This is a genomic window from Ruminococcus flavefaciens (assembly GCF_900119075.1).
GTDB lineage: Bacteria > Bacillota > Clostridia > Oscillospirales > Ruminococcaceae > Ruminococcus > Ruminococcus flavefaciens_Q.
In genome coordinates this window covers 230,685-288,355 of record NZ_FPIP01000001.1, presented here as the reverse complement: position 1 = coordinate 288,355, position 57,671 = coordinate 230,685, and the positions used below count along the sequence as shown (strand labels likewise).

Genomic DNA, 57,671 nt, shown 5'->3' with positions numbered 1-57,671 from the left:
GCAGCACCCGCGGTCTGTATATCCACGATATCAATTACCTCTCCGCAGTCTGCGGTCTTGCTAACTGGCACGACGCCGAGGCATGGTATCTTTACAAATATGCCATGAGCACCAACGTTATCCCCGACCTTGCCTACAGCCTTGCGTGCATAATAAAGTCTATCTACGGCAAGAACCACAAGGTCATTGACCTTGACCTCGATAACACTCTCTGGGGCGGCGTCATCGGCGACGACGGTCAGGAGGGCATTGAGATTGGGCAGGAAACCGCCATTGGACAGGCTTTCAGCGAGTTTCAGAGCTTTATCAAGGGCTACAAGGACTACGGTGTGCTTCTTGCACTATGCTCCAAAAACGACGAGGAAAACGCACTTCTCGGACTGAATCACCCCTGCGGAGTCCTAAAATCCACAGATTTTGTCTCCATTAAGGCTAACTGGGAGCCAAAAGACAGAAATATCGCCGAAACTGCCGCTGACCTCAGTCTCGGACTGGACAGCTTCGTATTCATCGACGACAATCCTGCTGAATGCGCTATTATCGAGGGACAGCTCCCCATGGTTCAGACCATAAACCTCAGCACCGTTCACGAAGCAATGTACAAGCTTACACGAAGCGGTTTCTTCGAGGTGACAGCCGTTTCCGATGACGATATGCACCGCTCGGAGATGTACGCCGCAAACGCTCAGAGAGCGGCACAGCTGAGAAGCTTTGAGAGCTATGAGGACTATCTGCTCAGCCTTGATATGCACGCTGTCATCTGCGGTTTTGAGCCTGTCTATATACAGCGTATAACTCAGCTCACCAACAAGAGCAACCAGTTCAATCTCACCACTTGCCGCTACAACGAAGACGAGATACAGAAGGTCAGCACAAGTCCCGACCATATTTGCATATGCGGCAGACTGCTGGACAAATTCGGCGATAACGGCATAGTTTCCGTAGTTATAGGCAAGTGCAGAGACAAAGAGCTTGATATAGAGCTGTGGCTCATGAGCTGCCGTGTACTGAAAAGAGACATGGAGCTCGCCATGCTGGACGAGCTGGTCCGCCGCGCAAAGGCCAAGGGCATAACCCGTATAAACGGCTTTTATTACAAGACGCACAAGAACAGCATGGTAGCTGAACTTTACAGCTCATTCGGCTTCACGCTTGATAAAAAGCTGGATAACGGAGATTCCGAGTGGCATCTCGACATAGAAGGCTATGAAAACAAGAATAAGGTAATAAAAATACGTGATAAGGAGAATCCTGAATGAATAATAATGAAATACTCCCCCGTCTGAATGAGGTATTCAGAGATGTTTTCGGCGACTCGTCACTTTCAGTGAACGAGAATACCACATCTGCCGATATTGAGGACTGGGACAGTCTTGAGCACATCAATCTCATTGCCGCAGTTGAAAACGAATTCGGTCTGCGCTTCAAGATGCGCGAGGTATCGGGCATGAAGAATGTGGGAGAAATGCTTGCAATTATCGCTGAAAGAGGAAAATAATGTCAAAAAAAGCGAAAAAACGACTTGTAATCGCCGCTGTCTTTGCGGTTTTATGCGCTCTCAGCGCATGGGGCTTCGCTATGAAGCCCGTAAACTACAGCGTCAGCACAAAAAAGCTTGACAAGGGCATGAGAATAGTCTTTATTTCCGACCTGCACAACTGCTTTTACGGTAATACCGACAATTCAAAGCTCATAAACGAGGTTAACAAGGCTGAACCCGATATGGTGGTATTCGGCGGCGATGTCATAGATATGTGGGGCGGCACAGAATACGCCCTGAACCTTATGTCTGCTCTAAGCGCGGAATATCCCTGCGTATACACTCCAGGAAATCACGAGGGTATGCGGGACGACACCGAGGAATTCTACGAAAAAGCACGCAGTATTTGTCCCGTACTCATGGGCGATATGAAAGAATTCAGCATAAACGGTCAGGATATCCGCTTTTACGGTGTTGTTGACTCTCTCCAGTGGGGAAAGCAGAAAACTCAGCTTGAGGAATGCATAGACGAACTCGACGATAAGTATTACAATATACTTCTTCTTCATCAGCCCGAGCAGATAGACGACTGCTTCGGCAGTGACGGCAAGGGCTTTGACCTTGTCCTTTCGGGACACGCTCACGGCGGTCAGTGGAGACTGCCAAAGATACTGGAACAGGGACTTTACGCCCCGGATCAGGGCATATTTCCAAAGTATACCACAGGTATCTACCACATTGATGATACCACTCACATAATCAGCCGCGGACTTGCAAGACCTATGCGTATGATATTCATACCCCGTATTTTCAACCGTCCCGAGCTCTCGATAATAGATATAAACAACTAATAATGCTGATATATAGCAATTTTATGCGAAAAGGTACTTGTAATTTCAATTCATTGATGATATAATAAATTTGTATGCAATAACAGCCCTCAGGCGGTTATTGCCCTGAACTATGTTCAGAGAGCGCAAATTCTTTATAAAAAACAGGATTTTCGCAGGCATTAATTGGTTTCAGAAACAAAAACAGAACAAAAGGAGCATGAGCGTTTCGCGCTCGCTGTCAAATATGGAAAAAGAGAAAAATATCAAGGAAATGCCGCAGAATATGATCTGCGGACGTAATCCCGTCATAGAAGCGCTGAAATCGGGAGCTAATCTCGACACGGTCTATATCGACGGAAACGGCGGCAGTCTAAGTGTTATCCGCCGACTTGCAAAGGAAAACGGCGTCGTAGTCAAAGACGCTGACGATAAAAAGCTCTCACGCCTGTCAGGCGGCGCTTCTCATCAGGGAGTAGTTGCCGAGGGCGCCTGCGGAGAGTATGTTACGGTAGAGGATATTCTTGCCGTTTCGCAGAAAAAGGGCACCAAGCCTTTCATTATCATCTGCGATGAGATCGAGGATCCTCATAATTTGGGAGCTATAATCCGTACTGCCGAAACATCGGGCGCTGACGGAGTCATTATCCCAAAGCGCAGGAGCGCTTCGCTGAACGCTACTGTCTTTAAGACATCAGCAGGCGCGGCAAGCTATGTGCCTGTGGCAAGAGTTTCAAATCTTGCCTCCTGTATCGACACCCTCAAGGAAAACGGAGTGTGGATATACGGCACCGACGCTTCGGGCACGGACTACTCCGAGACCGACTTCACAGGGGGAGTTGCCCTTGTTATCGGCTCAGAGGGCTTCGGCATGAGCAAGCTGATACAGAAAAAATGCGATTTCATGATAAAGCTCCCGATGCTTGGAAAGATAAATTCACTCAATGCCTCCGTGGCGGCAGGTATCTTCATGTACGAGGTACTGCGCCAGCGCAGAGGCTCTGAATAAGGAGATAAATATGTCAGAACAGAAACCGTCGCTGGAGGCTATTCTTGACGAATACTCTCCCGACTCTCTTGAACCTAATAAAGTGGGCAGAGTTGACGCCCAGAAAATAATAAATTCTACGGTAGACGCTCCTGAATTTGTCAAAAGACCTGCTTCAAGACCGCCTATCTCACATGAAAAATCCGCTCTTTTCGATAACGCGCACCGAAACGAATCTCCTGCCGACGAGGTAAAGCCTGCCGACCTTTCAAGACATAAGGTGGCTGTGGTAAGCTCCGACGCAATGAGCGAGATACGCACCAATCCTCAGCGGAAGGTCATACCCTCGGGAACTATAACCCCCGTGCAGATGACTCCCGATGAAGCGCCTAAAATAAGGCGTATGAGCGATTCCACCCGTGCCAAGGAGATAGAGAACAAAAAGAACAAGAAAACTCGCCGCGGCAAAAAGGATAATTATACCTACGCAAGAGAAACTCCCGAGGGAGAGTATATGTATACTCCTCCTGAGTTCAAGAAGAAAAAGCGAAGCCGCATTCAGATAATCAACGAAGCTGAGAGCCCAGAGGGCAGAAAGCAGATAACGGACATCGTCCCCTCGCCTGCAGCTGTAGAAGCCGCAAAGCCTGTTGAGCCTGCTCCGAGAGCTGAGCTCACAAGCATAAATCTCAGCGAAAAGGCTGATATCGACGCAACTCAGCTGGACGTACATATCACTCAGGGCGCTGACGAGTATATGTCGGTGCACTCCAAGAACAAGCGTACAAAGCGTATCGTTGACTTCAACTACTACGGCGATGTCGAGGACGTCGGACGCGATATCTACGAGCTGAAAAGCACTATCTCAGTACGTGTTGTGATACTGGCAATGACTGCTTTTCTCAGTCTCTTCATTACACTGGCAAATCAGTTCAACGTGCCCACGCTGGATATCTTCAGTATGTCAAATATCAAGTCATACCTGACTGTCCACCTTATACTGGGTACTGTTTCTATCATTTCGTCCATAGCGGTCATAACAAAAGGACTGCGTAAGCTTCTGAGCTTCAAGGCTGACGGAGACTCTATGACGGCTATCACCGCACTTTCCTGCCTGATAGCTATTATACCTGCATTCCTAAGTCCCGACCTTGTAAGTTCTGAAAACATACACATTTATATGCCTGTGGGCATACTTGCGCTTCTCATTAATGCGCTGGGCAAGCACCTTATCATTAGGAGAGCCGCCAGAAACTTCAAGTTCGTGTCGAAAAACTTTGACCGTCACGGCGTTACCTACGTCAGGGACGAGGACAGAGCAGAGCGCATAACCCGAGGAACTCTCGGAGACTTCCCTATCCTCGCTTCAATGCGCAAGACGGACTTCCTCACGGATTTCCTGCGGTACACCTACTCGTCGGATATGACCGACGATTTCTGCAAAAAAGCTTCACCGCTCTGTCTGTTCGCTTCAATAGTTGTTGCACTGTTCCTTACCATTTTCTGCAAGGGAACCATAACCACTCTTGACGCGGCGGCATTCGGCTTCTCCATATTCAGTATGCTGATATGCGCTACTTCCTGTATCGCAATGCCTTTCGTAGTAAATATCCCTCTTGAGAACGTTTCCAAGAGCGCTATCCAGAATAAGGGCATAATGCTTGGCTATCAGAGTGTTGACGATTTCTACGATACAAACTCCATACTCATTGACGCATCTACCCTATTCCCTGAGGGCACTGTCAGACTGGACGGTATCAAGGTATTCTCAAATACAAAGCTGGACGAAGCATTCCTTGAAGCCGCAAGTCTTACGGCTACATCGGGAAGTATCATGTCACAGCTCTTCACAGACGTAATCGCTGGCAGAAATGGTGCACTTTATCCCATTGAGAATTACTCCTATGAGGAGGGCATGGGAATGTGCGGCTGGATAAACAACAAGCGTGTGCTCTTCGGCAACCGCGAACTAATGACCAGCCATAACATCGAGGGCGTTCCCACAAAAACTCAGGAAGCTGAGTTCGTTGAGGAAGGCAAGGACGCTCTTTACCTTTCAATATCAGGTAACCTTGCGGCAATGTTCGTTGTTGACATCGTTGCCGACAGATATGTGAAAAAATGGGCGAAAAAGCTCTGCAAGAACAAGATATGTATGTTCATCAAGAGCATTGATCCCTGTATAACACTGAAAAAGCTCAACAAGCTCTTTGGTATCCCCGAGGAAATGGCAAGGATACTGCCGAAGAAGCTCCACGAGGACTTCTATGAGGAGACTAAAAAGGCAGTACGTCTCAGCTCTTCAATGGCTACCACAGGCAAATTTTCTTCACTTGCCGAGCTTCTCATCGGCACAAAGGTAGTTCATTCCTCGGCTATAATAGGACTTATCTTACAGACAGCTTCAATACTTCTCGGCTTTGTGCTGTGTATGATGCTGATACTTTCAAAAGCATTCCGCTCAAATTACGTGTATATGTCAGCTACAGCCCTTATCGTTTATAACGTGGCATGGACAGTGCTTACATATATAGCCGTAAGTCTCAAAAAAACATGACGTAACAAGAACCTGTGTCAGCTATGATACGGGTTCTTCAAACATTGAAAGGAGCTTCACAATGCCAAACAGATATAATGGCAGAGACGAGGACAACATTCCAAACACTGATAATCAGGATACTATGCTGCTCCCCAACGGAGTAAGCGGCTACAGCGCTCCGCCAAAACAGGAGCTGCCGCCCCTAAGGAGAGTAAACCGCAGAGCTGCATCGCAGTCAGGCAGCAGTGCTCCGCAGCAGCAGGCTCCCCGCTTTCCCCAGTCAGGACAGCCGCCGCAGTTCCCACATTCAGAGCAGCCGCCACAGTTTCCCCACTCTGCTCCCCCACCGCAGCCAAATTACAGTGAACCCCAGTATTACGACTATAATCAGCAGTCTCCTCAGGAATACAGCGGCTACAGCGACGGCGGATATTATCCGCCTCCTGCTGCTCCACAAGCAGCACCGCCTCCGCCGCCAAGACCGACACAGAAACGCAAAGGACCTGCCGCTCCTCAGCCTGAGCATGAGGAACGTCCTAAAAAGAAAAAGCGCCGTCACAAGTCCCTGCTCCGCAGGATAGTCGGCAGATTATTCAAGACAGTCCTTGTACTCTTCCTGCTTCTTTTCGGACTTTACTCCTGCACCTCGGTATCTCTCATAAAGAAAATGGAGTACAAGCCCTCAGAGAGCCGAAATCATTATGCTGACAGTCTCGGCAGAGGTCATGTCCGCAGTATCCTCGTTATCGGTACCGACGGCAGAACAGCTGACGAGGTAGGGCGCTCCGACTCAATGATACTGGTATCCCTCAACAGCAAGACCAATGAGATAATCATGACATCATTCATGCGCGACTGCTATGTTGAGATACCGAATAACGGCTGGAACAAGCTCAATGCGGCTTACGCATTCGGCGGAGCTGACCTGCTTATGGACACTATCGAGCTCAACTTCGATGTGCGTATCGACGATTATGTTTCCGTTGATTTCGCTTCGTTCGTATCCCTTGTGGATTCAGTAGGCGGCATAGATATCGAGGTAAGCGACGCAGAAGCTCAGGAGATAAACGTTATCCTCATGTCAGAGGTAAATGGTCTTATGGGCGATCCTCCCGACGCAGACCTGCTCAGCGGCGGCGGAAAGCTCCATCTCAACGGCAAACAGGCTCTCTCCTACTCACGTATACGTAAGGTAGGCAACAGCGACTTCGAGCGAACAGAGCGCCAGCGCAGAGTAATGTCACTTATCATCGCTAAGATGAAGACATTCAAGCCCTCTATCTTCAAGAACCTTGCTTCGGACGTTATCCCCGATGTTGCTACAAATATGTCCACACCAAAGGCATATCTCCTTTCTCTGAGAGCACCGTTTGCTCTTAAATACAAGACAAAGCAGATACAGATACCTGCCGAGGGAACCTTCACAGGTGCAGATGTAGACGTAGGAAACGTACTACAGGTAGACTTCGGTGCAAACAGAGAAGTCATCGACAAGGAAGTTTTTTCTAAAGATTAAAGGCAAAAGCCCACAGCATTAAGCTGTGGGCTTTTTACGGGATATACACCTCTTTAGGTTTTAAAGAGAGGACTTGATACCAAGAAGGAAAAGCTGTATCTCAAGAGCGTCGCCGCTGGTGAGACCGTCATTGCCGCCTGCTACGTCACCGTTATCTGCTCCCTCACGGGTGATATGGTGCTCGTCTGTGCCGCTCTCTCCGAATCTGTTTGGATTTGCAAGAGACTGCATTATCAGTACAACATCGGACATATCAACATTGCCGTCGCAGTTTGCGTCGCCTTTTTTGCCAGCCTTTGGAGCTGTAGTCGTTGTAGAAACAACAGGCTCGGCAGTTGTTGTTACGCTGGTGGTAGATGCGGTTGTCTCGGCTGTAGTTGTTACAGTTGTTGTAGTTGTGGAAGATGTAGTAGTTGTTGTTGCTGTAGTCGTGGTGGTAGTAGTTGTTGCTGTAGTAGTTGTCGTTGTTGTCTCAGCAGGAGCCTTTGGCTTGAAGCCTGATATCTCATTGAGAAGCTTTCTCAGCTCCTGATCTTCCATTTTACAGGTCTCGCGGTTATAGTGTCCGCCTGGAGTTGACCAGAGCACAGGACAAAGTCCACGCTCATATGCCGACTTGCAAACAGAGCTGATGAAAAGTCTTACTGAATCAGGCTCCTTGCCCTTTGTAGGACAGCCGTACTCGCCTACGATAACGGGTATGCCCTTGTCAATAAAGCCATTTTTCATCATATCCATATTCGCGTTGAGTTCCTTGTAATCCTCGTCTGTACCCCATGTTGCGCGAGCCTTTGCCCATGTCTCATCCTTATCCTCAAGGATAGCAAAGCCTGCGGGAGTATAGTAATGAACCGATACTGCCATGCGGTTTGCAGGATCACTCGGCATTTTGAAAAGAGGATCGCAGGTGCGGTCGAATCCCGTATTGTATCCCGATATCAGCAGATGACGCTTCGGATTGTTTCCGCCTGACTTGCGGATAACGTCAACGAACTTCTGATTTATCTCATTTACAAGAGCGTAGGACTCAGCCTTGCCCTCTGTTCCGCCCCATGGGTTCCAGACCTTTTCCCAGCCCAGCTCCTCGTTCTGTGACTCGAACATCAGCTTGTCGCCATAGTCCTTGAAGCTGTCGGATATCTGCTCCCACATTGTCTGATAGCGCTTCATGCACTCGTCCTTATTGTCGGGGAAAGTGTTTACCCAGCCGTTATCCCAGTGGATATTGATGATACAGTACATATCCGCGTCGATAACCCAGTCAACTATCTCATGAACACGAGCGTCAAGGTCCTTGTTTATCTTGTAGTTGTCCTCCATGAGGTTTGACCACGCTACAGGCACACGTACCACGCCGAAGCCCTCGTCAGCCATGCCCTGAATCATTTTCTGAGTAACAACAGGGCTTCCCCATGCTGTTTCGTACTCCTCAACAGTGAGAACTCCGTCGCCCCACTCTGCATCGACCTCGGCTATCCAGTCGCCGCAAGCCTCCATAGTGTTGCCGAGATTGATACCTACGCCCATTTCCTTTACAAGATCCATAGTCGAGATATCACGCATAGTGCTGTCTGCGGCAAATGCTTTCTTCTCGCTCTGCCCAAAGGGCTGAACTGTCGCCCCGAGCACCATAAGTGCCAGAGCAGTACTGATGATCTGTTTCTTCATAATTATTCCTCCTAAATATTAATGTCCCGTGAACAACTTTTATATTCTGTATTAATTATAGCACAACAAGTCATGCTTGACAACAGAATTTTGATATTTTTAAATATTTTCGGTATCAAAATTACTATTTCAGCATTTCCAAAGGCGTTTTATGCACTCAAAGTGCAAAAATCAACGCAGAAGAATATGCACCGCAGGTTAAAAATTCGTATTTTGTTTGTATAAAAAGGCGCTTCCGATAAACGTAACACTAATATAGAGCTTATGGCTATTTATGGGGTAAACCTTTCTGAAGAAAGCGTTTCCCCCATACCCCTTTCCAAAGACTTTTATCTGGTTTTTTCGCAGATAGGGCGCTTTATATAATAAAAAAGCCCTGCAAAATGCAGGAGCGCCCTATCTGTGAAAAAACAAAACGAAAGTTTTAGGGAGAGAGTTTGAGAGTGACTCCCCGCAGTGCGGGGAGATGTCACGCAGTGACAGAGGGGACGTCCTCCGTCAGAGGGTCCCTTTTTCAAAAGGGGTTCTCTCAATAATAAACATAAAATTTCTATATAAGTATTACTGTTAAACGAAAGCGCCTTAATATTATTTTGCATATTGCTTTGAGATAGAAAGCTTGCCTGCGGCGATCTTCTGTCTTAGCTCCTCAAGCGGCAGAGGCTTGCTGAACAGGTAGCCCTGTGCGCGGTTACAGCCGATATTCGCAAGGAAATCGAACTGTTCCTTAGTCTCAACGCCCTCGGTAAGCGATACCATACTGAGCTGTTTGGTCAGGTCTACGATATTTTCAAGGATAGGTCTTGTCTTTTCGTTGCTGTCAAAGCCTCTGAGGAACTTCATATCTATCTTGAGAACATCAAAATGATAATCTTTAAGTACATTCAGTGATGAATAGCCGCTTCCGAAGTCGTCCAGCCAGACCTTGTAGCCCATTTCCCTGAGGCTCTTTATTGCATTCGGCAGGAAATCCTGCTGATCGGTAAGAGCGCTCTCGGTAACTTCCACATCTATAAATTCCTTTGGAACGTTGTACTTCTCAACGATCTCGCAGAGATTTCCGACGATGTCGCAAAGCTCGAAATCAAGACGTGAGAAGTTAAGCGAAACAGGAACAAAGGCTTTTCCGCTTTCAACTGACTCTCTGTAATCCCTGCAAACCGATTCTACCATACAGAGGTCAAGCTTGTATATCTGGCGGTATTCTTCAAGAATCTCGATGAATGCACCCGGAGGAAGAAGTCCGTAATTCGGATCCTGCCACCTTGCGAGGGCTTCAAGACCACAAATAGAGCCGTCAGAAGTATCCACAACAGGCTGATAGAATACCTTTATCCAGCCGTTTTCAATAGCTGTGTCGATATTATTGACGATGTACTGCTTCTGCTGGAACTTGTCCTCAAGGGACTTATCGTAAAAACGCAAAGTACGGTCATAATGCTTTTTGATACTGTTGCAGGCAAAACGTGCTCTGTCACACGCCTGACTGATATCAGCCTTATCGTCCGTGGGCTTATAAGCGCCGCATTTCAGTTCAAGGTGGACTTCCTTCTGTAGCTTCTTTATCTCCCCTGAAAGCTGTCCTATCTTATTCTGAGCTCCGTCAACACTGGTAAGGACTACGAAATGGTCGTCGGAAAAGCGCGAAACAAGCGAGCCTTCAAATTCATCTTCTATCATATGAGCTATCTTTCTAAGGAGCTCATTTCCTGCCTGAAAACTGTACTTTTCGTTGTAGGACTTAAAGTTTTCGACATCAAAGAACAGGAAAAGGATATTGTCCTTATCGGTCGTTACATAATTCAGAAGCTTTGCGCCCTCCGAGCGGAAGTAAACCATATTATGTATGCCCGTAAGCTCGTCCTCTACGGATATCTTTGAGAGATAAGCGTTTATCTTCTCAAGATTCTCGTCCTTGATAGCCTGCAAACGTGTGTTGTTATAATTTGCAACACATACCATCATAGTGGATATCCACATGGTAAAGAAGTTTATCTGTGTTGCTATAGTAGTACCCTGGTCTCCCGTATTAACTGCCACCATATCATTTATGCGCAGGAAGAAATAAAGATAAGAGCCGCCTGAGATAAGGAACGCCGCCAAAGGCTTCCATGTAAGCAGACACATGGAGAAAAGCTCCATAGTAAGGAAAGTAAGTATCTGCTCGCCCTTTGCATAATCGTTAATGGATATCTTTACTCCGAAATAGATGCATATAAAGGTAAATACCCATTTTATGCACTGTCCGAGAGCGTGATTCTTGGTCTTTCCCCTGATATATCTCTGTGAAAACAGGAGCATAAGTACGCCCGAAACCAGAAGAATTATATAATTGATGTAATACTTCTCGAAATAATGCTTGAAATTACTCTGAAGATTATTCTCAAATATGGTATTGGTCATACGGATTATCATCCATATTTCAAGAACTATTACAACAACGGACATATAAATGCTCGCACGCATATTCGCTCTGAAGAAATACTCGTTTACATATTTGCTTTGCTTCTCAAAACCGAGACCGTCCGACAACCATTTCAAGACCTTTTTCATATGTAGTCCCCCCGTTGTAAAAAAATAGAAACAGTATTACCGCCAAGCTGCGATGTAAATAATCGAATTATTAACTGATAATAAGCTAAAAACATATCGCTTATACGCAATTTATTTAAACTAAAGTCATTGAATACAAAATTATTATAACACGCCCACGGTAAATTGTCAATGGTTTACAAAAAAATTCGCATATTACCCAAAACGAACTATATCGGCAATATTCCCTTTTCACTTGAAAGAAAAGCCGCTGTGTGTTATAATAATAATGTTATTTGATTTAAGGGGGGGATACCGTGAAAAGGTCATCGCTGAAAAATATCACCGAAGCCGTAAAAAATGAGTTCCGCAGCGCACTTGATTCCGATGAGCTTCGATTTGAAGCCTTTTTCCGCGGAGCTGCCATGCGATACATTGCCGCCAATAAGCTGCAAATAGATAAAACGGCACTCAGCGACGCTTTCCCCGAAGTGTTCCCAAGGCTTACCGTTGAAAGCGCAGTTATATCAGCTTCTGATAAGGTATGCAAAATGCTTGGCGATATCCCCGATGAATCGTGGAAAAGCAACGTTCAGCTCATAGGACGGCTCTATCAGTACTTCAACAGCGACGCAAAGGAGGCTGCACTCAGCGGCTTGAAGCGCAATGTCAAGGTTGGCGCTGAGAACATCTCAGCTGCTACGCAGATATTCACTCCCCAATGGATCGTACGCTATATGACGGAAAATACTCTCGGTCAGGCTTTTTCGTCAGTCTGCGGATTTGATACATCAAATCTCCCCTATCATATCCAAAGAGATACCGAAGCTATCCCCTGTGCTCCCGAGGATATAACCTTTCTCGATCCATGCATGGGCAGCGGAAATATCCTCACTGCTGCACTCGACCTGTTCATGGAGCTGTATATCTCCCGCGGCTATGACCGCCTTGAAGCCGCAAAGCTCGCTCTTACGCGGAATATCTTCGGTCTGGATATTGACAGCCGTATGCGGAGAATGTCCCATTTTGCGCTGATAATGAAAGCAGCGGACTATGCTCCCGAGATACTCAGCTGTAATATTGAGCTGAATCTCTGGGATACCGAGGATTTGGCAGGCGCAGACGATTTTTCGCAGCAGTTTGAGGGTTCGGAGCTCTTCGGCAGTCTTCTCAGACCGACCATACCGCCCAAAACACATGGCACAAAAGCGGCAAAGGTCTATGAACTCCTCACACGCAAATACGACGCCGTGGTGACAAATCCGCCATATCTAAGCTGCGGAAATATGAGTTCTCAGCTTCTCTGCTTCATCAAGGCCAATTACCCCGACAGCCGTGCTGACCTGTTTTCCGCTTTTATACAGCGCTGCACCGAGCTTGCAAAGCCAGTGGGCTATCTTGGCTTCCTTACGCCCTTTGTCTGGCTGTTCATTCAGAGCTACGAAAAGCTCCGCCGAATGATGTTCACCGAACGTACTCTCGAAAGTCTTGTGCAGTTCGAGTATTCCGCCTTTGAGGAGGCTACCGTGCCTGTCTGCGCCTTTACAATGCGCAACTGCAAAACCGAGTGCAAGGGTGTTTACTTCCGTCTTACGGACTTCCGCGGCGGTCTTGAAGTTCAGCGTGAAAAGCTTCTTGAAGCTATAGCTTCTCCTGACTGCAATTATGTGTTCAAGGCTGACGCCGAGGATTTCTGCAAGCTGCCCAATGCTCCTGCGGCATACTGGCTAAGCGAGAACGTCCGAGGACTTTTCTCGAAATATCCGCCTCTGGGAAGTATCGCAGCTCCGCGTAAGGGCAACTCCACATCGGATAATGACAGATTCCTGCGGCTATGGTTCGAGGTGGACAAAAACAAGCTTAACCTTGACAGCAGCTACATTGACAGGGCTGAAACCCTGAAAAAACGCTGGTTTCCCTATAATAAGGGCGGCGGCTATCGGAAGTGGTACGGCTTCAACGACTATGTCATCGACTGGTTCGACGACGGCGCAGAGATAAGGGCTATCCCAACTGCTGTTGTAGCGAATTACCGCTATTTCACAAAGGCAGGGCTTACATGGTCTACTCTAACCAGCGGCAAATTCAGTATCCGCGAGTTCAGAAAGGGCTATATCTTTGATAACGGCGGCTGCTGTATCTTTGACCTTGGCGGCAAAAAGCACTTCATCTGCGCACTTCTCAATTCCAAGGTTTTTGCCTATATTTTTGGTCAGCTGAACCCTACTCTGAATTTTCAGTCGGGAGAGGTGGCAAAATTCCCCGTAATATATAAAAAATCCGCCGAAGTCGATGAACTTGCGGCGGAATGTGTAGAAATATCAAGGGCTGAGTACGATTCATTCGAGACCAGCCGTGATTTCAAAAAGCACCCGCTGATATGAGGTATCACCTCATTATCTGCGAGTGCTTTTTCTTGTTTTTGAAGAAATAGGATTGTTTCTTTCAAGGTCTATAGTGCGCCTGCGCCAGTCGTTTGTAGCCATGGAATAGGCTTCGTTGAAGTAGCTCTCAGCCTGCTCCGTTCTGCCCATTCGCATATAACAGCGTCCCTTGTCAAGCAGATATCCGAATCTCAGTTCCTCGTTGTCCTTGTATTTCTCAAGGAGCTTATCAGCGTTTTCGTACTGCTCATGCACTAAAAGGGACTCGAAATACGCCGTATCTATAAGATAGTTCATCATTTCGCTCTTGTCGCGGTATAATACGAAGACCTTTTCGCCGCTGGCTACACGCTCCTCGGTCAGCTTTATATCGCCGCTTACGGCGGCAAGCTGAACTCTCAGAACATGGATAAGCAGGATATTCCGCTGTAATGATATGGTATTTGTGCCGCGGAGCTCGCTTTTCATGAACTCATAATCCACACAGCCAAGCTTTTCCTCGGCAAGCTCATACTCATGGAGAGACATATAAGCCTCGGTCAGGAACATTGCGTACTGATTCCTGTATGTGGCGTAGCTTGTAGGCATAGTCATGCAGAACTGGAGCTGAGCCTCCATATCCTTTATTACCGTGTCGGAATAGCCCTCGTCGGATATCCTTGAAACTATCTTTCTGAATATACGGAACTGCTTATTGACTCGCGGTATCACCAAGAAATACACGATGAACGTCAGAGGAACTGCCGAAAGAGCTGAAAATACAACGCGGAACATCATCGCCCTGCCGATACTAATGTCCTTCCATGCCGATGAAAGCAGGTCTATGACCGTTGTGGCTGAAAATATAATGGAAAACCCCAGTATCCACCAAGCCGCAAGGGCTCGCAGTATCATCAGATTATCCTTGGGTTTCTGGAAATCATTTTTCATAATATCCTTTCTCCGTTTCTGTAAAGCCCTTTACTGTTGGTGTACACAGTGAAAAAGGCTCTGATAGACGATGTAAGAGCCTTTTTCACCTTTGAACTGAAAGAAAATAAACGATGTATCGTGTTACTTCACTTTGCCTGCAATGAGCAGTTTTCTCATGAATACGATGTCGAACGAATCCGTATTGCCGTCGCCGTTAGCGTCGCAGGAATGCTGAGGCTTTATCTTGCCGATTACTGTTCCCTGACAATATACGAGATCTGCAACATTTACCTCGCCGTCCTGATTAAGGTCACCTATAAGCGGTTTTGGCGGCGCAGTTGTTGTCGTAGTCGTTGTAGTAGTTGTGGTCGTTGTCGGCTTAGCCGTTGTGGTGGTTGTTGTGGTTGTAGGCTTAGCCGTTGTTGTTGTAGTGGTGGTTGTTGGCTTAGCGGTCGTAGTAGTCGTTGTAGTTGTTGTAGTCGGCTTTGTTGTGGTAGTTGTCGATGTAGTCGTTGTTGTGGTCAGCTTTTTTGTGGTTGTAGTAGTCGTAGTGGTGGTAGTTGTTGTAGTCGGCTTCTTTGTCGTTGTAGTCGTAGTGGTAGTAGTTGTGGTAGTGGTCTGCTTTGGTCCTGTAGTCAGGACATAATCTGTTTCCGAAAGCTCGGGGTACTCAAAATGAGTTATTTTATAATCAGACTCGGGAGTATGCTTCTCAGAGAAGCTCTTTGAACCTCTCAGGAAATAATCATACTTGACTTCCCTGCCGTACTTGCCGTCAAGGTCGTCCCATGTTACGTCCATGGCGTACCATATGCCGTCCTCCATTTTGACGTAATTCCACATATGTCCCGTATTGTCCTCCTCTATGAGGTTGCCGAATACGCATACGCATGGGATATCCAGCCTGTCACACATGAGCTTGAATGCCTCGGCATAGCCCTCGCAGACAACTCCGGGCTCAACAACAGCGCCGAGAGCAGAGCTGCTGAACCTTGCCTTAAGGTCGTAATTTGTAAATTTAGCTATGTAGTCGTGTATGCTTTTGAGCTGCTCGTATCTGTTTGAGCCCTCAATTGATACCTTGTCCAGACCTTCTTCAAGAAGCGGACCGTAGCTCTTTGCCTCCTCAAGAGAGGTGAAGCCGTCAAGATAGGCAGGAGTGATTTCCAGAGACCTTATCTTCAGGGTATAGCCGCCCGTCCAGAAGCTGGAGGTAACGCCTGTATCTTCGCCAAGAGCGATATTTATGCCAGAAGGCTCTATCCAGTATATCTCGGGACAGTCAAAAAGCGCCGCATCTATACCCGGCTTACAGGCTCCGAATACAGCCAGCTGGAAGTTCTCCTGATCCTCGTCTGTAAAACGCGCTGAATTAGGCAGCGCAGAAACCTTAAGAGTAACAGTTTCAGGCAGATCTACAACGATAGGTGTTAGGTCAGGAACAGTGAGCTTCACGAATTCATTGTAGACCGCAGTATTATTGGCGTCAAGCTGATCTCCGTAGTTAAAGGAGCCGCTTTTATAATTAGACTGAGCCTTTGGTGAAGCAGGCAAAGTCAAAGAACCAAAGTCAGCGTCTCCTAAAGTCACTTCAAATCCTGAGACCTCTCCAGTATCATCAACGGCGCATACCACGCCTGCCGTACCTGCACCTGCCGTCATAGCTAATGCTGTCAAGAATGAAATTGTCGATGAGATTAATCTTTTCATACAGAACCCTCCTATTGAAACTATTAATGCCCATCCCCTTAGTTTATCTGTATAATTATATTATATATAAACTGCCCATAAATGTCAATAGTTATCACTTGATTTTCATTAAAAATTAACATTGGTATTTTAGTGCAATTTGCTATTCCAAAAGAGAATATCGCTATATATAGGCGAATAATGCCGAAAGTGCCAAAAAATAGAGCTTTCTCTCAGTATAATTTGTTATATTGACACTTGCAAATGTCGGTTTGCTGTGATATACTGTTATGTGGAGATTTTGTGCATATTACTGCACTTATTAATTATTTGAAAGGTGAGATCCCGATAATGAATTTATCCCAGATGACTAAAGAAGAGCTTGCTTCGTTCAAAAGTGAAAACGAAAAGCTGTACAATGACTTCAAGAGTCAGGGACTCTGCCTCAATATGTCAAGAGGCAACCCATGCAGTGAACAGCTCGCCCTCAGTCTTGATATGCTCAAGGCTTTCGACGACGGCAACTTTATGAGCGAATGCGGCAATGATGTCCGCAATTACGGTGTACCTGACGGTATCCCAGAAGCAAAAAAACTCTTTTCTGAAATGATCGGCGTAAACACCGATGAGATCATCATCTTCGGTAATTCAAGCCTCAACGCTATGTTCTTCGCTGTTCAGTGTGCTTTCAACAAGGGTATCCTCGGCAGCAAGCCATGGTCGGAGTACGACAAGGTAAAGTTCCTCTGTCCTGTTCCAGGCTATGACAGACACTTCAAGGTAACTCAGTTCTTCGGCGTTGAGATGATAAATATCCCAATGACTCCCACAGGTCCCGATATGGACATGATAGAGGAGCTCGTTAAGAACGACGAGACTGTCAAGGGTATCTGGTGCGTTCCTCAGTACTCCAACCCTGACGGCATATGCTACAGCGACGAGACAGTAAAGCGTTTCGCTGCTCTCAAGCCTGCTGCTAAGGACTTCCGTATCTTCTGGGATAACGCTTACTGTATTCATCACCTCACCGACTCACCAAAATATATCCTCAATATCCTCGACGAAGCAAAGAAGGTCGGCAACGAGAACATCGTTTACGTTTTCGGCTCGACTTCAAAGGTTACTTTCCCGGGTGCAGGCGTTGCAGTTATGGGCGGCAGCAAGGAAAATATCGACGAGCTCAAGAAGTATCTCGGCATAAGCATTATCAGCCACGATAAGATGAATCAGCTCCGTCATGTTAAGTTCTTCGGCACATTCAAAAATATGCAGGAGCACATGAAGAAGCACATGAGCATTATTGCTCCTAAGTTCAACCTCGTATGCGATAAGCTCGAAAAGGAGCTCGCTCCTCTCGGTATCGGTCAGTGGACAACTCCGAAGGGCGGCTACTTCATCTCGTTCAACGCTCCTAACGGCTGCGCAAAGAGAATAGTTTCACTTTGCAGTGAAGCAGGCGTAACTCTTACAGGCGCAGGCGCTACTTTCCCATACGGTATTGATCCCGACGACAAGAACATCAGACTTGCTCCTACATATCCTCCGATAGAGGACCTCAGCAAGGCAATGGATCTCTTTGTTATCTGCGTAAAGATAGCAGCTGCTGAAAAGCTTTTGGCTGAATAAAAATATTGCCCTTTCGGTTTGAACCGAAAGGGCTTTTTCATTGATTTGAATCTTAGTATAAATCTAAATTAAATTTTTAGTTTTTAGCAATGTATGGCTAAGTTGCGTAAACGATGATATATTGCGAAACATCCAAGTTATTCTATAATCATTTTAGGCAATATTTTGCAGACTAAGGTAGCTTTGTTGACCCATTGTTGCCCACAATAATAATGAAATGACAGTCGAATACTTCAAAACAGCTTGTACAATCCGTACAAGCTGACTTTTTTCTTCAGAAATCTTACACTTTCAAAGTTTCAGTATTATATTGAGTCGTTCCTTGTTATATTCAGCAGTAATAGTGCCGCCCATGCGCTCCACCAGAGTACGCGCTATGGAGAGTCCAAGACCTGTGGAATGATGTGCAGCTTCGACTGTGTAGAAACGGTCAAAGAGCTGCTCCACATCAACAGCGGAGAGCTTCTTTGCCGTGTTTGAAAATGTTATATCACCCGTATGGGAAAGGGAAATTTCAAGGTCGCCGCCGCTGTATTTAACAGCGTTGTTAAGCAGATTCGAGAAAACCCTTGACAGTGCCGCCTTGTTGACAAATCGTTCCACGCGCTGCTCCGTCAGCTCTATTTTCGGCTCTATGCCGCTGCTTTTCAATGCAGGATAAAAGCTGCTGATACTCTCCGCAAGAAGCTGATTTACAAAGACGTTTTCACACTCCATTTCGGTGCCGTCGGTAACTATGACCGAGTAGCGGAAGAGTTCCTCGGTAAGCTGCTTCATCATGTCGGCACGCTCGTGCATTATGTCAAGATAGCGCTGCTGCTTCTCAGTAACGTCGGTCTTGCCGAACATATCCAGATAGCCGCATATCGCCGTAAGCGGAGTCCTCAGGTCGTGGGATATATTAGTAATGGCATTTTTCAGCTCAGTATTGCCAAGCTCATAGCGAAGCTGCTGTTCACGGACTTCTTTCAGCTGCTTGTTGAGGCTGTCGGCGAGCTTGCACATATCCATGTCGCGGCTTGATATACCAATAAGACTGTTGGTGTCTTTTTTTAATATATCAGGCATTGCAGCTGTGATCTCTTTTGCCGATTTTTTCAAAAGGCAGACCTTGACTGTAAGAAATACGATCACAGCTGCCATGACAAAAAAGATCACATAAATCAACTCAATTACCTCATTTCATATCGTGTTTTCTGAAATAAACTATGGAAAGTATGAGCATTGCCGCTCCTGCTGACATTGTGCATATCGCAGTCAGCCACGGTTTGTCGGGAGCAGTGAGTATGCTCATCACATTCATCTGTCCCTGAGGGAAGAATCGGAATATCAGCTTCGCTGCCTCACTGTCGCTGAGAGCCTCACCGCCGATGGTAGCTATCATCATCATGGAGAACTGCAAAATGAACATTACGGCTACGCTGCGGACGTCCTCTATGATAACGCATATCAGCAGACTCAGGAACATATTTGTAAATACCAGAACCAGTACCAGCAGCAGGTTTTCCAGAACTATATCAGCTTTCAGCGCAGACAGGTCATATGACATGATAGCTGCCGAAGCGAATGCCGCGCCCTCGTATGCTGCAAAGAACAGAACTGTCACGATAGTAAAGCATACAGACCACGAAAGCAGTATATTCACACGGCTGTGTCCGATGATAAGCTTGTTCCGTATAGCTCCGCTTGTAAATTCGGTAGATACATTGAGAGCAATGACAGAACCGATGAAAAACGGCAGTATCACAAGAGCTCCGCTTTCGGGAATAGAGGCGAATACATTGTCCTCCTTGTTGAGAAATACAAACAATACCGCCAGCAAAGCCGTGATGAACATTCCGTAATAGAGTGACTTTGCCTTTAATATCCTTGACATATCAGCATTAAGAAGCTTACTCATCACTGCCACCCCCCACAAGAGAAATAAAGAAGCCTTCAAGATTTTCGTCGCGTTCCGTACAGCTGAGTATCTCGCAGCCCTCTTTCTCGAGCGAAGCCGCAAGCTTTGTGATACTTGGCTTGGCGTAGATATCTATGCTGTCGTCGCCTGTGACATTGTATTCAAGCTTCATATCGTCCAGAGCTCTTACAGCCGCAGAGGTAGCCGTTACCGTGACTCTTATGCATTTTCTGCAGGCTGCTTCAAGCTCCTCTGCGCTCATTTCGCGGACAATAGAACCCTTGTCGATAAAGCCGTAATGTGTGGCAAGCCTTGCAAGTTCGTCAAGGATATGTGATGAGATAAGGACGGTGATATTGCGCTCGCGGTTGAGCTTTAGTATAAGCTCGCGTATCTCTATTATTCCCTGCGGATCCAGTCCGTTTATGGGCTCGTCGAGAATGAGAAAATCGGGATTTCCGCAGAGAGCGACTGCGATACCGAGGCGCTGTCTCATACCGAGGGAGAAATCTTTAGCTTTCTTCTTGCCAGTATTTTCAAGCCCTACAAGCTTCAGCAGCTCCGTTATCCCTTCAAAGCTTGGAAGCCCGAGCAGTCTGTACTGGTATTTCAGGTTATCCTGTGCAGTCATTTCGGGGAAAAGTGACGGAGTTTCCACAACAGCGCCGATACGCTTGCGTGAGTCTGATATTGCGGCATCAGTGTTTTTTACGCCGTAAATTTCAAATTCGCCGTCTGTCGGGAACTGCATACCGCATATGAGGCGTATCAGCGTGGTCTTGCCTGCGCCGTTCCTGCCTACAAATCCGTAAATAGAGCCCTTTGGCACGCTCATGGTCACGCCGCTGAGAGCTTTGAAATCCTTATATTGCTTGCAAAGAGCATTCGTTTTCAGAACATAGTCCATATTATGACCTCCTTTTGTTTCTGAAAACAGTATATCACACAAAAGTTAAGAAACCGGTTAAGGGAACAGTTAAGATAGGGTTAAGATTTTTCCGTCAGCATAAAGCCAATGCCCCAGACCGCTGAGATATATTCTTTTCCTGTTACCGCTTTCAGCTTACGGCGCAGATTATGGATATGTATTTTCAGTGAATCCTCGGTACAATCGGGAGTATCATCGCTGATACGCTCCAGTATGGTCAGCTTTGCCACCACCTGCTCGGGATTCTGCATGAGAAGCTTCAGTATGGCATATTCCGTCCTTGTGAGCTTTATCTCTGTACCATTAACATCAACAGTATGAGTGTCTGTATTCAGCGTTATACCGCAGAAGCTCAAAGCAGCCCTGTCCCTATTGCCGCTGTTTTTTCTGAGCTGTACAGCGATACGGGCAAGAAGCTCCTGCATATCGAATGGCTTGGTGATGTAATCAGCCGCGCCGCCGAGGAGAAGCTCCACTTTGTCTGTAACATCGGCTTTAGCACTTACTATAATAACAGGGATATCCTTTATCTGAGGCAGAAGCTTCTCTCCGCTGAGTCCTGGGAGCATAAGGTCAAGGAGTATCAGGTCTGGCTTTTCTTTTGAGAGCAGCATAAGAGCCTCAGTGCCCGAATATGCCGCGGAAATCGTGTAGCCCTCGGCAGTCAGGGCTTCTGAGAGCATTCCGCTGATATGTTCGTCATCGTCGATAATAAGAATGTGGGACATAGTTCACCTCTAAGCATTTTTATTATAGCATTTATTATATCATTTATTTTAGTGAATTGCAAGTTTGAAAATCATTTGTGGGATTATTTCTTATGCATTGCAGAGCGAACATACCATGTCAGTGGTATATAAGTGCGCCCTTAGGTCAGGGAAGGTTAAAAAGTTGCAGAGAAAAGAGATTTGCAGCAGTGACTATTGCTACGAGGAATCTTAAAAATGCACAAATAAAAAAGTAGTGACAAGTCGGAAAATCTGTGGTATAATTTCAGCAGAGTGTTCGACTGTCGGAAAGGAAAGTTTTATGTACAGACAGTCATTTAAAATCATCACCTCTAATGGAACGGAGGTGAGCTTATGAACATTCAGGAACGCAGAAACAAAGACGGTAAGATAACTTCATATCGTATCAGAGTGTTTGATCACCGCGATACCGAAACGGGTAAGCAATTTTTCAGAAATCTCTCTATTAAATATGACAACAGCAAGAGCGAGAGCTGGAACAGGAAGAATGCTGAGAAGCAAGCTGCAATATTCGAGAAAGGTATAGAGGAACAAACTCTGACAGATTCAAGAATCACTTTTGCAGAATATGCGGAGTATGCTATCAGTATTAAAGAGAAGTCCGACATTACTGAAGGTACAGCTATAGCCTACCGACAAGTGCTCAAAAGTATAGAGAAGCATATCGGTCACATTCAGCTGAAAAATCTCGTACCGAATGTACTGAACAAGCTATACTCCGAGCTCCTTGAATGTGGTAAAAGCAAGAAGCATGTGAGATATATCCATAGTGTTATACGCATAATTCTTGCATTTGCAACAAAAGAAGGTATAATTCCGAAAAATTATGCAGCTTATGCTGCACCGCCCAAAAAGGAAAAGGTAGAGATAAAGGCTCTGACCGAAGAAGAACTTCAGAATTTTTTCAAAGCTCTTTATTCAGAAGGAACAAACTATACCTATCAGGTTTTCTTCAGTCTTATGATAGCAACCGGTTGCCGAATAGGGGAAATCTGTTCACTGAGCTGGGAAGATGTTGATTTCTGCAATAAACGCATACACATCTGCAAGCACTATGTTCAGACTAAAGAGGGCTATGTCATAAAGAAAGGCTGCAAAACATCAAGCGGCGTTCGATGGATTTATCTTGATGCCAGCATCATGAAGATGCTTTCTGATTACTATAATGATTATAAGAAAAAGTTGATCAATAATAGCGGAGAGTGGAACATGGATGAAAAAGCTGTCTTTACTTCTCCGGTTTACTTTGGAGAACATCTCAAGGTAGATGCAGCAAGAAGCTGGCTCACCTATTTTAATGAGCCTCACGGCCTTCCGCATTTCCATCCGCATCAGCTAAGACATACAGCAATCAGTTTACAGCTAAAAGCATTGTAGGGGCGAATATTATCCGCCCGTTTAGGGAACGCCCTCTCTTGCAGGGCGTTTCCTCTCAAAAAAAACAGTCCACCGGACTGTTTTTTTGATTCCCCCTTTGCGGTTACTCCCTGTGGTACAGGGAGATGTCAGCGTAGCTGACAGAGGGGACTCGCTCCTGTTAGGAGCGTCTTCGTAACTGCGGGGTTACTCCCCACAGTGTGGGGAGATGTCGCACGGCGACAAAGGGGACGGGCTTGTTAAGCTTGCCCCCCACCAGAGGCGCCGCCTCTGACCTTACCGGTACGTCCCCTCTGTCCTACGGACATCTCCCCATTTTATGGGGAGTCACTCCGCCAAAGGAACACAGTCCATTTGGCATCCCGTTCATAGGCTCGGCAAGTTATCGCGTTACACTTTTATTCAGCTAACAATAATTGTTGCTGTGACCTTTTTATTTGCCGCAGAAAGCTCCGCTTCATCGCTTAAATTCAGAACAGGATCGCCGTTTCCGTCAAAAACAACTCGCTTGATACGGGTATGTCTGCACGGATCATACAGCGGATCCTTGTTATAGGTTCCGCAGCCCTGTGAAGCATGGCTGTCGGGACGTGCATGATACACGATAAGCAAATTTCCTTTCTCATCGGTCACAAAGCTGTTATGGCCAGGTCCCGACTTGCCCTTGACATCGGCTGTTGAAAGCACAGGCTCTGTCAGCTTCTTCCAGCTCTTTGTATCCATAAGATTTGAATCAATATCCGCTTCAAGCCTGCCTACGCAGTATTCCGAACCCGTTCCCGAAGCCGAGAAGAATACATACACTTTTTTATCCGTTTTCAGAACCGCCGCACCCTCGTTTACACGGTTGTTTACAAGCTCCCATTTATACTCGGGCTTGGTGAGGAGTATGGGCTTGGATATGAGTTTCCACGGCTGTGCAGGATCAATCTCTGCCATGAACAGCGAAGAATCGCCCTTTATTTCTGCCCATATAACATAGTGCTTACCGTTGTTTTCAAAGTAAGTCATATCAAGGGAGAAGTTCGCAAAGGATTCGCTGTCCCCTGCACTTGCCTGCATTTGTCCGCACTCCGTCCAGTTTCCTGTGTAGGGATCACCGTCACATTTCAGTACATAGGGACGAATCGCCCATATATCTCCGCTGGCGCCTGCCGCAAAGAACATATACCAAGAGTTTCCTATCTTGTGCATCTCGGGAGCCCAGATATGCTTGGCAAGTATGCCGCTGGTATGTGCTTTCCAAATGGTCTTTTCCTCAGCATTGGCAAGTCCGCCCACGGTATTGCTCCTGCGGAGGATTATGCGGTCATAGCCCTTATCCACGCTGCCGTAAGCAGGATAAGAAGCCGTAAAATAGAAGTATCCGTCACCGCCGTCCACCACATAGGGATCGGCTCTTTCTTTTATAAAGGGATCGGCATAGAGCTCCGCGCTTGACTTTACCGTGCCGCTTACGGTGTAAGTTCCAGCCTTTTCAGTGTTGACATTACTGACAGCAGAGCTGTCCCAGTCAACGCTCAGTTCGCCCCTGCCGCCGCCTGTGTATGTCGCCGTGACAGTCTCAGGCATTTTCAGCGGTTCGCCAGCCCTTACATTTACTGTAGGATTCTTTATTCCTGTGTTTATAGGAGTAAGACCTGCCGAGGGATATGCGCTTATAAGCGCGTTGTACTGGTCACCGTTTATAGGGATAACATATCCGTGACGGGGCGTAAAGTTGAAGCTGTAGCTGTTTCGGCTGACAGTTTTGAAGTTCTCAAGGTCAGTGGTCTCCTGCATTACATAATAGCCGTTGCCGTATGCGTCGGACATCATCAGCCACTTGTCGGTTCCGATAAGATTATAGATATTCGGCCCCTCAACGCCGATATCGCCCTCAGATACCTGCTTTATCTCGCTGTAAGGACCGCTTGCGTGGTCGGCTGTGGCAAGATAAATACGCTTGTTTGTCTCGTTCTTGTAGTACATATAGTACTTGCCCTTCTGATAAATGATATCGGAGTCGATAGCGTCGTTGCCGTTCTTTGGAGCAAAGAGTAGCGCCGGCTCGGTATCGAGGCGCTTCATGTCCTTACTGTAGGCGTAATACATGATAGTCCTGTTGTCACGTCCGGGTACTCTCGCCGCAAAGTATATCATGTAGGACTCCTTTTCTGGATCGTATATAGCCTGCGGAGCCCACGCACGGTCAGCCCCCTGCATAAGAGGATATTTGTTTGCTATTTCAATGCTTGTCTCATCGAACCAGTGTACAAGGTCGGTGGACTTGGCGCTGAGAAGATTACGGTTGCTGTTCCAGCCAAGGGAGGACTTCATATCCGTGGCAAGCATATAGTAGAAGCCGTCCTCACCCTTGAAAATATAGGGATCGCGGAGACATTCAGTGCCTACGCTGGACTTCCATACAGCTCCGCCGCCGTTAAGCGCCTTGAAATTGTAGCCGTCAGTGCTGACCGCGTAGGAAAGGCGCTCCTGCTCGGGAGCATTGCCGAGGAAGTATGCAAAAAGATACGCCACATCAGGCTTTTCGGTGGAAATAGTGCTGTAGGTCTGTATATCGGCTTGTTTTCCGAGGATATAGCCTGTAAGCAGGACTAAATCCGCAGTATTTACTGCTCCGTCGCCGTTCATATCGGCAATTGCAGACATGGTATCATCGAAGCTGCTGATAAGTCCGCGCTGCATTATGATACGGTCAAAGCTGTCCACAGCTCCGTCAAAGTTAAGGTCGCCGCAAACGAACCTGAAATCGCCGCCAACAGGACGGATATAGAACTTCTGTCCCTCGCCCTTCCAGTAATCCCACTGGTCAATGTTAGCGCCGTTTTCATAGCTTATGTCATAGACGTCCAGAGCCGCGTTGCCCGAGCACTCCGCTGTGATATAATATGCGTCATCTGTGCGGTGGAGTAAAAAATGCTGAGCCGCAGTATCCTTGTACTCCGAAAGATAGATGTTGTTGCCGTTGGTGGAGTCGCCGTTTTCCACAGTAAGAGCAAGACTTCTGTCCTTGCCCGAAAGTATACAGCATTTTCCGCTGCCTACGCTTTCAATGTGCCATATCTGTGATTCGTCGCCTAACTTCTCCCACTGGTGGACATTTCCGTCATTTGCCGCTGTTATGTACTTGCCGCTGAGCCGAACCATGATAGTGTAGTCCGCTCCGCTGATGACTTCGCCGTATTCGTCTGCGAAGTCCGCCGTCACCGCCGCCTGCGCGGTAACAGGACAAGCCGCAAATACAAGCGCAGCGGCGCTTGCAGCTGCAAGCAGCCTTTTCAGTCTGTTCATTCCCTAAACCTCCTCTATTTACTTTTTTTCTTAGGCAATGGCAGTTCGTTTACCATTGCCTCAAATAATTCCTTAAGAAAAGCCTTGTTCTCGATATCCTCCACAAGAAGCATTTCCTTTGCGCCCTCATAGGGAAGTTCAAGGGACACATCGGGCATGAGTGCTCTTGCAGTTTTCGTGTTCTTCACAAGAAATCTGTCATCGTAGATTCCGCCGATGACTCTGCCCTGATAGTAGATAATGAACTCCCCCATCATAGCACGGTATGTTATGTCGTTAAGCTCTGAAAGCTGTTCAAGTACGTATTCAAGATAATTCTTTGATGATGCCATTGTTTACTCCTTTTTTCGGGACGTCGAGGACGCCGTCCCCTACTGATCACTAATAACTAATCACTATTATTCTATACTATTTTATCCCAAAAATCAATAGTTTTTTGTGCTTTATTGTATCTTATGGCACAAAAAAGCTCCGACACAAGGTCGGAGCTTTTAATGTTGAATTTTACTTTATGAGACCTATGCCCCAGATCGTGAAGCTGCCGCTTCCGGTGATAGAAACGTTAAGGTCGCCTGTAGTATCCTGATAGTAGCCGAGCTCTGCGTCAGGACCACCCCATGTGTACTGCTTGTTGCCGTTGATCTTGGTAGTCTTGCCGTTTACAGTAACATTGATGCTGCCCATACCCGAGCTGTTAGCCTTGAATACAACTATGAAGCCCTTACCCTGTGTCTTGAATGTCATAGGACTTCCGCCATTAAGAGTGTAGGAGTATGGCAGTGAGTTATAGCCTGTTCCTGCCTTCCATGAACCCGCATTGAAGTTTGTGAATGTCTTCGGATCAACATTTACGCATGAAGCGTACTCTGCCCCGTAAACGTACTTTGTAGGCTGTGTGTAGCCTGCGGACTGATTCTCAGTCTTTAAAGCCTGACGAACATAGTAAGCCATACAATCTGCTACAAGCTGTCCGCCCTTCTGATGTGGGTGGTACTCGTCTGTGTAGTAGTCGCTTGCCTGAAGGAATTTACTGTTGAATGCCTTTGTAAGAGCGTCGTCCATGCTGATTACAGGGATATCGAAGTTCTTACCGATAGGATACATCTGTGCCTGACTTGAGAAGCCGCCCTTTGAACGTGTGATAACGATACCAACGGCAGGCTCGTTAGGCATATCAAGGAACTTCTTGATACAGCTCTCAAAGCACTTCTTGTACATGATATCCTCGTGATCGTTTACTGAAAATTCGAGGAAGATGATGTCAGGCTTCTGCTCGACTATCTGCTTCTCGCTGCGGACAAGTCCTACAACGGAAGATGTTCCTGAAAGACCTGCGTTTATCTCCTTGAAGCTGCCCTTTGCAAAGGTATTCTTAAGGTAATTGGAGAAAGGTGTTGTGTAGTTCTTGCCCTCAGTGATAGAACCGCCGAGGTAAGCTACTGTGAGAGACTCGCCGTTTTCAGCTGCTGCCAGCTTCTGGGTGAGTCGGTATGTGTTGCCCATGTGCTTTATTGAGCTCTTGTAGAAGTCGATATACTGAGCCGAAGCTGTCTCCTTGTAGTTATCCCACTTGGAGGTATCGTAATCGGGCTTCTCGGGCTCTGGCGGCTCGGGCCATTCGCTTATCTTACCGATAACAAAGGACTGGATAAGAACAAGGTCAGCTGTTTCAAGCTTGCCGTTCTGGTCAACATCAACAGCTTTAAGGTCTGAACCGCTTGCAGTGCCTGCAAGGAGAGCCTTTCTTGCTGCTACAAGGTCGAATGAATTTATAGCTCCGTCGAAGTTAGCATCACCGAGGATAACTACCTTCGGACCATCTGCGCCCTTTATCTCTGTGCCGCTCTTTGCGCCTATTGCTTCGTCAATATAGAAATCGATATCGGTATCGACTGTCTCTACATAAAGCTGGAGGTCTGTTGCGCCAGCAGGGATAGTGTAGCTCGGATTTGCAAGCTGTACCCAGTCGCCTGCTGTTGTAGAAGCAGAAGCTACCTCGCTGTACTGTGCGCCTGTACCGTCATTGTACTGAAGAGTAAGTTTGAACTTCTCCTCAGAGCCGCCGCTCTTGTACATAGCATTTACAGCAAAGCTGTAGGTCTCGCCTGGCTTGAATGTTGAAGTATCAAGAGCCTTTACAGCGCCGTTCCAGTTAGCTGTTCTGCCTGATACGCTCAGTGAGCCTGTACCTGCGAACTTCTCAGAGGTGGTCGTATCAACTGTGGCTGCACCTCTTCCTGCCCAGTCGCCAACGCCGCTGTCAAATGTATCGTTGAAGTAGTAGCCGTTCTCATCAGGCTCTACAGCTGTCTTTGGCTGCTCCTCAGATGTGCCGGGATCCGGATTCTCTCCGCCGTCATCGTAATTCTCGTAAACTCTTACGCTCTTTACGTTAGCTGAGCCGTTGGACCTATAGCCCTCGATATTGAGAGATACTTCATAGAGAGTACCCGACATATCAAGTCCTGCCTTAGCCCAAGCGTCGAAGTGCTTGCCAACATGGATAGTGCCCTTCATGTTGTTCTGAACATTGTCCCTTGAACCGCTTGTCTGACGGACGCTCCAGTACTGAGGGAATGTCTGCGTACCGTCAAGTGAAGGCTGATTGTAGCGCATTGTCTTGGCAATGTCATAGGTATTTCCATCGAGAGTTACCGTGCCTTTTCTCTCTGCGTCACCTGCGATAGGTCTCCAGCTGCCCCAGCCCTCTACGATGTAGTACTCCATGAGAGGCTTTCTTGTCCAGCCGTAAACGCACATATAGGAATTTCCTCTCGGCGAATACTCAACATCGTAGGTAAGGACGATATTATTGCCTATGTCCTTGTAATTGAGCTTCTTGCTGTCGTAATTCTTGCCCATACGAGCGAGGAAGTTCTCGATGTTGCTCCATGAACAGGTAAATGAGCCTGCCGAGGGCTTCATTGACGCCTGTCCCTTGCCGTTCTGATTCCACATTTCGTAGTCATATCCGCCTATGTTGCCTCTGTCCTGCGCATCGGCAGCCTTAGCGGACATTGTGCCTATTTCGGGGAAAGCTGTGTTGCCTACCAACAGCAATGCAGACGCTGTTACAGCAGAAAGCATTTTCCCCAAAACATTTGAATGTTTCATTAGTATCACTCCTTTAAAAATACAAATTTCTCCAATCATATTATACTTTACCTAATAAAATATGACAACCTATAATTTACATATATGGTGGACATTTCAAAGATTGAACGTGAAATTCAGCGTTTTGCACATCGGATATCTTGATGTTTTGTGTAAAAATACAAAACCGTGTCCATATGCAAAGGTGCACATGAACACGGTCGTAAATACTATTTATTTTTGCCCACAGCAAGCTCAACAGCGCGGTACGCTCCGTTGTAAATGCCTGTTTTCTTGGCATCGAGAATGTATCCGCACATCTTTTCGATGATATCCCTGCCGTGCTGTATCATGTCTATCATAGCAGCTGTCTCCGCAGGCGTCGAGCACTCATATGTACCGTCGCCTATCTCGGCAGCGCGGATAGCTCCCCATGCCTCATGACCGCCAACGCGCTTTATCATAAGCTTTGGTATTGGGTAAAACGCCAGCTCACTGGGCTTTGTGATGAGAACGTCGCTGCACCTCATAAGCAGATTTGTGGAGTAAACTGCGGCAAAAATATCCGAATGACAGAAAGCGTGGATACCGCTGACTTCGCCGCTGTAAGCTCCCTCGCAGAAGCTTGCGGTCTCGTCGAAATCGTCGAAATGCTCGTGAAGAAACGGCTTCATCTGCGGAACTGCGGCAACAAGCTCATGCCATACCTTTGAATGGTCGCCCACATTTATGAAAAGCACAGCCTTTCTCGCCTTTATAGCAGGAAGAAGCTTTCGGATAACAGTGATGAATATCTCCTTCTGTGCGCCTGCTCCGCCTACGGACATGAGCCAGCGTACAGGCTTTTTGCTGTTCACTCTGTTGATACGTTTCTGACAGTCAGCCTCGATATTGCTTACAAGCTCATGGTCAATAAAATGTCCTGTGTAAGCTATAGCCTCCTTGGGCATAGGCTTGAGCTGACGCTTCTTGTCCATTCCGCGGAGAGCTCTGTAGCCGAGATAAGCGGACGGAGTCTGTACCGCATGGACAGCTCCCTCGGAAAGGTGGAGCGCCATGGGCCAGTTGTCGGGAACAGCGTTTACCACATGAGTGAGCCCTGCGTGTATCGCCGCCTGTGAGGGCCATACATGAGTTGCTACATAAGGGATATCCTTTGGCAGCTCTTTGAAAACAGCCGTCATAAGCTCTGCTGTTTTCTGGTCGGAGCTGTTATAGGTCAGCTTGCGGAAGCCCTCGCTGTTAAGAGGCTCCCATACTATCTTGTTGAAAAGCGAAAAGCGCTGAGACAGACGTGAGCCAAGAGAATACAGCTCATTCTGCTGGGCGATTATCTTGCCGCAGGACGCCTCCTTGAATGAGTGCAGGTCGAACCAATAAGGCGTATAGCCCATAGCATGAGCTGCCGAAGCTATAGCCATGGATATCCTGTAGTGTCCGAAGCCCATGCGGATATTGCCTATAACAAGGCTCTTATCGTCAAACTTGCAGGTGCTCTCCTTACCGATGACTATTTTGCGGACTCCAAGCGGCTTTCCTACCGCAGGAGCTTCAACCTCGGCAAGGTGGTATACAGCGTCGGAATCGTCGCCGTATTTATCAATGAATTTTGCTTTTGTCTTAACTGCCTTTTTGTAGGCTTTTCGGGATATTTCATTGCCAAAGATTAATTTTGATCTGTCCATAAAAATACCTCCAAGGTCTTGACAAAATGCGTAAAATATGATACAATTATTTTAACAATGATAGACCGTCTATCATCTGATATATAGTCTATCACAAAAAAGGAGGTTTGTCAAGTGGAAAACGCATTTTCGCAGGATAATTTGAAAAATCAACGATTCGACAAAGCAGTGGAAGTCAGCGCTCAGCTCTTCCTCAAAAACGGCATCGAGTCTGTAAAAATGACCGATATCGCCAAGGAAAGCGGCGTCGGCGTAGCTACTCTCTATCGCTATTTCGGCACAAAAAACGGTATCACTATCGCTGCCATGACCTATATGTGGAACGAGCTCAACAAGATGTTCAGCGGTATCTTTGAATCCGATGTCTTTCTTGCTCAGTCAGGCATAAAGCAGGTCAATGACCTGATGAGAATGTTCATAGTTCTCTACGAGGCACACCCGGGATTCATGAAGCTTCTCTCGGAATTCGACCTTATGCTCATGTCAGGTGATATCCCCAAGCAGGATCTGAAAAACTACGAGAAGTCTATCATAAACTTCTACCCCGTTTTTGAAAATGCCTATCTGACGGGACTGTATGACGGTACGGTCCGTGAGATACCCAATATACGATTATTTTACCTTTCCTACGCACACACTCTTATGGAGCTCAGCAAGAAGCTCATTCAAGGGGAGCTTCTCCCGGGCGATGACTTCTCTCACGCTGTTGACGAGCTCGGGACGATCATTGAGACAGCCGTTTTCTTCCTTAGAAAGGAGTGAACCTTATGGAGAACAGAAAAGTTGCAACAAACAAGATATTATGGATATTTGCAATAGGTCAGCTTGGCTGGTCTTTGCTTTCGGGAATCATCGCAAACTGGCTCGTATTCTTCTATCAGCCAAGTCAGGAGGAGCTTGCAAAAGGTCAGCTCCAGTTCATACCAAAGGGCACTTTCATAGGTCTAACTGCTATCGGTATCATCACAGCCTTCGGACGTATCTTTGACGCTGTGACCGATCCGCTTATTGCAGGAAAGTCCGACTCATTGAAGCACAAATGGGGCAGACGTATCCCCTTTATGCGCTTTGCCGCTATCCCCTTTGGCGCAGTAACAGTTCTCATGTTCGTATCACCCTTTGAAGCAGGCAGCTTCGGAAACGCAGCAACTCTTTTTGTATTCGCCATGATGTTCTACTTCTGCATGACCTGCTACTGTACTCCCTATAATGCTCTTATACCCGAGCTGGGCAGCACTCAGAACGCACGAATAAATCTTTCCACTTTTATTTCGGTTACTTATTTCTTTGGCACTGCCGTTGCATACCTCGTTCCGAATATCGCAGGTATGTTCCTCGAAAGCATGGGCTACGCAAACAGCTACCGCGTAACTATAGCTATACTTGCGGCTGTAGCTGTTATCTGTATGCTTGTCCCTGCATTCCTTATCGACGAAAATCAGTACGCAGACACCACTCCCAGCAAGAGCTCAGCATTCAGTTCGCTTCTTGCCACATTCAAGAACAAGGACTTCCGCATTTTCGTATGCTCTGATATCCTCTACTGGGTAGGTCTGACGCTGTTCCAGACAGGACTTTCATTCTATATAACCGTTCTTCTTGGACTTGATTCGGGCATGACTTTCCCACTGTTTGCAATAATGACAGTTGTTTCACTGGCATTTTATCCGCTGGTAAACATCTTCTCAAAAAAGCTGGGCAAAAAGAAGCTCATAGCATTCGCGTTCCTTTTCTTCTCCTTTGCTTTTCTCGTTACCGCAGCCGCTGGTATCCTCGCTATACCGCCATTTGTATACGGAGTTATCATAGCTGTTCTCGCAGCTATACCAATGGCTATACTGGGCATACTCCCACAGGCTGTAGTTGCTGATATATCAGAAGCAGACAAGCTCGACACAGGCGAGAGCCGACAGGGTATGTTCTATGCTGCACGCACCTTTGCATTCAAGCTGGGACAGTCCCTTGCAATGCTCATGTTCACAAGCATCGCTCTTATCGGCGGCGATGTTGAAAAGGGCGAGTCGGGCTACGGTCTCGGATACCGCCTCACAGCTCTGTTAGCGGCAGGTCTCTGCCTGCTTGGCGGAATAGTTTTCCTCAAATACAACGAAAAGAAGGTCATTGACCGTATCGAGGGAGGACAGAAAAATGCTTAAATTCAAATCCCTGCAATTCCTTTATAATGACGGCGAAAACGACTTTATGGCAATAACCTCCAGCTCTGTGTGCAACGAGCGCATGAAGCTTGAAATTAATACCGACGGCGATGTTTTTACCGTAAAGCTCAAAGCAAATGACGAAATAACCATTCAGAAGCTGTGTGCGGAGTTTGAATATGACTTCAGGGACAGCGATAAGATATTCCTAAACGGCTATCAGTCGTGGACAGATTCGGTGGAACGTCCTGTTGACGGAAAAATGCGCGGTATCGGACATATTCCCTGCGCTATCCGTGAAAAATACGCCTTTTCACAGTACGGCGACTATAATTTCGCAGATTACGGCGACGATATGCACGGCTGGTCATACGGCTATATCCGTAATGATACTAACTATATCTTTATCGGCTCTCTTGCCGAAAATACAGGCTTCACACAGCTCATCACCCATGTTGACAAGGGACTTGTCTCCCTGAAAAAGGACTGTTCGGGCGTTACAATAAACGGCGAATGGTGCGCAATAAAGCTCCTTATCACCGAGGGCGGCGAAGCAGAAGTGTTTGACAGGTACTTCTCGGAGCTCGGAGTAAAGCCAAGGGCTGCAACGCCTATCTTCGGCTATACAAGCTGGTATAACCACTATCAGGATATAAATGAAAAAACTATACTTGACGACCTCAATGGTCTGGACGCTCTCACCTGCAAGGCTGACGTTTTCCAGATAGACGACGGCTGGCAGACCGCAGTCGGAGACTGGCTGTCCGTTGATGATAAAAAATTCCCCGAGGGCATGAAAAAGACCGCCGACGATATAACCGCCGCAGGTCTTATCCCCGGAATATGGCTTGCTCCATTCGTCTGTGAGGAAAGCTCCGATATTTTCCGCAATAACAAGGAGTGGCTGCTTCTTGACGACAAGCAGGAATACGTCAGGGGCGGCTCAAACTGGAGCGGCTTCTATGCGCTGGATATCTATAATCCCGAGGTTCGGGAGTACATCAAATACGCTATTGAGACCATAGTCAAGGAATGGGGCTACAAGCTTCTGAAGCTTGACTTCCTCTATGCCGCCTGCATAGTACCGCGGCGTGACAAGACTCGCGGACAGATAATGGCTGAAGCTATGGACTTCCTCCGCGAATGTGCAGGAGACGCCATGATACTTGGCTGCGGAGTTCCTCTTGCTTCGGCATTCGGCAAGGTGGAATACTGCCGTATCGGCTGTGATGTAAGTCTGGACTGGAACGACAAGCCGCACATGAGACTAATGCACCGCGAGCGCGTCAGCACAAGGAATACTATCCTCAACACTGTGTTCCGCAGACAGCTTGACGGACGGGCTTTCCTGAACGATCCCGACGTTTTCCTGCTCCGTCCCTGCAATAATTCCCTTTCAACCGAGCAGAAAAAGTGCCTTGCAGAGGTCAATGCCCTCATGGGAAGCGTGCTTTTTACCTCCGATAACTTCTTCGACTACACTGAGGAAGAAACAAAGGAGCTATCGAAAATACTGAAAATAAGGGACGCTGAAATAATTTCAGCCGACCTTGACGATGATACCCTTACCCTGAGATTCAGGATAGGCGAAAAGAAGTACATAAAACGCTACGATATGTGACAGAACAGGCTGACCTTCCACGGAAAGTCAGCCTGTATCCATAGCCGCGATTTGTCGTTTTTTGTCGCATTTTGTCGAAAAAAGCAGTATAAGAGAGGTGATATCCTTGAAAAAAGATGATCCAATCAGAAAGTATCTGCTCTTTATGCTTTTATCAGCCGCAGTTATCGGCGCTGTGATATTCTTCTTTTATGTAACGGATAAGCCTGAAAATACACGAAATACTGTAACAATAATCCCAAGAACAGAGGATATATCCACAGAATACACAAAGACTTCAAAGACATCGACCACATCAAGATCAAAGACTACGACACGCAAAACCACTTCTCATACTTCAAGGACTACAGCTGTTCCGACTACTGCCGAATTTGTCAGACTTGATATCAATTCCGCCGGCGCTGACGAACTGACAAAGCTTAAGGGCGTTGGAGAAGTCCTTGCGCAGGAAATAATAAGCTACCGCGAAAACAGCGGCGGTTTCAGAAATATCGAGGAGATAATGAACGTAAAGGGTATAGGCGAGAGCATTTTCGCTGATATCCGCGACCATATCTACGTTATTGATCCGATTTATGATGAGCCAGAGGAAGAGCCTGTCATCGGCGACACTCCCGATGTTGAACAGGAAACGGAACACGTTCCCACTCTTGAAGAACTTGCTCCCATTAACATCAATACCGCAGAGCGAGATATCCTGACGCTTCTGCCTCATGTGGACGAGGAAATCGCTGACAGGATAATAGATTTCAGAGAGCGTGCAGGCGGATTCCGTAACGAATATGAGCTGCTGCTCATAGACGGGCTTTCACGAAGCGATGCCGCTGAAATTATGGAATATATAACTATTGGAGACGATGAAAAAGCCCCTTGACCTGATATCAAGGGGCATTAATGTGTAAGCAGGGTAAGCCTCTTATAAAAAGTAAGCGAGCCTGCGAGCGCCAACGTAGTTGGGCGCACAGGCTCTGTGCGGATACGCCTGACTGGAATCGAACCAGCGCACACCGCGTCGGAGGCGGATGCTCTATCCACTGAGCTACAGGCGCATAAATAATAATACTATAATATTATATCAAAAACTCTTGAAATTTGCAAGCATTTGTGCTATAATTATAAAAAATAAATTAGGAGGGAACGTTTTGGGGAACTACATTTATTTGATAGTTGCACAAACAGGCACCAGACCTGCAAGGTTCTTCAAATTTTTCACCAAAAAGCCTTATAATCACGTTTCTCTTTCAGGCGATATAGAACTTTCCGAGATGTACAGCTTCTGCCGTACTTACCGTCCTTTTCCGCTTCCTGCTACCTTTAACAAGGAAATAGTCGGTCAGGGCACACTGGGACAGTACCACAATATACCATGTGAGATATATCGCATCAGCGTTACTGACGAACAAAAGGAAGCATATAACAAGATAATCCACCATTTTGAAGAATACCGCAAGGTGTATTCGTATAATCTGCTCGGTCTCCTTGCAGTTTACTTCAATATCGAATGGAAACGCGAGCGGAGCTTCGTCTGTTCGCAGTTCGTAGCCTACACAATGGATAAGATAGGAATACCGCTGGAAAAGGCGTTCAGCCTATATAAACCTGATGATTTCAGGAGTTTCCCGGGTGCAGACCTTATCTATACAGGCGAGCTGAACACTTTCTACTATACAAGGCAATCCAAGCTATATACATAATGATATGATATAAGCCGCCGTTCTCACCTCGTCAGGTGAGAGAAGATAAGCTCCGCAGTAAGCCTTGCTTTCAGGAGCTATCCCCGATATGCTGAACTTAGCGCTGTGGTCAAGAAGCTCAACCGAGGCTTGTCCGCCGCTTATTACAGCTCCCGCAGGTCGGATATCTTCACCGCTGAGCCTGTTGTAGGAATTGGCATAACAATTGATAAACATCCATGAGCCGCCGCTCAGAAGCAGATATAAAAAAACTGCTTTGAGGGCGGTGTTTTTATTTTTTCTGCGCATATTATCTCCTTTTCATGGAATTGAGAAGCTGTCCCAGCGACCTGCCGAAAAGCTGTCCCGCAAACTGCACCTGTCCCAGAGTATTGCCGTGAGAGCCTACCTCTATGAGGAGACTTCCATTGGTAAGGTCCTGATTATAATGCCTGTAATCGAATAATATGGGACGGGTAAAGCCCTTGTGGTCGGACTCCAGCTTGCTTTGCAGAGCGCAGGCAAAGTGGAAATTCTCCATATAATTCGGCATACCGAGAGTGCCGTCGTCACAGCCCGATATTATCATTATCTGCGCCGCTTCTTTGCCGTCCACTTCGATAAACGGCTGATAGGCAACTCCGTCACCGCCGATAGCGTCCCTGTGAATATCGAGAACTACCTTTATACTCGGGTACTGCTCCAGAATCGGCGTTATAGTATCGCGGCTTCTGCCGTATGAGCCGTTATAAGAGGGATAATCGTGTATCTCCCTTGCATGGATAACGCCTATCCCCTGCGCTTCAAGCTCCGCCTGTATGGCGTCCCCAACCATGACAGCATTCTTCGTCGGATCGGTAGTCCTGTAGTTGAATGATGTATCGTAATTATCGCGGACATAGGGCTCAAAGCTCTCGGTAGTATGAGTGTGATATATCAGCACCAGCGGTTCATCGGTATCCTTTACCGTGAAATTGGGGAGATAGCCGCTCTCCTGCATAAGAGTTTCGTTGGGGATATCGGTCTTGTTGTTGACCTGTCCGCCGCCCTCCAAGTCAAAAAAGGAGTTGCCGCTGTATTCGCCGTAGGTCGTGCGTATTATCTCACCGTCACTGCCCCAGCTCTTGGGGTAGGGCTTTGCGCCTGCGTCATCGGCACGGGTGTCTCTCGGATCGGGCAGGCGCAGATACTCCTGATTCTCAGCCTTTTCATCGCACACTCCGTAGCCCACCGAAAGAGTCATCTTCCCCTCCAGAAGCTCGTCTTCACGGACGATACGGCTGATAGTTTCGCTGTCTGCTTTATGTGGAGCTGCCGCAGTTTCCGTATGAGTTATCAGCTCCTTTGACGAAAAGAAGCTGTCTCTAATGCCGAATGCTCCGTGAACTGCTGCTGCCGCCGCAACAGGCAGCATTACAGCCGCTATGCACCTTACAGTACCGCTTTTTCTTCTGCGCTTATGGCGTTTCATACACTCACCTCACTTTTTTCATCTGAGATAAGTATATTCTCCTATCGGCGCGAGTATGTCCGTAAATTACGGTCATTTTCCGCACTTTTTCGGCATATTATGCAGAGAGGTGATATTCATGTACAGATGTCTGCGGCTCGGCAGGCTTATGCGCCATATTTTTACAGCTGCACTTATCGTCAGCTTTTTTGTCATCGGCTCACGGCTTTCCCTTGCAGCTGCCGAAAAAAGCCGCGAAGCTCCCGTGTCGCTCCCTGTGATAATGTACCACAGCGTATGCGAAAAGCCCCCTGCGGACTACATAGTCTCTCCCTCACAGCTTGACGCAGACCTTGAATGGCTTGAATCTCACGGCTTCACGGCAGTCAGCGCACAGCAGCTCATTGACTACACCAACGGCAAGGGCAGCCTGCCGAAAAAGCCCGTGCTCATAACCTTTGACGACGGCTTTTACAATAATCTGTCAATTGCCCTGCCGCTTCTCAAAAAGCATGATATGTGTGCCGTTGTATCTATTGTTGGCAGATATACCGACGATTATGCAGCCGCCGATCCTCATGCGGACTGCTACTCTTATCTCACATGGGCGGATATCTCGGAGCTTGCCGCCTCGGGGCGCGTTGAGATAGGCAGCCACACCTACGATATGCATTCCCGAAACGGACTGCGGCAGGGCTGCGCTAAGCTCCCCGAGGAAAGCAATGATGATTACACATCAATTCTTCGCACAGATATAGGACTGCTGAAAACCGAGCTTCACGATAACTGCGGCATTGTGCCTGCGGTATTTGCCTATCCTTTCGGAGCTCTCAGCAAGGAGAGCCTGCCTGTGCTCCGTGACAGCGGCATACTCATGACTCTCACCTGCCGTGAGGGCATGAACACTATCACCCGCAAGCCTGACTGTCTATACGGTATATTCCGCTATAACAGGAGCGGTCTTCTCACCACTGAGGAATACATGGAACGGATAACAAAAGAGCTCCCCGTGTAATATCGGGGAGCAGTGTTTACTATGCAAAAACGGGCAAAAATGTCAGCGTCAGGTCGTCTATACTTCCGCCTGAGGACTTTCTCGACGATGAGCTTCTTGATGAAGAACGTGAAGATGACGATGAACCAATTCTGTAGCGGTTCTTCTCGATTATCTCCTTGCCGAAGAATTCATCAAAGCTGTCGTAGCCGCTGTTCTTCCAGTACTTATCGTACTTAGGATCGCGGTACTTCTCGAATCTTTCGGGAATAGTGCCGTCTCTGTCGTAATCCTCTGTAATCTGCTGCTGGTGCTCTGCGAAGTACATAGCGTCAGGCATTATCTTGTACATGATAAAGCCGTAATACGCAAAGAATATTCCTGCAAGCACCGAAAGCACGATACCGATTATAGCAAAGGCTGTGCCCTTTCTCTTCTGCACAAGGGATATGATAGCAAAAATGATACAAAGGGGAACTGTGATTATGCTAAGGCAGGTGCAGCATGGTATGATATTGACAAGCGCCATAACAAAGGAAGCGATAGCAAATCCGCCGCCCTTGCGCTCGTCACGGGGCATATTATAATTGCTGTTATAATTGCCGTACTGATTATTGTTCTGATATCCGCCGCCGTTGCCGTTGTTATTGTATCCGTTATTGTATCCGTTGTTGTTATAGCCGTTATTATATTGGTTATTTCCGTAATTATTGTCCATTTAAACTTCTCCTTTACAGACTTGTCTCCCAGTTCCAGTTGCGGACTTCAAGCTCCTCAAGATTATAGGGAGTTTTCTGATATACGCAGTAATTCAGCCAGTTCGAGAACATAAGGTTTGCAGTGCATCTCCATGAGAATACAGGCATATTATTGGGATCGTCATTCGGGAAATAATTATAGGGTATCTGTATATCAATGCCCTTTTCCACATCTCTCCTGTACTCGTTGGCGATAGTATCCCTGTCATACTCGGAGTGACCTGTGATGAAGTACTGCCTGCCGTTTTTATTTGCAACGATGTGAACTCCAGATATCTCCGACGAGGTCAGTATCTCAAGCTGTGGTATACGCTCTATATCCTCTCTGCGAACCTCGGTATTGCGTGAATGAGGAACATAGAATATATCGTCGAAGCCTCTCAGGAGCTGACAGTTGCTTACCTCAGCCCTGTGAGGGAAAATACCGAACATCTTCTGGTCGAGAGTATATTTCGGGATACCGTAATGATAGTAAAGTCCTGCCTGAGCCGCCCAGCAGATATAGATAGTGGAGAAAACATGAGTCTTTGACCACTCCATGATATTGGTTATTTCCTTCCAGTAATCCACCTGCTCGAAGTCAAGAAGCTCCACGGGAGCGCCTGTGATTATCATTCCGTCGTAGCGGTTGTCGCTTATCTCATCAAAGGTCTTGTAGAAAGAATCCAGATGATGACTTGATGTATTTCTCGAAACATGAGAAGCCATTTGCAGAAGCTCAACGTCCACCTGTAAAGGCGTATTACTGAGCAGTCTCATGAGCTGGCTCTCGGTCTCTATTTTTTTGGGCATTATATTGAGTATAATGACCTTAAGCGGACGGATATCCTGATGCTCCGCCCTTTCCTTGGACATTACGAAGATATTTTCTTCTCCAAGAGTCTTGAATGCTGGCAGCTCTGACGAGATCCTTATCGGCATTCAAAATCCTTCCTTTCATACATTATCTTTCTTATTCTTGCAGCTCTGACAGCCATTCATAAAGCTGTCAAGGTCGCCGCACTGTCTGCTGTCTCCGCTTATGAAGCGGAGCTTTTTAAGATTGTCGAACTTGCTGTCGTCGGAGAGCTCGAAAAGCATATGCTTTATGCCCTTTAGAACGCTTTTCAGCATGACCGAGCGCACCATTCCGTCGCAGAGCATAAGGTCTCCGCCATCGTCATAGTCGTAGACCACAGTCCTTTCAGCTCCGTAGGAATAGGCGATGAAGCCTATTACTTCTCCCCTGTCCAGAGCCTCGGTAATATGGAGCTCAGCACTGCCTGAACGCTCCGAGAGCTTCTCGTAGCCGACAGTGTCGAACCTTTCCTGTATCTCCAGCATATTACTTCTCCTTGCCGATAGCGTTTCGTATAGCACGAAGTTCCTCGGCAGTAAGCTCGCGGTAGGTACCCGGCTTCAGCATACCCAGTTTAAGAGGTCCTATGCTGATACGGCGAAGTCTTGCAACTTCCAGTCCCACAGCCTCGCACATCTTACGGATCTGGCGGTTTCTGCCCTCTTTTATAGTCATGAGCAGAACTACCCTGCCCTCAGCCTTGTCCTTGACAACTACCGTAGCAGGCATAGTTTTTCTGCCGTCTATCTCAACGCCCTCGGACAGCCTTACAAGCTGCTCGTCAGTGATGTCGGGGCGTACAGTTACGCGGTAGGTCTTGGAAATATGTCTGCTCGGGTGCATTATGCTGTTGGCAAATTCACCGTCATTTGTAAAGAGGAGAAGTCCCTCGGAGTTCCTGTCAAGACGTCCGACAGGATAAACGCGCTCCTCGACATCTTCAAGGAGGTCCATGACGCAGCGTCTGTCAAGCTCGTCGGAAACCGTAGTAACATAGCCTCTGGGCTTGTTCATCATAAGGTAAACGAAGCTCCTCTTGCGCGGCATGGCAATACGCTCACCGTCAACGGTGATAATGTCCTTGAAGCCGCACTTGTCTCCCAGCTTTACGGGGTGACCGTTGAGCTTTACCCTGCCCTTGGTTATGAGCTCCTCAGCCTTTCTGCGTGAGCAAACTCCACAGTCGGCTATCATTTTCTGAATTCTTATTTTTTCCACTGTAATCCTATCCTTAAGGGGAGAAAAATCTCCCGAGATTTTCTTTTATTTTCGCAAACAGGCTTTTCCTGTCCGCACACTTTTTTTCAAAGGCTATATCCTCGTCGGCATATAAGGGGACTGTTTCCACCTCGCGTCCCATGAAGCTTACACGGAGCTTTCCTGCTTCTTCTCCTGCATTTATGGGAGCGTACAGAAAAGGCTGACCAATGACCGTGAATTCAAAGTCGCTGATATCACCAGCCGCTGTAGTCACGGAAATGGTGCTCTCTTTGGCTGAAAGATGAAGCTTTTCACTGCTTCCGCCCACTATATCTGCGGAAATATCCGCAGGTAGCGGAACTTCCTGAGTTCTTGCGGTCTGAAAGCCATAGTCATAAAGCGCCATATGATCGTTCCAGTCGTTGCGGTCATTTAGCGTCACGCAGATAAGGTCTTTTCCGTCACGCTCACAGGCTGATACAAGACACCGTCCTGCTTCATCGGTAAATCCCGTTTTTACGCCGTAGACTCCGTCATACATGGTCAGCAGCTTATTGGTGTTTTTCAGCCACCGCTCATATGGAGGATCCCCGAATCTCAGCTTAAGACTTGTCTGTGAGCATATCTCGCGGAAGATATCGTTTTTCAGAGCTTCACGGGCAAGCAGAGCCATATCCGCAGCCGATGAGCCGTGCCCCTCTCCCTCAAGTCCCGAGGGCGTAACGAAATAGGTCTTGGAAAGTCCCATTTCACGGGCGCGTTTGTTCATAAGCTCTGCGAATTTTTCGATACTTCCCGAAATCTTCACAGCCGCCGCATTAGCAGCGTCATTTCCCGACGGAAGGAGCATACCGCAGCAAAGAGCATACTTTGTGACGGTATCGCCCTCACGAAGTCCCATGGACGAGCCCTCAACCTTTATGGCTTCGCTGTCCACTATAAATTCATCGTAAAGCCCGCCGCTTTCAAGGCACAGCAGAGTTGTCATTATCTTGGTCGTGCTCGCTATGGGGAGCTTCTCTGCGGCATTATGAGCATATATGACCTCTCCCGTATCAGCAGAGATGACTACAGCCGCCTTTGCCGATATTTCAGGCGGTTCAGCTCCATGGGCGTTCAGACCGCCAAGAGTACCGCAAAATATGATAAATGACGAAAAAACTGCAATTGACCTTTTCACAGGCACACCTCCGCACAAAAGCTATGCTAAAGGATATGCCGATATATCAGCTTTTATTCTCAGTTAAGAGGCACGGATTCGTCTGTGATACCGCCGTCGCTTATCTCAGTTGCGCCGCCGTTCTTTTTCTTGTTGATGAAGCCGCTTACCTTGTCGATAATTGCAGGCATCTTCTCGATAGCGTTGCTGATAGGATCGTTAGAGCCCTCCATATTGACCATTTTAGCAGAGCCGTCAGGAGAGATAACGAGGAATCCCTCGGGCTTTATGGAAACGCCTGCTCCTGCTCCGCCGCCGAAAAGGTCCTTATCGTACTTTGAAGGCAGGTCTGAGCCGCCCGAAGCAAAGCCGTAGCTTACCTTGGAAACGGGAATGATAGTTGTGCCGTCGGGGAGCTTTATAGGCTCGCCGATAATAGCTTTGACGTCAGCCATTTCCTTGATCTTCTCGATAGAAATTCCTAAAAGTTCGCTTACAGGTGTGTTTTTTGCACTCATTGTATATACCTCACTTCTGCCTTGCGGCTGATTTTTTCATTTTGCGTTTTCTGAGCTTATCAGGGATAAATGTCCTGAAAATATATGTCAGCAGGAACCATGCTCCTGCGATGACTGCTGTACCGAGTCGGAAAGAAAGCTTTCCGGATGTGTCCCAGCGTCCCTTTGCTGCGCCGAACTGCGGACGTACATCTATAGTTTTCAGCCTTACGGTAAAGAGCTGGCTGAAAAACGCTATGCCGTTAAATATCAGAGTAGAATATCTTCCGTATTTGAGGGCGCAGTCGTAAGCGTCCTCGTCGGCGATTATGAAGTCGATGTAGAAGTCCTTGAGCTTGAAGCCCTTGAATATTTTCAGCATGGGGCGCTGAGCGCTCTCCCATATTCCCACAAGGAACTCAACCTTGTCGCTGAGGGACTTCTTTTCCTCGTCATTTTCCTTATCGTCATCATCTGACTCGAATGGATCGTCGTCGGCTTCGTCTTTTTTCTTTTTATCGTCTTCCTTAGGAGCTTCATCGGTATGAGCCGTAACTCCCGAAGAACTGTTTTCAGCAGTTTCCGTATGGGCTCCGCTGTCTGTATCCTCCGTGACCGCAGGCACCATATCCGCCTCGGGATCGTTTACGGGGATATCGTCCAGTTCCTTTTCCCATTCGTACTTTTCGCGCTGTTTTTTCTTCTTTTTGGACTTTTTTTCCTTTACAGGCTTGGGCTTTTTTTCTTTTTTGGGCTTCTTCGGCTTATCTTTCTTATTGGCTTTGCGCTTTTTCCACCAGCCGTAAAGACCTCCGCCCTCTGAATCCATAAGGTTTATTATCCAAAGCTTGACCTTATATCTGAATTTGCCGTCGATATAGCTGAACTCTCCTCCTGCAGGAGTTATGAGCACGACTAATATCAAAGCCAATACGGCAAGAAGTATATACAGCAGAATTTTTAGAATTATCATTCCTGCCGCTCCTTTACGTTTATTTTATTCCTGATTTGACTCGGAAAGCTCTCTTTCCACGAATTCGTCCTCTGTTTCCAGCACGAGGTCTCCCTGACCGGGTAACGGCGGAAGATCGGCTACTGAACTGAGACCGAAGCTTCTCAGAAATACCGATGTTGTCCTGTAGACTATGGGCTTTCCGGGAACGTCAAGACGTCCTGCTTCTTCAACAAGTCCCTTTTCCACGAGGTTGTTGATAACAGACGAGCTGTCTATGCCGCGGACGTTTTCAACGAAGCCCTTTGAAACAGGCTGATTATAGGCAATTATGGTAAGAGCCTCCATTGCCGCATTTGAAAGGGGCGCAGACCTCTTTGTTTCAAGGGCCGCCCTCACCTGCTCGCCGAACTCCTCACGGGTACACATCTGATAGCTGCTGTCGAATTTCTTGATGCAGATACCGCTGCTGTAGTCCTCATAGTGCTCATTGAGCAGTCTTATCATTGACGGCAGTGTACCTGCGTCAACGCCGCTTGCCTCCGAAAGGCGATATATCTCGATTGGCTCGCCGCTTGCAAAGAGGATAGCCTCTATTGCTCCGAGCTTTTCTTTGATCTCCAAGCTTTTCTCACTCCGTTCTTATTTCCCTTGAAGTATATCATCATATTATCTTCACTGATGGTTATACGTCCGTGTCTGGTGAGCTCCAGCACTGCAAGGAATGTCGCCACTCTTGCGGAGCGGTCCGTTACTCCCTCATAGAGCTTATCCATGTACACCTCGCCCGATTCATAGAGCTGTCTCAGAATATGTACCACCTTGGTCATAACTGAAACTATACGCCGCTTCACTACCGAGTTTATCTTGTTCTCAACGTGGAGCTTTGCGTGCTCGGACTTGATATTTTTAAGGGATATGGCGCTGTAGGCTATGGCAAGTCTCTCAGGTTCATGGACAAGAGTATATGTCATGTCAGCCTTTATCTTCATAGGCTCGCGGACGAATATACTGCCGCCGACATAAGCCTCAGCAAGCTTCTGAGCTGCTATCTTGCACAGCGAGTACTCGATAAGAGCTCCCTCCAGCTCGCGCTTCATCTGCTCAGCTTCTTCGGGCTGGGGCAGCAGAAACGCTGTCTTGATATATATGAGCCTTGCAGCCATTTCCAGAAATTCGCCTGCAAGCTCCAGATTCTGCTCGTGAGCCTGATCTATGTAGATGAGATACTGCTCAAGCAGCTTGGATATCTCGATATCGCAGATATTCAGCTTATGCTTGGCAATAAGGCTCAGCAGCAGGTCGAGAGGTCCCTCAAAGACCTCCAGCTTGAATGAAATACTTTCCATATTATCCTCTGATCGTTTTGATTATAAAGCGAAAAGCTTTGGTATCCACATAACAGAGAGCCAAAGCAGCTCCTCGACTTTTTCCCTTACAAAGATATACGGCATCATAAGCTCGGTGATATGCGTAGAAAGAAGCAGCAATACAATAAATGCTGTGTTGATCGCTCTGAAATTCCTGAACACCCACATATCGAACTTCGCAGGCATAAAGGAACGGATTATATTGAAGCCGTCCAGCGGAGGAAGCGGTATCAAGTTGAATACAGCAAGGCTGATATTTATATAGGCAAAGGAATACAGCAGTGTTCCCGCTATCTGTGCTCCCGACGTCTTGGTGGAAATCTCAAGAGTTTCCACATTTGTTACTAACGCAGAGCACATTAAAACCATGCATAGCGCCAGTCCGATAAAAGCAGCGATAAGATTCGACAGCGGTCCTGCAAGTGAGACCATTGCCATACCCAGACGTCTTTTCTTGAACTTTGAAGGATTCACAGGAACGGGCTTAGCCCAGCCTACTCCCAGAATGAGCATAAGCACAAAGCCTGCGATATCCAGATGAGCAAAGGGATTAAGTGTTATTCTTCCTGCTTCCTTTGCCGTATCATCGCCGAACCAGTGCGCAACAAGTCCGTGGGCTGATTCATGCAAAGGGACAATAAGCAGAAATACCGCCGTTCTTACAGCAGCAGTAAGCAAAAATTCGCTTATATCTGTTTCAAACATATTTATCCTTTCAAAACACAGGGCAAAACTGCCCCGATATAGTTATACAATATATATTATACTACATAACGGTATATATTTCAAGTAAAAAAAGCAAATTAAGTGCCGCAAAAAAATTTTTTTCATTTTTTTTGAAAAAACACTTGCTTTTTTTCTGATTATGTGTTAGAATAATCATGTTGTATTTTTACAGGTTAGTTAAGGAGGTGCAACCTAATGGCAAAATGTGATATCTGCGGAAAGGGCGTAACCTTTGGTATCAAGGTTTCCCACTCACACAGACGTTCCAACAGAACATGGAAGCCTAACGTAAAGCGCGTAAAGGCTATCGTCAAGGGTACTCCTTGTCATATCTATGCTTGCTCAAGATGTCTGCGTTCAGGCAAGATTGAGAGAGCTTGATCATGTAACGGTAAATTAAGAGCGTTCCTTTGCGGAGCGCTCTTTTTTTAAATATTTCACATAAAATTCCGCTTCAAGGAGCTTCTATGAACAGCGAACTGATAAATAACATTGACAAGCTTCACACCACCGAACTGGGAGAAGTACGCATAAAACGGAATCTCTCCCTTGAATGTTCCGATACGGTCAAATGGTGCAGATACAGGATACTCTCCCCAGAAGCCGTTATCGGGCGACGCGGCAAGAACTGGTATATAACCGTAAACGGCTGTATCATCACTGTTAATGCCTACAGCTATACAATTATCACTGCACATAAACGAAAGGAATGATAATATGAACATCAGACGCTTTGAAACAACTGACGCAGAAGCTGTCTCTGCTCTTGTTATAAAAACTCTCCGCATTTCCAACGCAAAGGACTACCCTGCCGAACTCATGGAGGAGATAGTGAAGTCAATGCAGCCGCAGAATATCCTCGAGCGCGCCGGCTGGACGCACTTTTATGTAGTCGAGGACAGCGGACAGATAATAGGCTGCGGTTCTATAGGTCCTTTCTGGGGCAAGGAAGACGAAAGCGGTCTGTTCACTATATTTGTACTCCCCGAGTATCAGGGAAAAGGCGTGGGCAGGTTCATTATGGAAACTCTCGAAAAAGACGAGTTCTTCCTCCGTGCAAAGCGCATCGAAATACCTGCTTCCATTACAGGCTGCCAGTTCTACAGAAAGTTCGGCTACGATTACAAGAACGGCAAAGCGGAGCTCGACGAGGAAAGGCTCTACCGCCTTGAAAAGTTCAGAACTCCTGCGATACTTGCAATAAAAGCTATAGAAAGAGATAATATTCCCGAATGTACGGAAGTCATAAGAACGAGCTTTATGACTGTTGCAGACGAGTTCGGCTTCACTGTGGAAAACGCTCCCAGATTTGTTGCCTTTGCAACTACTGATGATAAGCTGTACTCGCAGTTTGACAGCGAGCACCGTCCGATGTACGGCTATTTTTCCGAAAACGGAAGAATTATCGGATATTATTCCCTGCTTCTTCTCGAAAACAATGAATGCGAGCTGAATAATCTCTGCGTTCTTCCGGAATACAGGCATAAAAACATTGGCGGAGCTCTGTTCGCCGACGCCTGTGCAAAAGCAAAGGATAAAGGCTGCGATAAGCTTGTATTCAGCATAGTTGAAGAAAATGAGAAGCTCCGCAAATGGTACGAAAAACATGGAGCTGTACATACATACACGAAAAAATTCGATTTCTTCACGTTTACCTGCGGATACATGGAAAAGTCACTATAAGAAGGAGTAAACTATGTCCGACCGTTTTTCAAGAACCGAGCTTCTTTTCGGCGAAGAAGCCATGAAAATCCTCGCAAACTCCCGTGTGGCAGTTTTCGGCGTAGGCGGCGTAGGCGGCTATGCCGTTGAGGCTCTCGCACGTTCGGGAGTGGGAGCACTTGACCTCATTGACGACGACAAGGTCTGCGTTACCAATATAAACCGCCAGATAATAGCCCTTGACAGCACCGTTGGTATGTACAAGGTGGACGCAGCGGCGGAGCGTATCCGCGAGATAAATCCCGACTGCAAGGTGACCTGCCACAAGATGTTCTATATGCCCGAAACTGCTGATAAACTGGACTTTTCCCAGTACGACTATGTCATTGACGCTATCGACACGGTCACAGGCAAAATCGAGATAATCATGCAGGCTAAACAAGCAGGAGTTCCCGTTATAAGCTCAATGGGCGCAGGAAACAAGCTTGATCCTACGCGGTTTGAGGTCGCGGATATTTACAAGACCTCCGTATGCCCCCTCGCAAAGGTCATGCGCTATCAGCTGAAACGCCGCGGCGTTAAAAAGCTCAAAGTAGTCTATTCAAAGGAAGAGCCCATTACTCCACAGGGACAGGCTGTTGACGACGGCTCGGGCAAGACCGATATGCGAAACGGCTCTGCAAGGCGCTCCACGCCTGCTTCTGTAGCCTTTGTGCCTTCGGTTGTGGGACTTATCATCGCAGGCGAGGTCATCAAGGATATAGTGAAAAAAGCCGCAAAGGAGAATGATACATGAAAATAACCGCAGCATCAGAAGCAGACTTCGATACCGTAAGATCCATAACTCAGCAGACTATAAAGGCTGTCTATCCCCACTACTATCCAAAAGGAGTGGTGGACTTCTTTCTCGCCCACCACAGCGACGAAAATATAATGCGCGATATCCGAAACGGCGATGTTTTTCTGCTATATACCGATAAAAATGAAGCGGCAGGCACTGTCACCACCGAGAAAAACGAGATAAACCGACTTTTTGTGCTCACCGAGTATCAGGGACGGGGCTTCGGCGGAGCTCTTCTGCGCTTTGCCGAGGAGCGTATCGCCGAGAATTATGACAGGGCGGAGCTGTCCGTATCTCTGCCTGCAAAGGCTATTTATCTCAAAAAAGGTTATGTTTTTAAGGAATACTGCGCTATCAAGACCGAAAACGGTGATTATCTGTGCTTTGACAATATGGAGAAGCCCATGTTAAAATAAAAATAAATATCCCAAAGACTTGATTTATGCCCGTTTTTTTGTTATAATATTTTAGTGAGTTTTTGGGGTATAGCCAAGCGGTAAGGCACAGGACTTTGACTCCTGCATTCGTGGGTTCAAATCCCGCTGCCCCAATCCTGAAACGCCCGACATATGCTGTCGGGCTGATTTAATAGTGAGCAGTTAAAAGTGAGAGGAATGATTTATGGCAAACGAAAAGACCATGTTTGAAAAGTATCGAACAGAAAAATGTTTGTGTCCTAATTGCAAAAAGGATTATATCATTCCATTTAAAGCCAAAGCTGATAAAGCACATTCATTTTATTGTCCAAAATGCAATTATGAAGTACATCAAGCACCTGCGATCAATATTGATTAAACCGCCCTCACTGAGAGCGGTTTTCTTATACCCTAAATTCAAATATAATTTTTTGCAGGCTGCCAATGGCAGCCCCTGCCCACTACTCTCCACTTTCTAACTGCTATTTGACATTTTCCTATATATATGATATTATAAGTTATCAATTACGTAATTATCCGAGGTGAAAACAATGAAAAGAACCGATTATATAAGCTGGGACGAGTATTTCATGGGCATTGCAATGCTCTCCGCTCAGCGCAGCAAGGATAACTCAACACAGGTCGGCGCTTGTATCGTCAACGACCAGCACAAGATAGTTTCCGTAGGATACAACGGTATGCCCACAGGCTGCGATGACGACGATATGCCGTGGGAGCGCAGTGCCAAGTCCCCTCTCGATACCAAGTACCCCTTTGTATGCCACGCGGAGCTCAACGCTATACTCAACAGCAGCTTCGGAAGCCTCAGCGGCTGCACTCTCTATGTTACACTTTTCCCCTGCAACGAGTGCGCCAAGGCTATCATACAGTCGGGTATCAGGCGCGTGGTCTACTACAGCAATAAGTACGCAGATACCGACGGTGTCAAGGCTTCGTGCATACTTTTCGACAAGTGCGGAGTCAAGACCGAGGAATACAAGCCCAGCGGCAAGAATATAACTCTTTCAGTCTGAGGTTAACATCATGGTGATAAAACGAATTAACTGCTCGGTGCAGTAATAAAGGGAACGTCCCACCGAGTAAGAATAGTTCCCATACTGCGCCCATATTTGAAAAATAATATTAAAGGAGCAGTTATTATGAACGAATATGTAAAAATTGAAAGAATAGAATTTGTAGTTACAATGGGCTGCACAGGCAGGTGCAGACATTGCAGCGAGGGCAGCCACGATTTCGGCGGCGAGCACATCGACGGCTCAGCGGCTGCAAAAGCCGTTGCCGAAGTCTGCCGACACTACGACATAAAATCACTGATGACCTTCGGCGGAGAGCCTCTACTCTACCCTGAGACCGTCTGCGCTATACACAGCGCCGCAAGAGCTTCGGGAATACCGCAGCGCGACATCATAACCAACGGCTATTTCAGCAAAAAAGAAAGCAGGATACGTGAAGTCGCTGAAATGCTTGCAGAAAGCGGCGTGAACTGTGTTCTGCTGTCCGTTGACGCTTTTCATCAGGAGACTATCCCACTTGAGCCTGTGATGATATTTGCAGAATCTGTGAGAAATGCGGGAGTTCCCATTTTTCTCAGTCCTGCGTGGCTGAGAAGTCCCGAGGACGACAATCCATACAATAACGAAACGCACAGCCTGCTGAAGATATTCACGGACAAGGGCTTCGGTGTTTCTCAGGGAAACATAATATTCCCACAGGGCAACGCAAAGGTGCTTCTTGCGGAGTACTTCGACGAGGATAATACTATCGCAAATCCCTATGAGGACGATCCGAGGAATATCCGTGCTCTGTGCTTTGAGCCAGACGGCAGCGTTCTCGGCGGAAATGTCTACGATACGGATATCATGGATATAATAAAAAACTACAAACCATAATAAAAACTGATAGTTGAGAATTAAGAGTTGAGAGTTATTGTATCGCCTGCAGCGATATATTTTAAATAATATGAGCAGAGCAAATACATAAACTCTCAACTATAAACTCTATACTAAAAGCGGCTAAGTTAACCGTGATACTCATATAGAAACTTATATTTATTTATCGGGGGAAACCTTTCTGAGGAAAGGTTCTCCCCCGAACCCCTTTCCAAAGACTTTTATCTGGTTTTTTCTCAGATAGGGCGCTTAATAAATAAAAAAAGTCCTGCAAAATGCAGGAGCGCCCTATCTGAGAAAAAAACAAAACGAAAGTTTTAGGGAGAGAGTTTGAGAGAAGCCCCTTTTTCAAAAGGGGTTCTCTCAATAATAAACGTAAAACTTCTATATAAGTACTATGGTTATCTTAGCCGCTTTTGCTATAAGGGAGGTTTATTTTGCACTTGGAGCAAGATCCTTGACCTTACCGAGAAGGAACTCCTGTATTCTCAGAGCGTCATTGGAGGTAATGCCCTTTACAGTCACATCAACGTCTCCGTTGAGCTGTCCCTTTGCAGTGATATGTGTTTCGTCAGAACCGTTCAAGCCATATTTATTAGGATTTGCAAGGCTCTGCATAATGAGAACAGCGTCTGACATATCAATATTGCCGTCACAGTTAGCGTCGCCGTACTTCACATCTGTAGGCACGGGAGCTGTTGTAGTCGTAGTTGTTGTAACTACAGGCTTTGATGTAGTTGTAGTCGATGATGTGGAAGGCTCGGAACTGCCCTTGTAAAGATCCTTTGGGAGCTCGGAAAGCGAGATACAGAAATCGCTGTTGTAGAGCGCCTTTACTGCGTCTGCGTCCTGATAATCCTTACCGCAGAGGAAGTGAGCCTGCTCCGAATCATACCATGGGCAGAAATACAGCCAGTAAGCGTGTTCCACCTGCATATTGTTAAGTCCCGGGATAGAGTCATTCTCAGGCATAGATACCATTTTATTACCTTTGACGAACTTGTTGAGGGTATAGAAGATACCTGCCTCGGCGTCCTCATTAGGAACGCCCTGCTGCTTTCCGTCGTGACGGTTGTACTGGCAGTTGTACTTGTCAAATCCAACGATATCTACTTTATCGTCGCCAGAGTACCACTTAGCGGAGTTATCAGACCACGCATAGAGGTTCTGCTCCCAGATAAGGTTATGGAGACCGTACTCGTTGGTGAGAGTGTCCTGTAGGAAAGCCCAGAGCTGATTGTAAACTACAGCGCCCTCCTTCGACCACCAGAACCATGCTCCCGAACCGTCTATAGGATCGTCGGTATGGCTGGGGTTGCCCTCTGCCTCATGGAAAGGACGGAAGATAACAGGAACACCTGCGTCCTGAAGCTTTTTGAGCTCGGCTGCAAGATTCTTCATACAGAGCTGGAAGTAATCGTACTCCATAGTGCCCTTCTTCATGCAGTTTGCAGTTACGAAGTCTGTATTCTGAGTGTATGTTGTCTTTGCAAAGTCAAGAGGCTCACCAAGAGTATAGTCAGCCTTCTGAGTAGGTACGTTTACGTGCCATGAAGCTGTACAGATACCGTTTTTCTTGGTCGCCCAGTCTATCATACGCTGTGCAACGCCGTCGTCCCATGCATAGCACGGACAGTAGCTTCCGAAGTCAAAGCCGCGGATAGCAGGCTCCTCGCCTGTGAGCTCCTTGAGGTATCTCACCTCGAAATCATAGTCGTTGTATGTGTAGTTGCGGTTCTGAGTGCTGTATGTATAGACCTGTCCGTCGGGACCTGTGCAGTGCCACGGGAACTTCTCGCCCTGCTCCGTCTTGTCCCAGCTCTCCTCGTCGATAACGTACTCAACGCCATTCTGGTCAACGCACTTATTTGCGTTTGCGTCATAGCGGATAGTGGTCTCAACAGCATGACCGCCGCCGTATATCTCCTGCTGACCTGAGAGGATATGCTTGCCGTAAACGCTCTTGAGGTACTTCATGAGAGCCTTTGTCTCGGGAGTAGCCTTAGCATCAACAGGCGTATCGCTTGCCTTTGAAAGGTCGGGGAATGAAGCGTGGTCTACGGTTACGGTATCAATAGCCATATAGCCGTACTCGTTGATGAATTCGATAGTATTCACGCCCTTGTTCATACGCACCATTCCAAAGTCATAGTCTATCCACTTATCGGAATAAGCAGCCTGTGTGGTGTACTTTACACCGTTTATCTTGATCGCCTGCTGTCTGCCCTCCTTATTGAGTATCTGTGCGCCGTGAACAACGATAGAATACATACCGTCCTCGGGAACATTCACCTCAAATGAGCCGGGTTTAGCAGTGAGATAATAGAAGCCCTTTCCTGAGTATCCCGGTATTTCTGTCTGATAGATACTTGTCCAGAGCTCTGCGCCCTCCATGTCCTCGCCCTCGATAGTGTAAGGGAACTTTGTTGCAGCAGCTGCCTCACCTGCTGCAAAAGAACTGAAAAACGAGAGGGAGCTGCACTGTACTGCCGCCATAACGCCCGCAGCCGCCAGTGCCAGTGATTTTTTAAGCCTATTTTTCATGTTTTCCTCCTTTATGGGAATGCCTATAATTTACCGACTTTATTATACAATCTTTTAAGCCCTATGTCAATAGAAAAAGCCTATTTAATATGTAAATAATCTGTGATTATTTAAGTAATCTGCTTAAATAATGAAAAAAGGAACTTATGGGGGGCATAGTTCCTTTTTTCACGTCATTATATTAGAGAGAACCCAAATCTATCAGGATTCGGGGAGAGCTGGCACAAGTCCGAGAAGATATCTCTGGATAGAAAGTGCGTCGGCGTTGGTTATGCCGTTGCCCCTGCGCTCAACGTCCGCATTATCGCGGTTTTCGGGAGCGATAGTGTACTTGTTCGGATTTGCAAGAGACTGCATGATGAGTACAACGTCGGACATATCTACCTGACCGTCGCCGTTTGCGTCGCCTGCCTTGCCTACAGGTGCAGGAGCTGTGGTTGTCGATGTTGTTGTTATAACTGTAGTGGTAGTAGTTGTGGTTGTTGTCGTCGTTGTAGTTGCCTCAGAAGTTGTAGTCTCAACAGGAGTAAGGTCTACATCATAGGGATTCGGAGCAGAAGTCTGTGAAACTCCGCCGCTCATGTGGTAGCCAATGCTCTTGTACTGACTTGAACCTGATGTCTCGGCAAAGCCGTTTGGCTTGGGAGAACCGTCTGCGTTTCTCCACTGCTTGTGGAAATCAGTTCCCAGACCGCCTACATTGAGGCTGATGAAATCACTGTCAGCAGGAGTGATGATATCTCCCAGCTTAGCGCCGTTAGTCATAGTTGTATTGGACTTCGCATAGTAGTATTTGCTGTTGTAGTAAATGGAATTGCTCATGTTTCCTACGAACTTGTCGTTGGAGACCTTTATTCCAGCCGCATTGGTCTTTGTTACCTTGCCTGTGTTGATGTAGGACATCATACCGTTGAAGGTAGCTGAAGTATCACAGCGGTATACCATATAGTTAGCCTTGCCCTTGCCGCCGATACCGTTGTTGTATGCTGTACAGTTCTTCATATCGCCGAACTTTGGGTTGTTATTGTCTGTGAAGCCGCAGTTGAGGTTCTCGAATGCGAGACAGTTCTCAACATAGTGACGTGTACCAACTCCGCCGCCGCCAAGTTTGAAGCCGTTTCCGTCGCAGTCGCCGTAGCCCTTGCCGTCCTCGGTGAAACCGTTGCGGAATGCGATACAGTTCTTGATAGTTACCTTGCCTATAGGACCTGTTGCCTCCTTGGCATAGAGATCCCAGCCGTCGTCGGAGTTGCAGTATGCGATACAGCCGTCAAATACATTGCCCTCGCCGCAGGTGAGCTTTGCAGCAAAACCGTCGGCGTTCTCCATAGTTGCGTCATCGCAGTTGTTGCGCGATGTGCAGTTCTTGACGAGATTGTTTGTAGGCCACTGTGCAACTGTATTGTAGGAGCCGTTATATCTTGATATCTGGAGACCTGTATCCTGATTGCGGTCGAATATCATCATCTCGATGATATTATTGTCGCCCGAAAGGAGCATACCATTGTCGCCTGCGTGTGATATCTCGAAGCCATAGAAGTGCCAGTAAGAGCCGTCCAGTACGAAGCCGCGGTTTGCGCCGTCAACAGCCTGTCCTGTGAAATCAAACTTTACTGTAGCATTCGGAGCAGCTGCAATTGTCTTGTAAGCGCCTGCCTTACCTGAATTGCTCTCCTCAATCATGATAGTTGAGGTGTACTTGTATGTACCGCCGAGGAGGAAAATAGTTCCGCCTGCTGGTACAGACTTTATAGCTGTGAGAACATCTGTAGGCGAATTCTCGGTCTTTCCGTCTCCGCCGCCGTTAGGTGAAGCATATATCACCTTTCCGCCTGCAACGGGAGTTATCACGGGAGCAGCTGTAGTAGTTGTTGCCACAGGCTGCTGTACAGTTGTAGTCGCAGCAGTTGTTGTGATATCGGTAACGATCGGCTGTGTTACAGTTGTAGTTGTAACTGTAGGCGCAGGAGCGTTGTCCTCCTTGAAGCCGCTGCCGATAGCTGTTACAGAGCCCTTGTATGAGGTAAGCGCGGATTTGAGTCCCTGATTTACAGCATAGCTCTCGTCGTCAACAGCGTTGTTGAACTGCCACTTGAAATCGCCGCCGTCAACACGTCCTGCCTTTGCAGTAACTATAGCAGGAACGTCGCTTGCCTTGTCGGGAGTATAGCTGTACATCACGCTTGATGTATCGAAGTTATTGTAAGCAGTTCCGCCGCTTTTAGCCTTAACGTCGCCGCCCAGCTTCTCTGTTCTTAAAGAAGCCTCGTAAGCGTCGAAATCTGTCTTGTTCTGCTGATATGTTGTGTATGCCTTCTGACCTGTCATGAAGTTGCCGAAGGACTTGATAACGCCGCCTGCTTCACCCGAGAATGTGCCGCCTGTGATATCGTCTGAGCCCTGCATTGAGATGAGCATAGGATATTTGCAGTTGCGGAAGTAGTTGTTCTCAACGAAACATGAAGCGCCCATTGTTACGCCAACGCCGTACTTTGCATTGCCGTCGAAATAGTTATTGTAGCAGTGAACCGAGCAGGTCCTTATTCTGGGGTGGCGTGAGTCTGAGTGGTCATACCAATTGTGGTGGTATGTTATATAGTTCTCTGTAGACTCAGACTTCATACCCTGCAAGTTGCACTTGCCGTTGTCCCAGAAATGATTGTAAGAGTGAGTAATATAAGTAGAGGTCTTGGTATCAAGTGAACCGTCGCCCTTTGCCTGATCGGCGTCGGAGCCTGCGTCGCCGTAGAAGAAGTCGCAGTTATGCACCCAGATATGATTATTGTTCTGCTGGAGTCCGCAGTCGTCGCCCTCATTGCTGTTGCAGTTCATAAAGCCAAGGTTTCTTACCTCAACATTTGAACAGTTCTTCAGTACAAGACCGAAGCCGTTGAGAGTTGCGTCGTTTCCGATACCCTCGACAGTGAGACCAGCCTTTACCGAATCGACCATGAGGTCTCCCTTTGTAAGTACGGAGGGATCTGTAATGTTTCCTATAAATCTGATATTGAGAGGTCTTGATTCTTTCCCTTTCTTGTAGCCTGTGATGATATTCTGAACGCCTGTAAGAGTCTCTGCACCTTTACCTGTGGCGTCGATACTTGCCGTAACGCTGTCCTTGTTTCCGTTGGTAACGTATACGACTATTGCATTGCTTTTGAGGGTACCGTCGGAATTGTAAGCTCCGTTTGAATTTCCGTTCACGAAACCGAATCCGCTTCTGTCATGGGCATAGGCATTTGCCTTTGCCTCGGCAGCCTTGGAGCCGTCCTCCTTGCCGCCGATAACGGGAACTATCTTCATTGTGTGGCTGCCAGCCTTGAGACCTACGGCGTCTGCTCTCATATAGCCGCTGTACTGTCTTATAAGCATTGTATCTATCTTTGTGCCGTCCACATAAACGTTGTAGCCCGAAGCTCCCGAAACAGAAGACCATGTGGCGTACATACCCTCGCCGAAGCCTGCGCTGCTGAGCACCTTTACGCTGCTTTCAGCTGCATAAGAAGTGATGACGGACGAGCTCAAACCAGTGCCGAACATTGAGGCCGTTGTTCCCACAGCAGCAGAAACAGTCATCATTGCAGCAGCTGCAACAGAAGCTGCTTTTAACTTCATCACATTATTTCTCATGACGATCCCTCCAAATTTTAATATCCTCTGAAAGCGCACCTGAATATGCGCTTTTCTCTTACTGACTATATTATATATCCGTCC

Annotated in this window: 49 protein-coding genes and 2 tRNA genes (1 of these 51 only partly in view); 24 read left to right on the top strand and 27 right to left on the bottom strand. The window is 47.1% G+C overall.

The annotated features are described in order from the left end of the window. The 6 genes from BT105_RS01225 to BT105_RS01200 all read left to right on the top strand — a co-directional run. Positions 1 to 1,259, top strand: partial view of an HAD-IIIC family phosphatase gene (locus BT105_RS01225; RefSeq protein ID WP_072299028.1) — the 3' portion only. 538 nt of this gene lie to the left of the window's left edge; the window shows 1,259 of its 1,797 coding nt (coding positions 539-1,797); its start codon lies beyond the left edge, outside the window; its stop codon occupies positions 1,257 to 1,259. Then, complete coding sequence (locus BT105_RS01220) at positions 1,256 to 1,498, top strand: acyl carrier protein (protein ID WP_028514828.1); 243 nt, start codon at positions 1,256 to 1,258, stop codon at positions 1,496 to 1,498. The genes BT105_RS01225 and BT105_RS01220 overlap by 4 nt, the downstream gene beginning before the upstream one ends. Beyond that, the gene (locus tag BT105_RS01215; RefSeq protein ID WP_081367753.1) at positions 1,498 to 2,331 is read left to right on the top strand and encodes a metallophosphoesterase; all 834 of its coding nucleotides are present in this window, start codon (positions 1,498 to 1,500) and stop codon (positions 2,329 to 2,331) included. Before BT105_RS01220 ends, BT105_RS01215 begins: the two co-directional genes overlap by 1 nt. A gap of 226 nt (positions 2,332 to 2,557) precedes the next feature. Then, entirely contained in the window at positions 2,558 to 3,319 is a 762-nt protein-coding gene (gene rlmB / locus BT105_RS01210) for a 23S rRNA (guanosine(2251)-2'-O)-methyltransferase RlmB (protein WP_072299317.1), read from the top strand. Positions 3,320 to 3,329: 10 nt separating this feature from the next. Next, positions 3,330 to 5,855, top strand: coding sequence for a hypothetical protein (locus tag BT105_RS01205; protein ID WP_072299027.1), 2,526 nt, complete (start codon positions 3,330 to 3,332; stop codon positions 5,853 to 5,855). Positions 5,856 to 5,916: 61 nt separating this feature from the next. Then, the gene (locus BT105_RS01200) at positions 5,917 to 7,353 is read left to right on the top strand and encodes an LCP family protein (RefSeq protein ID WP_072299026.1); all 1,437 of its coding nucleotides are present in this window, start codon (positions 5,917 to 5,919) and stop codon (positions 7,351 to 7,353) included. A gap of 60 nt (positions 7,354 to 7,413) precedes the next feature. Here BT105_RS01200 and BT105_RS01195 read toward each other — a convergent pair whose 3' ends face one another. Both BT105_RS01195 and BT105_RS01190 read right to left on the bottom strand, forming a co-directional pair. Further along, a complete protein-coding gene (locus BT105_RS01195; RefSeq protein WP_072299025.1) occupies positions 7,414 to 9,021 on the bottom strand; it encodes a cellulase family glycosylhydrolase in 1,608 nt (535 codons plus the stop codon). A gap of 588 nt (positions 9,022 to 9,609) precedes the next feature. Next, positions 9,610 to 11,574, bottom strand: coding sequence for a putative bifunctional diguanylate cyclase/phosphodiesterase (locus BT105_RS01190; protein WP_072299024.1), 1,965 nt, complete (start codon positions 11,572 to 11,574; stop codon positions 9,610 to 9,612). 296 nt (positions 11,575 to 11,870) lie between these two features. Between BT105_RS01190 and BT105_RS01185 the strand changes: the two genes are divergently transcribed. Further along, complete coding sequence (locus BT105_RS01185; RefSeq protein ID WP_072299023.1) at positions 11,871 to 13,937, top strand: Eco57I restriction-modification methylase domain-containing protein; 2,067 nt, start codon at positions 11,871 to 11,873, stop codon at positions 13,935 to 13,937. Between the two features lie 12 nt (positions 13,938 to 13,949). Here BT105_RS01185 and BT105_RS01180 read toward each other — a convergent pair whose 3' ends face one another. Continuing rightward, on the bottom strand, positions 13,950 to 14,867 hold the full coding sequence (locus BT105_RS01180) for a tetratricopeptide repeat protein (RefSeq protein WP_072299022.1): 918 nt from the start codon (positions 14,865 to 14,867) through the stop codon (positions 13,950 to 13,952). Between the two features lie 123 nt (positions 14,868 to 14,990). After that, positions 14,991 to 16,559, bottom strand: coding sequence for a dockerin type I repeat-containing protein (locus tag BT105_RS14600; protein ID WP_081367752.1), 1,569 nt, complete (start codon positions 16,557 to 16,559; stop codon positions 14,991 to 14,993). 330 nt (positions 16,560 to 16,889) lie between these two features. Here BT105_RS14600 and BT105_RS01165 point away from each other — a divergent pair, with 330 nt between their 5' ends. Further along, complete coding sequence (locus BT105_RS01165; protein ID WP_072299021.1) at positions 16,890 to 18,164, top strand: aspartate aminotransferase type Ic; 1,275 nt, start codon at positions 16,890 to 16,892, stop codon at positions 18,162 to 18,164. 291 nt (positions 18,165 to 18,455) lie between these two features. On the opposite strand, the gene BT105_RS01160 is transcribed toward BT105_RS01165, so the two are convergent. The 4 genes from BT105_RS01160 to BT105_RS01145 all read right to left on the bottom strand — a co-directional run bounded on the left by BT105_RS01160 (position 18,456) and on the right by BT105_RS01145 (position 21,720). Further along, on the bottom strand, positions 18,456 to 19,307 hold the full coding sequence (locus tag BT105_RS01160; protein WP_177243903.1) for a sensor histidine kinase: 852 nt from the start codon (positions 19,305 to 19,307) through the stop codon (positions 18,456 to 18,458). A 34-nt stretch (positions 19,308 to 19,341) separates the two neighbouring features. Beyond that, positions 19,342 to 20,064 (bottom strand): hypothetical protein, encoded by a 723-nt coding sequence (locus BT105_RS01155; RefSeq protein WP_072299019.1) that lies wholly within the window; start codon positions 20,062 to 20,064, stop codon positions 19,342 to 19,344. After that, on the bottom strand, positions 20,057 to 20,971 hold the full coding sequence (locus BT105_RS01150; protein WP_072299018.1) for an ABC transporter ATP-binding protein: 915 nt from the start codon (positions 20,969 to 20,971) through the stop codon (positions 20,057 to 20,059). Before BT105_RS01150 ends, BT105_RS01155 begins: the two co-directional genes overlap by 8 nt. Before the next feature lie 80 nt (positions 20,972 to 21,051). Next, positions 21,052 to 21,720 (bottom strand): response regulator transcription factor, encoded by a 669-nt coding sequence (locus BT105_RS01145; protein ID WP_072299017.1) that lies wholly within the window; start codon positions 21,718 to 21,720, stop codon positions 21,052 to 21,054. Between the two features lie 354 nt (positions 21,721 to 22,074). Here BT105_RS01145 and BT105_RS01140 point away from each other — a divergent pair, with 354 nt between their 5' ends. After that, entirely contained in the window at positions 22,075 to 23,118 is a 1,044-nt protein-coding gene (locus BT105_RS01140) for a tyrosine-type recombinase/integrase (RefSeq protein WP_072299016.1), read from the top strand. Between the two features lie 402 nt (positions 23,119 to 23,520). On the opposite strand, the gene BT105_RS01135 is transcribed toward BT105_RS01140, so the two are convergent. The 4 genes from BT105_RS01135 to BT105_RS01115 all read right to left on the bottom strand — a co-directional run bounded on the left by BT105_RS01135 (position 23,521) and on the right by BT105_RS01115 (position 31,190). Next, positions 23,521 to 26,412, bottom strand: a complete 2,892-nt coding sequence (locus BT105_RS01135; protein ID WP_072299015.1) for a family 43 glycosylhydrolase — start codon at positions 26,410 to 26,412, stop codon at positions 23,521 to 23,523. A gap of 14 nt (positions 26,413 to 26,426) precedes the next feature. After that, positions 26,427 to 26,744: a TfoX/Sxy family protein gene (locus BT105_RS01130; RefSeq protein WP_072299014.1), complete on the bottom strand. Its 318-nt coding sequence runs from the start codon at positions 26,742 to 26,744 to the stop codon at positions 26,427 to 26,429. A 172-nt stretch (positions 26,745 to 26,916) separates the two neighbouring features. Further along, the gene (locus BT105_RS01125) at positions 26,917 to 29,526 is read right to left on the bottom strand and encodes a glycoside hydrolase family 11 protein (RefSeq protein ID WP_242940061.1); all 2,610 of its coding nucleotides are present in this window, start codon (positions 29,524 to 29,526) and stop codon (positions 26,917 to 26,919) included. Positions 29,527 to 29,735: 209 nt separating this feature from the next. Further along, positions 29,736 to 31,190, bottom strand: a complete 1,455-nt coding sequence (locus BT105_RS01115; protein ID WP_072299013.1) for a DUF6937 domain-containing protein — start codon at positions 31,188 to 31,190, stop codon at positions 29,736 to 29,738. Between the two features lie 114 nt (positions 31,191 to 31,304). On the opposite strand from BT105_RS01115, the gene BT105_RS01110 reads away from it, so the two are divergent. The 4 genes from BT105_RS01110 to BT105_RS01095 all read left to right on the top strand — a co-directional run bounded on the left by BT105_RS01110 (position 31,305) and on the right by BT105_RS01095 (position 35,841). Continuing rightward, positions 31,305 to 31,952: a TetR/AcrR family transcriptional regulator gene (locus BT105_RS01110; RefSeq protein WP_072299012.1), complete on the top strand. Its 648-nt coding sequence runs from the start codon at positions 31,305 to 31,307 to the stop codon at positions 31,950 to 31,952. A gap of 5 nt (positions 31,953 to 31,957) precedes the next feature. Then, positions 31,958 to 33,346 (top strand): MFS transporter, encoded by a 1,389-nt coding sequence (locus BT105_RS01105; RefSeq protein WP_072299011.1) that lies wholly within the window; start codon positions 31,958 to 31,960, stop codon positions 33,344 to 33,346. Next, the gene (locus tag BT105_RS01100; protein WP_072299010.1) at positions 33,339 to 34,967 is read left to right on the top strand and encodes a glycoside hydrolase family 36 protein; all 1,629 of its coding nucleotides are present in this window, start codon (positions 33,339 to 33,341) and stop codon (positions 34,965 to 34,967) included. The genes BT105_RS01105 and BT105_RS01100 overlap by 8 nt, the downstream gene beginning before the upstream one ends. Before the next feature lie 106 nt (positions 34,968 to 35,073). Beyond that, complete coding sequence (locus BT105_RS01095) at positions 35,074 to 35,841, top strand: ComEA family DNA-binding protein (protein ID WP_072299009.1); 768 nt, start codon at positions 35,074 to 35,076, stop codon at positions 35,839 to 35,841. Between the two features lie 103 nt (positions 35,842 to 35,944). Here BT105_RS01095 and BT105_RS01090 read toward each other — a convergent pair. Further along, positions 35,945 to 36,016 (bottom strand) — tRNA-Arg (locus BT105_RS01090). 93 nt (positions 36,017 to 36,109) lie between these two features. Here BT105_RS01090 and BT105_RS01085 point away from each other — a divergent pair. Further along, positions 36,110 to 36,661 carry a hypothetical protein gene (locus BT105_RS01085; RefSeq protein ID WP_028514813.1) on the top strand — a complete coding sequence of 184 codons (552 nt, stop codon included), beginning with the start codon at positions 36,110 to 36,112 and terminating at the stop codon, positions 36,659 to 36,661. On the opposite strand, the gene BT105_RS01080 is transcribed toward BT105_RS01085, so the two are convergent. Further along, positions 36,650 to 36,949, bottom strand: coding sequence for a hypothetical protein (locus BT105_RS01080; RefSeq protein ID WP_072299008.1), 300 nt, complete (start codon positions 36,947 to 36,949; stop codon positions 36,650 to 36,652). The genes BT105_RS01085 and BT105_RS01080 overlap by 12 nt on opposite strands. Before the next feature lies 1 nt (position 36,950). Then, positions 36,951 to 38,111 (bottom strand): stage II sporulation protein P, encoded by a 1,161-nt coding sequence (gene spoIIP, locus BT105_RS01075; protein ID WP_072299007.1) that lies wholly within the window; start codon positions 38,109 to 38,111, stop codon positions 36,951 to 36,953. 55 nt (positions 38,112 to 38,166) lie between these two features. Here spoIIP and BT105_RS01070 point away from each other — a divergent pair, with 55 nt between their 5' ends. After that, positions 38,167 to 39,105 carry a polysaccharide deacetylase family protein gene (locus tag BT105_RS01070; RefSeq protein WP_242940060.1) on the top strand — a complete coding sequence of 313 codons (939 nt, stop codon included), beginning with the start codon at positions 38,167 to 38,169 and terminating at the stop codon, positions 39,103 to 39,105. A gap of 19 nt (positions 39,106 to 39,124) precedes the next feature. Here BT105_RS01070 and BT105_RS01065 read toward each other — a convergent pair whose 3' ends face one another. From BT105_RS01065 to BT105_RS01020, 10 genes are read right to left on the bottom strand one after another with little or no spacing between them, the layout of a single operon-like run. Then, complete coding sequence (locus BT105_RS01065; RefSeq protein WP_072299005.1) at positions 39,125 to 39,802, bottom strand: DUF4190 domain-containing protein; 678 nt, start codon at positions 39,800 to 39,802, stop codon at positions 39,125 to 39,127. Positions 39,803 to 39,815: 13 nt separating this feature from the next. After that, positions 39,816 to 40,763 (bottom strand): homoserine O-acetyltransferase MetA, encoded by a 948-nt coding sequence (gene metA, locus BT105_RS01060; RefSeq protein WP_072299004.1) that lies wholly within the window; start codon positions 40,761 to 40,763, stop codon positions 39,816 to 39,818. 15 nt (positions 40,764 to 40,778) lie between these two features. Beyond that, on the bottom strand, positions 40,779 to 41,165 hold the full coding sequence (locus BT105_RS01055) for a hypothetical protein (protein WP_072299003.1): 387 nt from the start codon (positions 41,163 to 41,165) through the stop codon (positions 40,779 to 40,781). 1 nt (position 41,166) lies between these two features. Next, the gene (locus BT105_RS01050; protein WP_072299002.1) at positions 41,167 to 41,898 is read right to left on the bottom strand and encodes a pseudouridine synthase; all 732 of its coding nucleotides are present in this window, start codon (positions 41,896 to 41,898) and stop codon (positions 41,167 to 41,169) included. 13 nt (positions 41,899 to 41,911) lie between these two features. Beyond that, the gene (locus BT105_RS01045; RefSeq protein ID WP_072299001.1) at positions 41,912 to 43,060 is read right to left on the bottom strand and encodes a D-alanyl-D-alanine carboxypeptidase family protein; all 1,149 of its coding nucleotides are present in this window, start codon (positions 43,058 to 43,060) and stop codon (positions 41,912 to 41,914) included. A 59-nt stretch (positions 43,061 to 43,119) separates the two neighbouring features. Next, positions 43,120 to 43,557, bottom strand: coding sequence for a GerW family sporulation protein (locus BT105_RS01040; protein WP_072299000.1), 438 nt, complete (start codon positions 43,555 to 43,557; stop codon positions 43,120 to 43,122). 10 nt (positions 43,558 to 43,567) lie between these two features. Next, a complete protein-coding gene (locus tag BT105_RS01035; RefSeq protein ID WP_072298999.1) occupies positions 43,568 to 44,509 on the bottom strand; it encodes a hypothetical protein in 942 nt (313 codons plus the stop codon). A gap of 24 nt (positions 44,510 to 44,533) precedes the next feature. Then, the gene (scpB, locus tag BT105_RS01030) at positions 44,534 to 45,112 is read right to left on the bottom strand and encodes an SMC-Scp complex subunit ScpB (protein WP_072298998.1); all 579 of its coding nucleotides are present in this window, start codon (positions 45,110 to 45,112) and stop codon (positions 44,534 to 44,536) included. After that, positions 45,082 to 45,837, bottom strand: a complete 756-nt coding sequence (locus BT105_RS01025) for a segregation and condensation protein A (RefSeq protein WP_072298997.1) — start codon at positions 45,835 to 45,837, stop codon at positions 45,082 to 45,084. Before BT105_RS01025 ends, scpB begins: the two co-directional genes overlap by 31 nt. Before the next feature lie 21 nt (positions 45,838 to 45,858). Continuing rightward, positions 45,859 to 46,563 (bottom strand): site-2 protease family protein, encoded by a 705-nt coding sequence (locus BT105_RS01020; RefSeq protein ID WP_072298996.1) that lies wholly within the window; start codon positions 46,561 to 46,563, stop codon positions 45,859 to 45,861. Positions 46,564 to 46,779: 216 nt separating this feature from the next. On the opposite strand from BT105_RS01020, the gene rpmB reads away from it, so the two are divergent. The 9 genes from rpmB (at position 46,780) to BT105_RS00975 (ending at position 51,413) form a co-directional block, all read left to right on the top strand. Then, positions 46,780 to 46,965, top strand: coding sequence for a 50S ribosomal protein L28 (gene rpmB, locus BT105_RS01015; protein ID WP_024859949.1), 186 nt, complete (start codon positions 46,780 to 46,782; stop codon positions 46,963 to 46,965). A gap of 86 nt (positions 46,966 to 47,051) precedes the next feature. Next, complete coding sequence (locus BT105_RS01010) at positions 47,052 to 47,297, top strand: DUF3781 domain-containing protein (RefSeq protein WP_072298995.1); 246 nt, start codon at positions 47,052 to 47,054, stop codon at positions 47,295 to 47,297. Between the two features lie 4 nt (positions 47,298 to 47,301). After that, positions 47,302 to 48,267: a GNAT family N-acetyltransferase gene (locus BT105_RS15240; protein WP_242940059.1), complete on the top strand. Its 966-nt coding sequence runs from the start codon at positions 47,302 to 47,304 to the stop codon at positions 48,265 to 48,267. Between the two features lie 13 nt (positions 48,268 to 48,280). After that, positions 48,281 to 49,042 carry a tRNA threonylcarbamoyladenosine dehydratase gene (locus BT105_RS00995; RefSeq protein WP_072298994.1) on the top strand — a complete coding sequence of 254 codons (762 nt, stop codon included), beginning with the start codon at positions 48,281 to 48,283 and terminating at the stop codon, positions 49,040 to 49,042. Next, entirely contained in the window at positions 49,039 to 49,503 is a 465-nt protein-coding gene (locus tag BT105_RS00990) for a GNAT family N-acetyltransferase (protein ID WP_072298993.1), read from the top strand. Before BT105_RS00995 ends, BT105_RS00990 begins: the two co-directional genes overlap by 4 nt. A 63-nt stretch (positions 49,504 to 49,566) precedes the next feature. Then, positions 49,567 to 49,638 (top strand) — tRNA-Gln (locus BT105_RS00985). 70 nt (positions 49,639 to 49,708) lie between these two features. Continuing rightward, the gene (locus BT105_RS14755; protein ID WP_143186520.1) at positions 49,709 to 49,882 is read left to right on the top strand and encodes a DNA-directed RNA polymerase; all 174 of its coding nucleotides are present in this window, start codon (positions 49,709 to 49,711) and stop codon (positions 49,880 to 49,882) included. 172 nt (positions 49,883 to 50,054) lie between these two features. Further along, positions 50,055 to 50,537: a deoxycytidylate deaminase gene (locus BT105_RS00980; RefSeq protein ID WP_072298992.1), complete on the top strand. Its 483-nt coding sequence runs from the start codon at positions 50,055 to 50,057 to the stop codon at positions 50,535 to 50,537. 126 nt (positions 50,538 to 50,663) lie between these two features. Beyond that, positions 50,664 to 51,413: a radical SAM family protein gene (locus BT105_RS00975; protein WP_072298991.1), complete on the top strand. Its 750-nt coding sequence runs from the start codon at positions 50,664 to 50,666 to the stop codon at positions 51,411 to 51,413. Between the two features lie 432 nt (positions 51,414 to 51,845). On the opposite strand, the gene BT105_RS00970 is transcribed toward BT105_RS00975, so the two are convergent. Both BT105_RS00970 and BT105_RS00965 read right to left on the bottom strand, forming a co-directional pair. Further along, entirely contained in the window at positions 51,846 to 53,957 is a 2,112-nt protein-coding gene (locus tag BT105_RS00970) for a glycosyl hydrolase (RefSeq protein ID WP_072298990.1), read from the bottom strand. 201 nt (positions 53,958 to 54,158) lie between these two features. Further along, on the bottom strand, positions 54,159 to 57,587 hold the full coding sequence (locus BT105_RS00965; RefSeq protein ID WP_072298989.1) for a pectate lyase family protein: 3,429 nt from the start codon (positions 57,585 to 57,587) through the stop codon (positions 54,159 to 54,161). Positions 57,588 to 57,671 lie beyond the last annotated feature (84 nt).

Coding starts and splice junctions, on each gene's coding strand:
- BT105_RS01220 (WP_028514828.1), top strand. CDS start 1,256: ATGAATAATAATGAAATACTCCCCCGTCTGAATGAGGTATTCAGAGAT.
- BT105_RS01215 (WP_081367753.1), top strand. CDS start 1,498: ATGTCAAAAAAAGCGAAAAAACGACTTGTAATCGCCGCTGTCTTTGCG.
- rlmB (WP_072299317.1), top strand. CDS start 2,558: ATGGAAAAAGAGAAAAATATCAAGGAAATGCCGCAGAATATGATCTGC.
- BT105_RS01205 (WP_072299027.1), top strand. CDS start 3,330: ATGTCAGAACAGAAACCGTCGCTGGAGGCTATTCTTGACGAATACTCT.
- BT105_RS01200 (WP_072299026.1), top strand. CDS start 5,917: ATGCCAAACAGATATAATGGCAGAGACGAGGACAACATTCCAAACACT.
- BT105_RS01195 (WP_072299025.1), bottom strand. CDS start 9,021: ATGAAGAAACAGATCATCAGTACTGCTCTGGCACTTATGGTGCTCGGG.
- BT105_RS01190 (WP_072299024.1), bottom strand. CDS start 11,574: ATGAAAAAGGTCTTGAAATGGTTGTCGGACGGTCTCGGTTTTGAGAAG.
- BT105_RS01180 (WP_072299022.1), bottom strand. CDS start 14,867: ATGAAAAATGATTTCCAGAAACCCAAGGATAATCTGATGATACTGCGA.
- BT105_RS14600 (WP_081367752.1), bottom strand. CDS start 16,559: ATGAAAAGATTAATCTCATCGACAATTTCATTCTTGACAGCATTAGCT.
- BT105_RS01165 (WP_072299021.1), top strand. CDS start 16,890: ATGAATTTATCCCAGATGACTAAAGAAGAGCTTGCTTCGTTCAAAAGT.
- BT105_RS01160 (WP_177243903.1), bottom strand. CDS start 19,307: ATGGCAGCTGTGATCGTATTTCTTACAGTCAAGGTCTGCCTTTTGAAA.
- BT105_RS01155 (WP_072299019.1), bottom strand. CDS start 20,064: ATGAGTAAGCTTCTTAATGCTGATATGTCAAGGATATTAAAGGCAAAG.
- BT105_RS01150 (WP_072299018.1), bottom strand. CDS start 20,971: ATGGACTATGTTCTGAAAACGAATGCTCTTTGCAAGCAATATAAGGAT.
- BT105_RS01145 (WP_072299017.1), bottom strand. CDS start 21,720: ATGTCCCACATTCTTATTATCGACGATGACGAACATATCAGCGGAATG.
- BT105_RS01140 (WP_072299016.1), top strand. CDS start 22,075: ATGAACATTCAGGAACGCAGAAACAAAGACGGTAAGATAACTTCATAT.
- BT105_RS01135 (WP_072299015.1), bottom strand. CDS start 26,412: ATGAACAGACTGAAAAGGCTGCTTGCAGCTGCAAGCGCCGCTGCGCTT.
- BT105_RS01130 (WP_072299014.1), bottom strand. CDS start 26,744: ATGGCATCATCAAAGAATTATCTTGAATACGTACTTGAACAGCTTTCA.
- BT105_RS01125 (WP_242940061.1), bottom strand. CDS start 29,526: ATGAAACATTCAAATGTTTTGGGGAAAATGCTTTCTGCTGTAACAGCG.
- BT105_RS01115 (WP_072299013.1), bottom strand. CDS start 31,190: ATGGACAGATCAAAATTAATCTTTGGCAATGAAATATCCCGAAAAGCC.
- BT105_RS01105 (WP_072299011.1), top strand. CDS start 31,958: ATGGAGAACAGAAAAGTTGCAACAAACAAGATATTATGGATATTTGCA.
- BT105_RS01100 (WP_072299010.1), top strand. CDS start 33,339: ATGCTTAAATTCAAATCCCTGCAATTCCTTTATAATGACGGCGAAAAC.
- BT105_RS01080 (WP_072299008.1), bottom strand. CDS start 36,949: ATGCGCAGAAAAAATAAAAACACCGCCCTCAAAGCAGTTTTTTTATAT.
- spoIIP (WP_072299007.1), bottom strand. CDS start 38,111: ATGAAACGCCATAAGCGCAGAAGAAAAAGCGGTACTGTAAGGTGCATA.
- BT105_RS01070 (WP_242940060.1), top strand. CDS start 38,167: ATGTCCGTAAATTACGGTCATTTTCCGCACTTTTTCGGCATATTATGC.
- BT105_RS01065 (WP_072299005.1), bottom strand. CDS start 39,802: ATGGACAATAATTACGGAAATAACCAATATAATAACGGCTATAACAAC.
- metA (WP_072299004.1), bottom strand. CDS start 40,763: ATGCCGATAAGGATCTCGTCAGAGCTGCCAGCATTCAAGACTCTTGGA.
- BT105_RS01055 (WP_072299003.1), bottom strand. CDS start 41,165: ATGCTGGAGATACAGGAAAGGTTCGACACTGTCGGCTACGAGAAGCTC.
- BT105_RS01040 (WP_072299000.1), bottom strand. CDS start 43,557: ATGAGTGCAAAAAACACACCTGTAAGCGAACTTTTAGGAATTTCTATC.
- BT105_RS01035 (WP_072298999.1), bottom strand. CDS start 44,509: ATGATAATTCTAAAAATTCTGCTGTATATACTTCTTGCCGTATTGGCT.
- BT105_RS01025 (WP_072298997.1), bottom strand. CDS start 45,837: ATGGAAAGTATTTCATTCAAGCTGGAGGTCTTTGAGGGACCTCTCGAC.
- BT105_RS01020 (WP_072298996.1), bottom strand. CDS start 46,563: ATGTTTGAAACAGATATAAGCGAATTTTTGCTTACTGCTGCTGTAAGA.
- rpmB (WP_024859949.1), top strand. CDS start 46,780: ATGGCAAAATGTGATATCTGCGGAAAGGGCGTAACCTTTGGTATCAAG.
- BT105_RS01010 (WP_072298995.1), top strand. CDS start 47,052: ATGAACAGCGAACTGATAAATAACATTGACAAGCTTCACACCACCGAA.
- BT105_RS15240 (WP_242940059.1), top strand. CDS start 47,302: ATGAACATCAGACGCTTTGAAACAACTGACGCAGAAGCTGTCTCTGCT.
- BT105_RS00995 (WP_072298994.1), top strand. CDS start 48,281: ATGTCCGACCGTTTTTCAAGAACCGAGCTTCTTTTCGGCGAAGAAGCC.
- BT105_RS00990 (WP_072298993.1), top strand. CDS start 49,039: ATGAAAATAACCGCAGCATCAGAAGCAGACTTCGATACCGTAAGATCC.
- BT105_RS14755 (WP_143186520.1), top strand. CDS start 49,709: ATGGCAAACGAAAAGACCATGTTTGAAAAGTATCGAACAGAAAAATGT.
- BT105_RS00980 (WP_072298992.1), top strand. CDS start 50,055: ATGAAAAGAACCGATTATATAAGCTGGGACGAGTATTTCATGGGCATT.
- BT105_RS00975 (WP_072298991.1), top strand. CDS start 50,664: ATGAACGAATATGTAAAAATTGAAAGAATAGAATTTGTAGTTACAATG.
- BT105_RS00970 (WP_072298990.1), bottom strand. CDS start 53,957: ATGAAAAATAGGCTTAAAAAATCACTGGCACTGGCGGCTGCGGGCGTT.
- BT105_RS00965 (WP_072298989.1), bottom strand. CDS start 57,587: ATGAGAAATAATGTGATGAAGTTAAAAGCAGCTTCTGTTGCAGCTGCT.